Origin of the sequence: Klebsiella sp. A-Nf5 (genome assembly GCF_002810545.1) — a bacterium.
In the GTDB taxonomy this organism is placed as follows: domain Bacteria; phylum Pseudomonadota; class Gammaproteobacteria; order Enterobacterales; family Enterobacteriaceae; genus Klebsiella; species Klebsiella variicola.
In genome coordinates this window covers 1-44,288 of sequence record NZ_PIOG01000145.1, presented here as the reverse complement: position 1 = coordinate 44,288, position 44,288 = coordinate 1, and the positions used below count along the sequence as shown (strand labels likewise).

Here is a 44,288-nt window from a genome sequence, read left to right as displayed (position 1 = left end):
CACGTCGACCTTTTTGTTGGCCGCGGCGTCGATTTTCGCCTGGCGGTCGGCCAGCGCTTTATCAACGGCTTTGGCAACGATGGCGTCGATCTGTTCCTGAGTAAATTCTTGTGCCATTACAGAGGTAAGCGGAAAAAACGCGGCGATAACCGCCATGGTTAATGGAAGCTTTTTTATCATTGTCATGAGTTTCTCAATATAGGTTAATTTTATTCAGACAATAACCAGCCTATTCTGAGCTGACAGAATATGTCGCTATCATCAGAACAAGTTATTTTTTATTTTGTACGGTCACAGAGGCGTTACACAATTATCGCTACTTTCCCTCCTTCGTTGGTATTAGACAGACGGTCTTTCGCCACTGACAAAAAACACAGCACGAACAAATAAACGCTATTTTTCGGCTGCAGGCAGACGGCGTAATACATGCCCCCGCAGGGGCATGTCAGCAAAATTTAACCAAAGATATAGATATTGACGAGATTTTCGAGTAATTCCTGACGCCCGCTCTGATGCTGCGGATTCAGATTATGCTGCTCAGCGTATCGGGCAATATTATCCAGCGACATCTGCCCGGTCATAATTTTCTGCCCCAGCTCGCCCTGCCAGCCGGCATAGCGTTTTGCCAGCCCCTGCTCGAGCTTGCCATCCTCAATCATGCGCGCGGCCAGCTTGAGGGACAGCGCCATCACGTCCATGGCGCCAATATGGCCATAGAACATGTCGTATTTGTCGGTGCTCTGCCGACGGACTTTGGCGTCAAAGTTCAGGCCGCCGGTAGTGAATCCCCCGGCTTTGAGGATCTCGTACATCACCAGGGTATTTTCTTCCACGCTGTTCGGGAACTGGTCCGTATCCCAGCCAAGCTGCGCATCGCCGCGGTTGGCATCAACAGAGCCAAAGATCCCCAGCGCGATGGCGCTGGCGATTTCATGATGGAAAGAGTGCCCCGCCAGGGTGGCGTGGTTGGCTTCAATGTTCACCTTGATCTCATTTTCAAGACCAAACTGCTTCAGGAAGCCATACACCGTCGCGACATCGTAATCGTACTGATGCTTGGTGGGCTCCTGCGGTTTCGGCTCGATAAGCAGCGTGCCGCCAAAGCCAATCTTATGCTTATGCTCCACCACCATCTGCAGGAAGCGGCCAATCTGCTCGCGCTCCTGGCGCAGGTCGGTATTCAGCAGCGACTCGTAACCTTCGCGGCCGCCCCACAGCACATAGTTTTCGCCGCCGAGCTGGTGAGTGGCGTTCATGGCGGTCACCACCTGCGTGGCCGCCCAGGCAAACACCTCCGGATCGGGGTTGGTCGCCGCCCCGGCGCCGTAACGCGGGTGGGTAAAGCAGTTGGCGGTGCCCCACAGTAGTTTCACGCCGGTTTGCTGCTGTTTCTCCGCCAGCACCTCGGTCATGAGGGCGAAATTGTGCAGATATTCTTTCAGCGACGCGCCTTCTGGCGAGACGTCGACATCGTGGAAGCAGTAATACGGCACGTTGAGCTTGTAGAAAAATTCAAACGCCACGTCCGCTTTGCGTTTGGCCATTTCCAGCGCATCGCCCGCGGCCTGCCAGGGACGCTCAAACGAGCCGGCGCCAAACATATCCGCGCCATTCCAGCAGAAGTTATGCCAATAACAGGCGGCAAAACGCAGATGTTCTGCCATGCGTTTTCCCAGCACGATTTCATCCGGATTATAGTGGCGAAACGCCAGCGGATTATCGGTTTTGGGTCCGGCAAAGCGAACGCGATCAACCTGGTCGAAATAGGTTTGCATGATGAACTCCGAAATTGAGAAACAGGAAAATTAACAACTGTGACACATCGTGTATTCTCATCGTCGGTTGCTCAATTACGTTATTTCACTCGGCGATTGAGAAAATGCTCAAATGTGAGCCATCTCGCAAATAAAACTATTTTAAATATCTCGCTTCGCGCGCGTATAGCGTACACTTCCTGGGGAACTCAGGTATCCATGCCAAATTAAAATGCCGGTTTTGTCACAATGCCTGCCTGCCCGAAAATTAGCGGCGGATAACGATTCAACGCAGGCGATACAGGCCTTTGCTTCGAGGATCACAGAAGTAAAAAAACATAATTACGTAATTTAAAAACGTAATAGATTCTTCCAGGTCAACTGTGTCAGAAAGTGTTTCACCTACACAAAACAAACCGGAGTCTGCTTAGAATGAGTAAAAACATAATGCACAGTCGGCATGATGAATATCATAAATTAACCCGCGGAGAACGAATTGGTTATGGCATGGGTGACTTTGCGCAAAACCTGGTTTTCGGCACAATTGGGGGTTTTCTGGCTTTGCATATGCTGACGGTAAATACCATCAGCACGGCAACGGCAGGCTTTATTTTTCTTTTTGTCCGCATCATTAATGTGTTTTGGGATCCGATGGTCGGAACCTACGTGGATAAAAGAACCTCGAAGGCGGGGAAATATCGTCCGTGGCTGTTACGAGCCGGCGTTCCACTGGTGATCCTGTCGGCATTACTGTTCGCGCCGATCCCTGGCGTTAAAGGTTCGGTGGCTTTCGCCTTTATTATTTATCTGGCGCTGGACTTAGTTTATTCCTTAGTCAATATTCCCTATGGCTCGCTGAATGCGTCGCTGACCCGCGACCCGGAATCGATCGATAAACTGACCAGTACCCGCATGATGCTGGCCAACAGCGCCAACCTGCTGGTCTATACCCTGTTCCCGATGTTTGTGCAGATGGCGGCGCCGAAAGATCGCAGCCTGAAAGACACCGGCTTTTTTGGCCTTGAGCTGAATCTGGGCAACTATACCGATCCGTCGGCGAACTACGCCTGGTTTGGCGTGTACGCCATCTATATGATCATCGGCGCGGTGGCTCTGTTTATCTGTTATAAATTCACCAAAGAACGCGTTGTCGCGACCGCCGAGCAGACCGCCAACGTCAAAACCACCGACCTTTTCCACGAGCTCAGACATAACCGCCCGCTGGTGATCCTCGGCATGTTCTTTATGCTGGCCTTTACCTTCATGTTCTTCATGAACACCGTTAACGGCTTCTTCAACCAGTTCGTCGTCGGCCATTCCGAATGGATGGGCGCCGTGGGTCTCGTCGCGTCTATTCCCGGTATCGCCTTCCCGGTGTTCTGGCCGAAACTGAAAAAAATCTTTGGTAAAAAAGGCTTCTTCCATCTGTTCCTCGCCATGTTCATCGTCGGCGAACTGCTGACCTACGTCTGGTCCCGCGAAGGGATGCACGACGCCCTGTGGCTGGCCTATATCGCCACCTTTATTAAACAGTGGGGCTTAACCTCCGCCACCGGCTTTATGTGGGCGCTGGTACCGGAAGTTATCGCGTACGGCGAATTAAAATCGGGCAAACGCAATGCCGCCATTATCAATGCCATTATGGGACTCTTCTTCAAGATCGGCTTCACCATCGGCGGCGCGATCCCGCTGTGGCTGCTGGCGGTGTATGGATTTAATGAAAGCGGCGCCGTGCAGAGCGCCAGCGCCATCGATGGGATCATTATGACCGCGGTGTGGATCCCAATCGCGCTGGCCGCTATTTCGATGGTGATCATGCAGGTTTATCCGATCTCCGATAAACATGTTACCGACATTAACCGTCAGCTGGATGAGATCCGCGTGTAGTTAAAAAAATTATAAATCAGACCGATTCGTCACTTTCCATTTTAAAAGGTGTAATGAAATGTCACTTATTCAAAACCCGATATTACGCGGCTTTAATGCCGACCCCAGTATTATTCGCGTCGAGGATACGTATTATATTGCTAACTCGACGTTTGAGTGGTTCCCGGGCGTGCGTTTACATGAGTCGAAGGACCTGAAAAACTGGAACCTGCTGCCTTCGCCGCTCTCCACCACCACCCTGCTGGACATGAAGGGCAACCCCTCCTCCGGCGGCATTTGGGCGCCGGCGCTCTCCTGGGCCGATGGGCAATTCTGGTTGGTGTATACCGATGTGAAGGTCACCGAAGGCGCCTTTAAAGACATGACCAACTACCTGACTACCGCGAAGGATATTCGGGGCCCGTGGAGCGACCCGATCAAGCTGAACGGCGTCGGGTTTGACGCCTCGCTGTTCCATGACGACGATGGCCGGAAATATATCGTCCAGCAAACCTGGGATCACCGGGAGTACCATCATCCCTTCGATGGCATTACCTTAACGGAGCTGGATACCAACACGCTGAAGTTAATGCCGGAAACCGCGCGCACCATTTACCGCGGCACCGCCGTGGCGCTGGTCGAGGGACCGCACCTCTATAAACTGAACGGCTACTACTATCTGTTTGCCGCCCAGGGTGGCACCGTGTTTACCCACCAGGAGGTGGTGGCGCGGTCGAAAACCCTCGAGGCCGACAGCTTCGAAACCGAGCCGGGCGACGTGTTCTTAACCAACGTCGACACGCCGGACAGCTACATCCAGAAACAGGGCCATGGCGCGCTGGTCTCCACTCCGGAAGGCGAATGGTATTACGCCTCGCTCTGCGCCCGGCCGTGGAATCGCCCGGGGGAATCCATCTACGACCCGCGCGGCTGGTCAACCCTCGGCCGGGAAACCTCGATCCAGAAAGTGTACTGGGACGACGAGGGCTGGCCGCGTATTGAAGGCGGTCACGGCGGGAAAACCTTCGTCGAAGGGCCGAAAGACGCCATCTTCACCGAAAGCGCCAGCGATAATAGCCAGCAGGATGACTTTACCTCGCCAGCGCTCGACCCGAACTGGAATACCCTGCGGGTGCCGTTTACGGCCAAAATGGGCACCACCGGCGACGGCAAATTAACCTTAATCGGCCAGGGTTCGTTAGCCAATACGCATGACCTGTCGCTGATTGCCCGCCGCTGGCAGGCTTTCTATTTTGACGCCGCAGTGAAAGTAAAATTCGAGCCCTTCAGCTACCAGCAGATGGCCGGGTTAACGAATTACTATAACGACCGCCACTGGAGCTTTGTCTTCCTGACCTGGAATGAAATTAACGGCAAGGTCATCGAAGTCGGCGAAAATAACCGCGGGAAATACACGTCGTACCTGAAAGATAACGCCATCAAGGTGCCAGACGGCGTCGAATACGTCTGGTTCCGGACTAAGGTCCGCAAGCAGACCTACAGCTATGAATACAGCTTCGATGGCGTGACCTTCACCGAGATCCCGGTCCAGCTGGATGCCGCGGTACTGTCCGATGACTATGTATTGCAGAGCTACGGCGGGTTCTTTACCGGGGCGTTCGTCGGCCTGGCGACGGTAGACTACGCCGGGTACGGCACCCAGGCTGAGTTTTATCAGTTCGAGTATCAGGAGCTGGGAGATAGGTTAGCGGCCGATGGGAGCTACAGCTGGGAGGCTGGCGAGACGCGGGATAAGTAAGAGAGAGCGGGCCCACGCTACCGGTGAGGTAGCGTGGGTTTTGTGGTGTGCGGGAACGCAACGGTTATGCGCTCCCGATTTTTTCAGGCTTGCGCCGCAGGAGGCGAACGCGGTCTCCACTCCCACAGCAAGATCCGTCGTAATACTTAAAAAGCGATCCACCTGGAATCGCCGCATCTGGTGGGTTGATCGGCAAGGATTTTGCGAGCATCATCGCATTTATTTGGCTGCCAATGTAACGCTATGCCCTCCAGCACGACCCTACAACACGCGATTGAGAACATCACCATCTGGCGCAAAGGCGAACAGCGTGCGCCGCATAAGCCACTGCTGCTGCTGTACGTCCTCTCGCAGTACCAGCGCGGCCATGCGCGGATGTTCGACTACGCCTCGGAGATACGCGATGAGCTGCATAGCCTGCTGGAACGCTTTGGCCCGCAGCGTCGCCAGTACCGGCCGGACATGCCCTTCTGGCGCCTGAAAGGCGACGGCTTCTGGGAGCTGCACAACAGCGAGCAGTGTTCAACCCAGGGCAGCCGACAGCCGCCCGGCAAAGAGCTGGAGCTCTGCCACGTCGCCGGCGGCTTTGATGAGCCGCATTTTGCGCTACTCAACAGAAATAAGAAGCTGATCAATACCCTCGCCCATCAGATCCTCGAGGCGCACTTCCCGGAGAGTATTCAGGAAGAACTGGCAGAAGAGATGGGGTTTGATCTGCAGCAGATCCGCAAAGAGCGCGACCCGCATTTTCGCCAGCAGGTGCTGCGCGCCTATAACTATGAGTGCGCGATCTGCGGCTTCAATATGCGCCATGATAATACCTCCGTCGCCCTGGAGGCGGCCCATATCAAATGGAAGCAGCACGGCGGCCCCTGCGAAATCCCTAACGGCCTGGCGCTCTGCGCGATTCACCATAAGGCCTTTGATAAAGGATCCATTGGTCTGGATGAGGATATGCGCATCCAGGTTTCGCCAGCGGTGAACGGCGGAGGCATCGTTGGCAGGCTGTTCTGGGATTTTGATGGTAAGCCGATTACTTTGCCGCAGGGGAAAGAATGCCATCCGCAGGAAGGGTTTGTGGCGTGGCACCGGCGGGAGGTGTTCAGGGGATGAGGGGGTATGGGGATGGTGATAAGCGGGTTTCGACGCTGTCTTATCGCTCCTGAACATCAACAGATCCTTTCGTGTCTGCGCCACCATCGTCTTTAAGCCACATATACGGAGGAATTGGCATCTCATTTGCTCCTTATCGTTGAAATTAACTGCAATGTAATAATATAGAGTACAGATGAAAGGAATATTACTATTATCAGCGATATATAAAAGAAAGTGTCATACATCGTATCGGCGTTCACACTCCCGAACAAGAAGTGGCAAATATCCCTTGCGATATCATAATCGAGATAGATTTCCGGCCTTGGAAGTGCACGTCCCAGAACCAAAAACAGCAATATAAAATAAATGATCTTACTTATTTTACGGGCAAGCGTTATTAGAGCCACTGGCAACAACCTCCACCCAACCGTGAGCCATCAGGGAACGCATGCAGGGAACCTGTACTAACGATGTATTCATAAGCGCATTCCGGATCATGGCAAAATCAGAATTATGGGCGATAGTAATACAACCCTCGGAAACCGTACCCGGATGCAAACGGAAGTTACCATGTTTCACACCCTCTACCCACGTCTCATCGTCAATTCCGCGGTCGTCACGCCATAACGCAAACCAATCATTCCCCCACCGTAGTTCGCGGCAGGACGTAATGAAACGATTGGTGTTAGCTCTGCTTTTATTTATTTTCAAACACTTGGCTATAGCCCCCGCTCTCAGGCCGGAAGCGGATATCACTCTGGTGAATCCGTCAATGTTTGCTCGTGAAGGATATCGACGGCACAACATGATGCTGTCGATGTGTCACATAAACCGCCTGTTCATGAGTCATGACCTGTTTCTGCCATGAACAAGTCAGAGCAAATACATATAAACCAATAATTTTAACATCCAAATTTTTTGCGTATCCAATCACTTATCGAATACTTATATGCGCCTTATTATTTATTGAATTAATACATCTCACGCAAGACAATTTGTAACAATTAGATTGTAGTAACACTTATCAAGCTGATTATTCTCTTGTAAATTAACATCGCTTATTTCTTGCAAAAATGATGTAAATCCTCAGTCATTTATTTAAACATAGGATAGCTATATGGCAGACATAGAAGGGATAGCGCGGAAGTTATATAACATCATTATCTCTCCTGATACAGTTACAGGGCTTATCAATGGTGGGTTATCTGTTCCTTTAGATTATGGTTATCTGATTTACGGTATCTTTGATACGGATACAAGATATGAACGTGAAACAGAAAGAATCCGTATGATGACCGCGATAAGACATGACATTCTTAACTATGAGAATATCGTTAATGCAGTTAAATTAATCTTTCAGTTATTTAATAAATATCTATCCGAATCAGAACAAGATAGAATATACAGAAGTGTAGTTACCTCTATCGTGGGTAGAATCTCTACGAATATTATCGCATCGAACATCGCTAAAGCCGTTATAGAAAAAACGTCATTTACTTATGTAGTATTTAAGGGGAAAGGGAATCCAATAGCCTTTTTAAGTACTATCCTCTTGTTTGGTGGAATGGCAGAGCGTTCCATCAGAACGTCTGATAAACTCAGGAATGAAGCGCCCGAGGTATACTCGTTGTTAAGACCCCGCGATTATGATCTTCTTTATTTCTTATTTGCCGATGCGGTACAACCTTTTGTGGATGCCATCCATGCAGGGTACACTGAGGGCAACCCCGTGTTCGACAAGATTATGAAAAGAGTGGAAGATCATTTAAATACGAATGCTAAGGCAGGGTGATATGAAAAAAATTATCACGCCACTCGTCGATATAGTTCTCTGCACCTATATTATTACTGCATGCTTTATTGGCCTAACTGAGTTTAATAACTGGCAGGATAAAATAATCGCAGTGACGATTACAATCGGCAGCGCTTATATCATCGCCATTGCATTGAGTAGATTACTGGGAACAAAGATAGGTGTGTTAAGCGGTATTTTTAATTTACTATCAGGCCCGCTATTAATTATTGGCGCTATTGTTTGCATAGCCTTATTTGACCCGTGGCCGGTTAAGATTATTGGTCTGTTTTTATGGGTCATTATAATGTTTTGTTTACCTTCATTTATAAATAGAGATAAGGAATAATCATGTCAAATCCAGCATATCTTTGGCTAACCGATACAAACGGCTCCCCTATAACGGGTAGTTCTCTCGTTACAGGGCGTATTGGCGCTATTGAATTAAAAGCGGTAACGCACCACCTATCCATTCCTGTGGATGGAAACACCGGGAGATTAACAGGAACCAGAGTACATACGCCTATTACGGTACAGAAAGATTTTGATAAAACAACGCCCCTTTTATACAAAGCGCTGAGTGAGAACCAAACATTAAAGTCGCAACCATAAAGATGTATCAGATCCTTGATGCAGGTGTTGAAAGCGAATATTTTAATATTATATTAGAGAATGTAAAAGTAACTGGAATTACCCCCAACTTATTTCCTGATTCTGGTACAGGCACACATAGCGAAACGATTCAGTTAAGGTATGAGGCCATCACCTGGAAACATTGCGATGGGAATATCATTTACAAAGATTCCTGGAATCATCGGGCAACAGCATAAACTCCCCTTAGACTAAAGGCCATTCAAAAAAGTGGCCTTTTCTAAGTTTAACTGATGATTTAAACCACCCTCGCCAAACAAGCCATCCAAATGCAACCGCATGGTTTGGAGGCATAGTATCTTAAGCCTATACCTCCTTGAGTATAACTGAATTAATTCAGCCCATTCGATACCTGCATTGCGATAAACCCCTATAACTTCCGCTGCTCCAGGCTGGAATAAATCGCTCTAATTTCCGCTTGTAAGCTTTCGCCACGGTATACCATCGACGTATCGTATCGTTTACAAGTGGCTACGGGCGTGGGGTCAGTCCATATTTAGAGCCATTAGGGTGAACGAAAAGATGCATACCGTTGCCATCGGTCAGCTTATATTGTTTGTCCGCTGGCATAGCTGTTCCGACTTCGATATCTTGTAACGCCATGCTTATCCCCTCCCTACTGGTAACAGCGTTATCGAACTTGGAATACCATCATTTATACCTATATCTGTTGGTAGATGTGCATTGAAGTGGGTTGACCTTGAGAGAGCCAGTATCGCGGGCGCAGGAATGACAGGTAAGCACTAAATTTCAGGCACAAAAAAAGTGCCCTTAAGCGACTTGATTGTGTCTTTTGGTGCGAAGGCCGGACTCGCACATAAAAGTTAACCTCATGATTTATAACACATAATAAAAAACACTTTCATTTCATACCAACACAGATACCAACACGAAAATTCATTGTTCTTCGGTATCGAACCCGGAAAAATATGACTGAGTTGTATTAGCTCAGATTTTACCTGAAAAAGCTATGGCACAGATCTAAACCTAATCTGACAGGCAGCTCTGTGGACGTGAGAAGTATAAAAGCATCTTTATAAGCGGGTTGTTGGGGAGAGTTTTTTTGCGTTCGCCACAACTCCTGAGAATGCTGCTATTTACTGTGGTAGTATTTACAGCTAAAATTTATAATGATGAGCGACTCAATAACCAGTTCAAGCCAGATTTTGATGGGACATTAATGAAATCCCCCGCACTATTGCGGTATATTCATACCCACTCTAGCATCTTAAGTGTTAACAAGGAATGAAACCGTGACAGAATTTCTTGAAAAAATGTTTGATCGTGTATATTCGGAGAAACACTTCAGCATTAACATCGCAATATTTTTCTCCGGAATCGCAGGAGTTATCTGTTATCTTATTCTTCGCGATTATGTACTGACGCTGTTTTCTTTTGTTATTATTTTTCCGGTTGTAAAGATTATTGCGGGGGGATTATATCTGCGAATTATTACCCGCAATGGTGAGGCAGTTGCAGAAAAACGACTGGCAACACTTTATAATTCTCTGACTGGAAGAGAAAAAGAAGTAGTAATGCACTTTGTGACGCATGGTGGTTCTGTTATGACATGGGGACAAATGAATAGGCTTGATGATCCTGAACCGGGTGTAGAATCTCTGGCCCGTCGTGGATTACTGAATACGTCCGTTACGATGGATGGTATGCGAGAAACTTTTGAACTAGATCTGACCCTCTTTAATTATGCATATAAGTATCACTCTCATCAGGAGAAGATGCTTACTTCAGAAGAATAAGAAATTTTTAATCTTTATGATGGAAATCATAAACAGGATGGACGCCTCCCATCCTGTTTATTCAAAGGATGTAATGTTTACAGTATATACTCCATGTAAGAGGATGGACAGAAATCTATTCCTCCATATTAGCAATAATATCATAAATTAGGCTTACCAATTCGGTTGGCAATATCCTTCCACCTTTCACGCTATAATGCCGGAAGCACTATACATTATAAAAGATGAGAGGCGGACAAGTATGCATTTTTAATAAAGGATTAATCTTAGTCATGGTTTGTTGCTAATATCTCTACAATCAGGGCAAGTGTGAGTCCCCTCCCCAAGCCAAGAACTCATTTCCTCTTCAGGCCATTCAGAACCACAAACATCACATGTGACTTCAATTGAGCCAGAGTCTTCAGCCCCGCAATACGTACAACGATATCCTGAAGTAGAATCGTTATTTTGAATCATTGTCTCATGACCACAGTAATCGCAGATATATTCTTTCCAATTAACTAGCTCAAAAAACTTTGGTCTAACACCAAGAAATGCTGCTTTTCTAGCATCAGCTACATCAAGATAACCTTCATGAATATTATGCTCATATTCGTCAGAAAGTATATTATAGGAATTAGATATTTCCTTAGAGATTTCTTTATCTAGATCGTATAAACCAAATATATCAGAAAACTCAGCTAACCCTCTGACCAAACGCCCCATTGCCAGACGAACATATTTAATAGTAAACGAGAATTCGTAATGCTCAATTGAATTTCTAAGATCTTTCATCCAAGCGATATCATCTAGTAACTCTTTATCAACTAAGTCCACTGAGGTTATACTACACTTTTCATATGTAGCTATCGATATTGCTTGATCCAAAGTAATAGTATGAGGATTTTTATGTCCTTTAATAAGTTCTTCAAAGTCAAATTCTTCAGCCTCCATCTTATAAAAAGCTTCAATAAGATTGACTTTGTCACTTTTGGCACGCTCTATTACGGCTCTGTAGCATTTTGAAAAAATCAAGTTTTCGTCTAATGTTTGAATATACATTTTTAGAGTCAACTCAAAACAATGAGACAAATGTAGTATAGCAAACTTGAAAGCTTTATAATCTCCATTTTCTCCTTGCTGGAATTTTTTGATGGCTTCATTAAAACTATCTAAAGCATTAGATTTTAGATCAAGTTTAAATTCCATTGTTTTCACTTACTTTATTTGAATGGTAGAATATTTTTACATAATTAAGAATACTGTGCTATAGCATCGGAGGTTCTAACTTCCGCTCCTCGCTCACAGCGGACCTCAAGGCGCTTCAGGCGGTCCGCTCTGTGCCAAAAGTGGAAGTTTGTATTTCAAAATTCTGCAAACAAAACGGGGATTCTTAAAGTTACACAACCAGTGAATCCAGAGTCACTAAATGGCTAAGAGATACACATTTTTGCTTTACAACAAAATCGGTTTCTTCCGCCTCTTTTGGAAGCATGTATAAAATATCCAGCGGCAATTCAGCTCCTGCAATCTTCAGCTCTGCTTTGAGTTGGATTAATGCTTCCCCTGCAGGGCCTATAACCAAAATATCGTAATCAGTGCCAACCCCAAAAAGCGACGAACCAAACATAAAACAATCAAAAAACTTCAATGTCTTGCACGTATTTAAAAGGTGGCGTGCCACATCGTTTACCGACATCAACGACGAAGAATTAATTCCTTGAATTCTGACCATTTCATGACTCCGCAACCAAGTTCACGCCCTGCTACAACGGCATTATTAGTAGGATCCCCGTTAGGATTAATATTCCAAATGACATCAACCGGACCAAACTTTTCCCAAAATGAGCGCACGGCATCAGCTGTAGGCTCGTATTCAAGTAGCATTCCCACCCTCAGCTTGCGACCATTGGCTAAATGAATATTAAATACGCGATCAAATTCCCGCTCTATGCTTTTTACAACTCCCATTTGAGTTATAAGCCGATATGAGAAAAAATAATCTTTGTGAGAAGCAATATTAACATTATTGTCTGAAAGGGCAGAATATAAGGTACCTGCATTACCCCATCCTACTTTTGCGTTACTTAAGTAGTTGATAGCCTCACCTGTCCACACACACTCTTTCCTGTAACCACAGAGGAAATCCAAATCAGGGAATTTTTCATGATACTGCTTAGCTATCTCAAGAGTGATCTCATATGATGCGGAAATAATAACTAATGTGTCAGGTCTGTCGCGGATAGAAATTCTGATAGCATCGTCAGCAACATGTTCTGCATAACCTGTTCTTTTAAAGTGGTTATTTATATTTTCAAGTGCATATTTAACTTGCCAGTTCATGCAAATATCCTATCCATATCTTGAGGGTAACGAATGGCCCTTCCAGAAACACCACAAACATGGCGCTCAGTAAGCCCGCGAACATGTTCTTTGTATTGTGCAAAGGTTTCCCGCTCTTCAGCTGTCAGATGGCATAAATTCGTACTTATGATCGCCTGAATGCGGAAGTGATTAGGTAAAATGACACTTTTCATCCTTTGCGACCATATTTGGGCCGTTTCAGACTCAGGATTGAAGTCAGACCTTGCCCCTTCCACAGGAGCGAACTCTTTCCATATAGCCTTACTTTCATCCATAGCTGCTACGACAGCCTCTCTCGCTTGTCTTCTATCTTCATAACGAACATTACCTTGCTTGTGCGCTAAGGCTGCAAGATGGTTGTTCTTCCACTCTAAAATCATGCTTCTTGGAAATGACTCAGGCGCTTTATCGATAATGGTGTGGCAAGTCGGACATAGCAGTATGAGGTTTTCAAATGAGTCTGCTTCAAACTCCTCAGCAGGTCTCTCTTCGTGGCGGGGCCCAGTATCACCATGAGGAATGACATGTGCCATTTCAGCAATATGCTTATCACCGCCTATCTCTGCTGGGAAAAGCGGCTTAAGACAGTCAGGTTTCTGACAATGACCTGCCGACGCCGAAAACAGCCGCAATTTGGTTTCGTTTGGGATACTTTTCCGAATAGCCATATTAGATTCCAAGCACTTGATTGTACGAATGAAAACCTACCGCACTACAGTCGAAATAGTATACAGCTGACCAGCCTCAAATTGCACTGAGTTTTTCATCATGCGCTATTCCATTTTGATAACAATATCGAACTTCTGCTCTTCGCTCATAAGGGATAACCATACTCAAATCTCCTGCAATGTGGGAGATTTGAGTATGAACACGTCACCGTGGAACAAAGACCTTACCCTCGGCCAAAAAAGACTACTTCAGATATCTCATATCTGGGGGATCCGAATCCGGCTTGAGCTAGAAGGTAAAACGCGCGATTTAACTCTATTCAATATGGTCCTGGACAGTAAGCTACGAGGCTGTGATCTGGTCAAACTCAAAGTATCTGATGTTGCATATAGTAGCTCTGTTTCAAGCAGAGCTACTATATGCAACAAAAAACTGGTAGCCCTGTGCAATTTGATCCTACCCGCGTAATATGGACACAACCCTAAGCGAGGTTCTGGTTTTCAAATTGTTCCGGTCTCGAGTCTGAACTAATCAGCACATATCAACCCGACAACACAACCGAATCTTTCATGGGTGGGTAGAAAAGCTTGGCCTCGAAGACTCGCTTTACAGCACACATTCCACGAGAAGAACAAACCCTTACCTGATCTACAAGAAAACCAAGAATCTTCGGGTGATCCAACTTCTGTTGGTCCATAAGAAACAGGAAAGCGCAGCCCGTTATCTGGGTATTGAAGTAGATGATGCGTTAGAGATCTCTGAATCGATTGAAGTCTAAAGTTGTCAGGGCTGCAACAACAGCCCTGTGCCAGAAGCGGATCTTTTATAAAAGTAGTCAAAAGTGTTATAATTTCAATATTACTACTGTTTCAATATATTTAGCAGGCATTAAATTTAAAATTTATGTAATCAATTTTATTGGTGGAAAAGAAAATGGAGCATACTACATTTCATAAAAACCTAAATTTTAACAAGCTGATCATCCTCGATTGCCTGCCTGAAAATGATTATCAAACAGCAAGGCACCTTCATGAAAATCTAAGCGACAAAGGGTTTGGAAGTGGAATTTCTTTGCTTAAGGTTCAAGATGAAAATACATTTCGAGAAGTATTGCAAGAGATAAGGGAGATGTTCAATCCTGAATTAAATGTTAGCTTTCAACCAATTATTCACATTGAAGCTCATGGTAATTCACGGTCAATGGAGTTGCCAGATAAAAGTATTATTCCCTGGAATGATCTTGCTTATAATCTCAGAATAATTAATAAACTTATGGGCAATCAACTTATCACGTTTATTGGAACCTGTCATGGTTATCACTTTATCTATAAAAATCACACAATTAAAGAATTCGCACCAGTTTATTTTTGCATAGCACCTCTAGAAGAAATTCCCGCTTGTGATATTGAACATTCAGCACTTACTTTCTATGAAAACTTATTTTTAACAGGAGATTTAACACGTTCCGCTAACCTTTTGGATTCAACAAAACTTTACACTTACAATTCTGATTATATGTTTCATCGAGCTTTTCATGAAGCCATGCAAAAAAATCATAGAGGGAAAGCCTTAAGGATCAGAAGAGAAGCCTTAATCACTGAAGCAATTGAGATTATGGGTAAAGATTGGAAAAAAATGAGTCCAAAAGATAAACGTGATTATCTCAAGAAAGCACGAGAATTACTGGATGTTTCTTTGAAAAGTAAGGAATCGCTCAGAGCAGAGTTTGAAAAATTTTCAATCGGTTACATGGGTTATATAGATGGGGATGTTTTCGAAGAAATTTGGAAACATATGAACCATAACAAACAAGGGAAAATATATTGACATCGTCATTATGTCCGCTTCTCGCTGTGAGTTCAATGGGTCGATACAACGCTATCCTTAATCAAGGGGGACGTTGCCATGAAACGAAGAACTCGGATTAACTACACGCCAGAGCAGAAAGCAATTATCTGGGACAGATATAAGCAAGGTGATTCTCTGCATGATATCGCCAGAATGTTCAACAGATATCATTCTTCCATTATGCCCACTATCCACCAGACAGGCGGCTACCGTCCTTCCGTGCGAAAACGGCACCGATTAGCGCTTTCGCTTGATGAAAGAGAAGAGATATCCAGAGGGCTGGTAGCAAAACTCAGTATCAAGGACATTGCCGCCAAATCATCAAGAGCGCCCTCAACGATTATCTATCATTTGGCAGGCAACATCCCTGGATAGTACTTCGCCACAATGTCATTCATCTTCTCCACCAGATCCAGACGATTAAACGTGATATGCCCGCTGCCCTTCTGAAAGTAGCGAATGGTGAACAGCTCATCCTCGAAGACCTGCTGATGCGGGTTGTCGCGCACAAAGTCCATAAACCGGATAGAGATATCATGCCGGTTATCGGGAATGGTCTTCCCGTCAAGTAGGTACAGCATCCTCTCCAGATCGGCGAGCTGATCGCGTCGCCAGCCCCAGTTCAAGCTGTAGCCCCATCTGTCATGCTTCACCAGATTGTTGACGATAATCTTCTTGCCGAAGTAACAAGGATTATTGGTTTTGTAGTCCCAGCTCAATCCCTTGAATAAATTAATTATCCCGCGCTCAAAAACGTCCTGCTTGTTATGGTGCAACTGCTCAAAGGTACTCAGGATATTGGCTTCACTGATGGCCGGAAGATCGCCCTCCTCCAGGTTCTTCGCCCACTGACTGCGGGCTTCAGCATCCATCAACGTTAACATCCCGGACTTCAGCATCAGATCGCGCCAGATGCTGCGGTCGATATTGCGGGTGATGACAGGCATCGCTTTATCTACAGGTTGCACCAGCCAGCAGTCGAAAGCATGGCCCTGCCGCATCGCCCAATGACTCGCTATGTCGCCGCCAATTTCTGAAGTGAGTCGGGAAACGTCATCTAGCTGACAAATCAGCGCCTCAATCTGTTTCAACGCAGCATTACGTCCTGTGACGATGCGTTCAATACTGGTGGAGCAAATCAGCTCATTATGATCGGTTAAAATTTCAGCTTCTGTTTGCATGGTATTTTGTCCGTAAAAAGCAAACACGCCCGCCGGGAATGGCAGGCGCATTATGCAATGAGTTAATAAGGAAAAAAGATTGGTGATGTAAATCGGGAAGACGGCTCGCAAGATTCAGCGTATCGAAGGAAGATGTCTTTGCCGTAACAGGCCGGTTGCCTGCCGCGCCCGCAAAATATCCACTGCGCCCAGATAAGGTGACTGTTCCTGACAGTTAAACCCTCTGCGATCGATACGTACCAGTTCGTACTTTTCCACCAGAAAATTAACGGCATCAACCAGTGTGATGCCTGCGTTGATATGTTCCTGAATAACGGTTTCATCGCTGAACGGCGTGTCATTCAGGGTAAGGCCATAATGTTGCTCCAGCAGACGGGTAAGCAGCATCTGCCAGACCGTCACGGGAGACGGGCACGGCTTAGCCGCCCGCTGAATTGTTGCAGGTAAGGTTTTCATTTTTTCTCGCGTGTGAAAAAGGTTTAACGTTGAGTGGGATAAATAACGATGTAGACGTAACCACAACTACCGAGAGTATCGGCTTCACAGGTGAAAGCGTTGTGGTAGAGAGTGACGCTGTGCGCATGACGGGGATTAAGTTCGCCAGTGCTCAGCATCAGTTCCATCTGGCGGATAAAATGCGGGAATGCTTCTTCCAGCTTCAGACATTCGGCGTCACCAAATTTACCGGTGATATTGGCCCGGTCAGCCAGGTAGTGCAGTCGGTTGCCTTCCTGTACCAGCCTTGCCCCAAAATTCGGTGTGAAACTTCGCTTTAATCCCCACTGTATGGCATCAGTCAGTGGCATCTTTTGCTCTCCTTCATAACCAGCCACGTTCGGCAAATGAAACCACTGTCATGCCTCCGACTATGCAGTGATCCAGCACCCGGATTTCTACCAGCGACAGCGCCTTTACCAGTCTGGCGGTAATCTGTCTGTCGGCCTGGCTGGGCTCAGCTTCACCGGAGGGATGGTTGTGGGCAAAAAGCACGGCGGCTGCATTATGGCGAAGGGCTGATTTCACCACTTCGCGGGGATGCACTTCCGTGCTGTTGATAGTGCCGGTAAACAGGGTTTCGTGAGTAATTAGCTGATTTTGCTGGTTAAGATACAGCACAAGAAACATTTCGCGCTCCAGCCCGGTCATTTTCAGACGCAGCCAATCCCGGACAACCGTTGTGGACGTGAATGATGCGCCTGGTTCGCGCAGATGGTGTTCAAGCAGCGCCAGAGCACGCTGAACAGTACGCCGGGTTGTCAGCGGTAGTTCCTGCGGTAGTGATAAGTTGAAAGTCATACCTATTCCTCAGTCAATAATGCGCATGATGGCGGAGCATTCCTGATGGTGCAGAGCATACTCACGCAGACGATAAAAGTGCGCTGTCATGGCATCGCACCCGGTACGGCAGGCGTGATGACTGTACTCGATAAGGCAGACGGTAATTCCGGCGGCCTCTGCACTCATTTGCGCATCATTGCAATTCATGCTGTTAAAGAGTTGCCATTGCGCATCGCGGTCAGTGTCCGGCACCATAAAGGCCCCGCCGTTGCTGAGCGTGTAAAAATTCCAGATACCTTCGCTGTAATTCGCGCAGAAACGGTCCATCCAGGCGAAGATGCGTGGCTCCAGTAATATCCACTGTGGAATAGCGGCAAAATGCTGCGACCAGAAACCGGGGCGCTGTTCATCTGCGACAGGCGTGGCGAAAATAGTGTCTGACGATAAGGTGACGTCAGTGATTGCAGTATTCATGATTAATCACTCCGAAAATAAAAAAGCCAGCCGGTCAGGGCTGGCGTGATGATGAGTTGTTAAATCAGGGGGTTAAGACGCGGTGAGAAGTCATTTCTGCCTACTCTTGTGACAGGTGATGCAATGAGTGAGGCGGCATAAAAACAAAAAGGCCATGCTTCCCGATGGAGGCACGGCCTTTATGACTGAGTCAGAAACAATACCAGGGGGTTATTGCCCCATGTACTCCACCTTTGCATCGGTGGCGTTACCATCAGATCCTACAGTAACAACGATTTTATCGTAGGTGCGGTAAGCGGCATTGTAGACTTCATATACCACCGTATTTCCCTTCACTTCATAGCTGCCAAAATCAGCGGCGTCTGCCGTTTCACGGTCATATTCTTTCGTGTACGCCTGTCTGGCCGCTTTCATTACCGAACCTTTGTTGACTTTCAGCGGCTTGTTCCCGGTGGCATCTGCTGATGCGTCTGTAAGAGCGTTGACATATTTCGGACAAACCTGGAGCATATCACCACGGGTAAATTTCATTTGTGTGCCAAAGACCTGCATGCTGGAATTATCCTGAGCGGCAATTGATTCAATGGCTTTCCTGGCTGCGGCGGGTGCCTGACCGCCTTCGATTTCAACAGCTTTATAGCCTGTCTGTTGATTACACATCTGAGAGGTGGGGATCAAATTCCCGTTAATACTGATACGGCTTCCCATCAGTTCCTGCTGACCGTTGGGGCAACCCTGCAACTGGCCGAAGATACCAATAGTGTCTTTTTTCAGCATAACCAGCGCCTGACCGTCTTCCGTCATGGTCTGGCACCATCCGTTTTTCACCATCCAGTTGCCTGCTTGCGCAGAGACAGAGGCGGCGGAGAGAAAAAGAGCAATTATTGTTCTGGTTTTCATAAATCACCTGTGGATTGGCAGCAGCGGTCGGGAAAGAACCACTGCATAAGTTATTAATCAGTCAACATCTGTCAAAGGAGCAGGAAACGGCGCGAAACGAGCTAGGATATCCTTACTTTTTGATAGGTTAAGACGATCAATTCATGGATATCGAAAGTTATTATTGATAGATAATAACGATCAATTTCCTATTATTGATCGTTTATACGGATCGATATATTCTTTTCTGACATACACTGCCCTGAAAAAGTGCAACGTTTGACCCTAAGGCGCATGCCCAGGGACATTTATAGATTCAAAGAAAGAGAGGGGTACGCGATTAAACATCAGCAGAAGAAATTAACCTGCCGTGTATACACCGAATACAGAAGCACTGCGGTGGCAGGCTCCCTGTGGTCACCAACAGCACTTCTGGGAGCGGTAAGCGCCGCCGCAATCGGTGTGCAGATTCTGGCGACATGGAACCCGGACTAGAAATCGGTAAGAACTACGTAAAACGACCCTTATCCGTAAGGTATAAAAAGTAACGGGTTTACATCTGTCCGTGGCTGAGTCTGTCCGGTTCAGCCAAAAATCCTCTCCCATAATTCCGATGCAAGCTGTACCAGTTTTTCCCGCAGCCTCCTCAGCAACAAGCTCCAGCCAGAAGGCAGACGCTCAGAAGTGATCACCGTATCAAAAGCCGAACCGGCTATTTCACCAAAACGCTGACGTACAGCGACATCACTCTCCTCCGTATGATTTTCTGGCTTTAACTGGCAATAAAAAGCGCTACTGGCCTGTACAGGTAACGCGTGTATCATCAGTTCCACCAGAGCATGCAGGTTGTAGCCGGTATGTGCTGAAACAGCCATCACCGGGAAAGAGGACGGCAACTGACCAGCAATCTGCGAACTGATAACCGCAAGTGAAAGGCACTGCTCAGTTGAAGGAACAGCCTGACCGGCAGGTTCTGGCAACGGAGGAATGCGATCTGCCTGGCTGATGACAAACAGGAAACGGGAAGCATCCGCGCCATAAGCAAGTAGTGACCGGTGCGTGACAATATCCACCGCCCGCGCACGATCATCAGCACGCAGGACCCAGATAATCAAATCCAGCTCCGTCAGCAACTTCTGATACAGCGCCGAATATTCCGCATCGTATTCCGGTGTCTCGCCAACTCCAGGCAAATCCACCAGTGTCATGCTGCGCTCGCCCACGGTGAGCACTATCCGCTGAGGTTCACGGGTACAGCCCAGCAAATCGCTGGTCAGGCATACCGGTTGTTGAAACAGGGCGTTGCAAAGCGAGCTCTTACCCGCCCCGCTTTTGCCCATAATGCCAATTACGGGCTCGTAGTGAATTGCCTGTTGCAGACGGGAAATAATACGTTCAGTCGTTTGTTGGGGTAAGAAATTTAGGCAGGTACGCATGATATCACTGGTATCCTGCGATTCGGGGGCTTGGGACATGTTTTACTCCTGTGAAAAACAAAGCCGGAAGGAAATCAACCGGCTATTCACATAAGTAATATAGGCATGAAATTTAGTGGAGTTATTGTTTTTTCTTTAATAAAGATATTTTATATTCATTAGGGTTGCCTTTATATTTCTCATATTCATCATCAATCAGCCTTTCAATAAATTTATTTATATTAACACCATGCAATTTAACCAGCTCTTTGAGCTCTCTACGGGTTTTTATAGAAATCTCAGTATTAAGATTGAAGCTTTTCTTTTTATCTCGTCGCCCGCGCTGCTGAAACGCTTTTTTCATATTATCCAGAAGTAATTTTTTATCCTGACAATCAATTTTATTCCCCCGTATAACCCAGCAATCAATTGCCCCCATGATCGCAATATATTTCTCATTTGCATCTGCGGGCTTAAACCAAAAAAGGATGTTATCATTAACATCCTTCCTTTTTAATAAATAATCCCACGCCCATTCAATACCCTCAGAGTCTTTTTTCTTTAACCATTTAAATTGTCGAACAGGGCTAATCAAGTGAAGCCAGATACTACGAATATGTTCGAATGACTCTTTAATTTGGATAGGATTGAAGAAACCCGAGAGTTTATTGAAGAAGGTAATAATTAACCGACTCCTTTCAGCGGAGCTGACGGGATTATCCGGAAGTCTAAAAAAAGAATATAAACAATGATCCTCTGAATCCCAGCCATTTTGCAACTTTAATTCTGGCAAATTGAGACGGCTATTTGATGCAGTGCGGATATATATCCAAAACCAGAAAATGGCTCGCTCATTGGCATCTCCTTTTAACCACCTAAAATCAACATCACGAAGGTAGGGGTCTTCACCTCCATTTAAGACTTGCTTTTTAGGGGTAGTATCTTCCTGAGCCAATACCTGCCGCATCACACGTTCTATCGCAGGGTCAGTTTGATTTATTTCGGACACCAGAGTAGCAGGAGAAAGATCGACATCTGCGCACTCGTGCTTACTATCATCGCCAGGAAGTTGCTTTACCTCTGATGCCTGCAAGAAAGAGCCTTCCTGGTTATTTTCAGGATTGGCAGAAGTGGGTGACCGCTCAATCGAAACCATTTCCTTCTGTGATAATTCATTAGAGAATAATTTCCCAAAAGCATCTAAATGACTATCTTTATCATTCTTATTCATTATAAACACCTGTATTTAAAAACACTATACTAAGTATTTAAATTGTATTTTTACTGGAGTCAACTAGTGAGTTTAATGTAATGCTAATTCTGAGGATAAGACCACAATAGAAGGCTGAAATCTAAAAAATTACTATGCCGATATGATTTTTTACTCTCGTAGATATCGACAAACACTATACGCATTTTTCGAAAGAATTTTCAGGTATATCAAGGCGCATCATGCTAAAGAGACATCAATAGGCTGTATGATTCAGGCAGATGTAACTTTCTACTTCCGAGCTCATAGTATGAGATAGATGCCCGTTACTCTCCCATCGACAACAGGCTCTCTCCCAACTCAACACCACCATACGGGAGCATCGCTATGACCAGCCAAACGACCTTGCCATTAACTAAAACCCTGGATTCAAAATCGGTATTGAACGATCAGCTCGTCGACATGGCATTTATCACTGCCTACACCAATATGACCGACAAATGGTTCTATAGATTAATTTCTGAAAATGCGTTCCCAGCACCAATTAAACTTGGCCGAAGTTCTCGTTGGCTAAAAAGTGAAGTCGAAGCCTGGATGACAGAACGGATTAAAAATTCAAGAGGACAGTAATTATTAATCTTTAGAAAAGACATTGATCTTAGTGACGAATGAAAAATGCAAAAATCAATTAAATATCCATTTCAAATGACGGAGGTTACATAGAAACAAAATTAACTGCATCTAGAATTGTATCAAATAATTTAATTTGGGTTTTTTAGTATAATTAATACTCTCCCCAGACTTACATTTAGTACCTATCCAATCTGTTCACTAAATATCATTACGCATCGTACTTACCCTTATCACGTATACTGAAGATATTTTATCTGCACTCCCCCATCATCTAACAACGTTTTAAAAAACAGGTCTAACCTATGAATAATAGTCACCAATATAACCCATCATGGAATCCAAACTGGTTTCTTTCAGTAATTTTGGATAATCATATCGATGCAATGGTAGCCAGATATTCTTGTTTACTAACATTACGCCTAGACTTCTTTTATAAAAAAAATGCCCCCCACTACTTACATCAAGATCATCATGCACTTGAGCGTGACCTGCGATTATTGATGAATAAAATGATGCAAAAAGCTGCAGTTGTGGGCTATTTCTGGGTCATTGAATGGACTGTAGACCATGGCTTCCATGCACATGCAGCATACTGGCTGGATGGACATCAAACGCAAAGATCCTATCCTTTTGCGCTGCAGGCGGGAGAACTCTGGAAGGAATTAACCCAACAGGAGGGCTATTTTAATATCTGCCAATTTAAAGAGCCTTATAAAGCCGATATCAATATTCCCGTGCGTTACAATGAGCCCACCAGTATTCTAAATATTCGTCGAGTATTGAGCTATCTGACAAAAGAGGAGCAAAAAGAGGGGCTCTGTTCATACGGATGCAATGAAGTCCCACAACGTCCAATGTCAGGGAGGCCTCGTAAAGCGATGGACACTATTTCTGAAAATTAGTACAGATCCGTTCATTCGCTTGTACCACAAAAATATTGAAAGGCTCGCAGGTGTTTGAGGTTCAAGTAAATGTTAACAGTCTGAAACGTATGCTTTCATCTGCACCTTCTTTATCATTGTTGCCAGTGCAGTACCATAAGGCAGCATTCAACAGTCATGTTGTTTAGTGAATAAGTCTGGGCTCACTTTGTCAGCCAATTTAGTGTGATATCCTTTCCACAACTCCTGTTGTATCCACGACATAAGGCGATGATTGATGGAGCAGTCTCTCAATTTTGAAATGTTGCGCAGCCAGTGGCCGGAACTGGCAGAACTCGCGTGTATGGCGGAACGATATGTTCACTCCGATCCGGAAAGCTGTCTGGTCAAGCTACGCAACTACACCGAATTGATGGTACGTTGGTTATACCGCCAGGAACGGCTGCCTGAAGGCATCAAAGCAAATCTGTATGATTTAATGAACGCCGATGTCTTCACCAGCATGATGCCAGAAGCCATCATCATGAAAATGGATGCACTGCGTATCCATGGCAACCGCGCCGCACACGGTGGACGTATTAAAGCTAAAGATACCTATTGGCTGCTCAAGGAAGCGTATTTACTGGGAGTTTGGCTCTATGTTCGTTATGCCCATGGTAATGTTGATAACTGCCCAAAATTTTCTCTTCCTCCGTTAACACAATCTTCAGGTCGTGCAGATGAAAAACGTCTGGAAGATGCAATCAGGGCTCAGGATGAAAGCCGTGAGCGCGAACTGGCTTTACAACGCGCACTCCAGCAAGAGCAGGAAAAAGCCGAACACCTCACCCAGCGCCTGAATGAAGCCAGAGCTCGCAACCAGCATGTTGCCGACATCCTCTCTATTGATGAAGCGGAAACCCGCCGCCGCCTGATTGACTCCCGCCTGCTTGCTGCTGACTGGAATGTAGGCGAAGAACTTAAAAATACCGATCAGGTTACGCAGGAGCATCTTGTTAAAGAACAGCCTACTGCAACTGGCGACGGTTATGCGGATTATGTCTTGTGGGATGAAGCGCATAAACCGCTGGCGGTGGTGGAAGCAAAAAAAACCAGCATCAATGCCGAGCAAGGACGAATTCAGGCTCGGCTATATGCAGACTGGCTGGAAAAAGAATACGGTCAACGCCCAGTCATTTTCTACACCAACGGCTACGATATCTGGCTGTGGGACGACCATAAAACTCATGGTTATCCGCCACGTCGAGTATTTGGTTTCTACAGTAAGGAAAGCCTGCAATATCTTATTCAGCAGCGTGAAACCCGTCTGCCGCTGAACAGTGTGCCGCACGTTAAAGATAACGAAGGTAAGGCCGTTGCTGGACGTTTGTACCAGCTTGAAACCATTGCCCGCGTCAGCGAACGGTTTACCAATAAATATCGTCAGTCATTAATCGTTCAGGCTACCGGTACAGGCAAAACCCGCGTGGCAATTGCGCTAAGCAAACTGATGATTGATGCCCGTTGGGTAAAACGCGTTCTGTTCCTTTGCGACCGTAAAGAGCTGCGCAAACAGGCGGCGAATGCCTTCAATCAATTCACCAATGAGCCGCTGTATGTGGTCGGGAAATCGAAAAAAGCAGACAGGCAGAACGCTAGGATCTACATTGCCACTTATCCCGGCATGATGAAAATCATGGACCATTTTGATATCGGTTATTTCGATCTGATCATCGCCGATGAATCCCACCGCTCTATCTACAACGTCTACGGCGACCTGTTTAAGTATTTTGATGCGCTCCAGATTGGCCTGACGGCCACGCCGATCGACATGGTGAGTAAAACCACTTTCGGCCTGTTTGGTTGTGAAGGACGTATCCCTACCGCCAACTACAGCCTGGAAGATGCCATCGCCGATAACAATCTGGTTCCCTATGAGGTTGTTACGCACACCACGGAATTCCTGCGCGAAGGCATCAAACAGGAGAAGTTAAGCGACGCACAAATCCGCGAACTGGAAGAACAGGGTATCGATCCCAATACGCTGGAATTTGATGGTAAGGCGCTGGATGAGGCAATTTATAACAAAGACACCAACCGCTATATTCTGCGTAATCTGATGGAAAATGGCCTGAAAGATCGGGACGGCCAGCTTCCCGGTAAAACCATTATTTTTGCCCGTAACCACAAACACGCGCTGTTGTTAAATGAATTGTTCGACGACATGTACCCGCAATTTGCAGGACGCTTCTGTCAGGTCATCGACAACTACGATCCCCGCGCCGAGCAACTGATTGACGATTTTAAAGGGCTGGATGAAAGCACCAACAAAGAGCTGACCATCGCTATCTCCGTTGACATGCTCGATACCGGTATTGATGTCCCGGAGATTGTGAATCTGGTCTTTGCCAAACCGGTCAAATCAAAAGTGAAGTTCTGGCAGATGATTGGCCGTGGTACGCGCCTCTGTTCGGGGCTGTACGGCAACGATGACAACGGCAAACCACTAGACAAACAGAAATTCCGCATCTTCGATCACTGGGGCAATTTTGAGTATCACGAGCTACATACCGAAGAGGCCGAAGTCACAGCGACAAAATCGCTGGCGCAAAAACGCTTCGAGGCATGGATCACGCTCGGGACCGCTGCTCAGCGTAAGTTCGACAAACAGGCGGTGGATTTAGTCGCTCACCAGCTCCGCGAGCAGATCAACGCACTGGATGAAAAGTCGATTGCCGTGCAGGAGAAGTGGCAGCAAAAAGCGCAGTACAGTGATGAAAAAGTGCTGCGCCAGCTTTCCCCGAAAACGCAGCAGGATTTACTATCTGTCCTGGCCCCGCTGATGCAGTGGCTGGACGTGCGCGGGCAAAGCGATGCCATGCGCTTTGATATGGATATTCTGGCGGCGCAAACTGCCCGTTATACCAACCCGGAAGAATTGGATGTGCTCTGGCCGGTCATCCTGGAGAAAGTGGAACGTCTGCCGCCGCATCTGGCACAAGTTCAGCAGCAGGGACAACGGATTAATCAGCTTCGTGATTTGGGCTGGTGGAAGCAGGCCAGTCTGGAAGAGCTGGAGGATATCCGCATTCACCTGCGCGGCATTATGCACCTGATGGAGAAAGATGCTACGCCGAAATTTGGTTCGATACAGGTGGATATTACCGAAGATGCGAACCTGATCCAGACGGAAACCCGTAAAACCAATATCCGCTCGATTGATTTCAAACTCTATCGACAGCAGGTTCAGGGAGCGCTGGAGCCGCTGTTCCAGCAAAACCCGGTGCTGAAGAAAATCCGCAACGGCGAGCCGGTCACGCAAGCCGAGCTGGATGAACTGGCGAAGCTGGTGCTGATCCAGAATCCGAACGTTGATATCCGGGCACTGAAAGAGTTCTATCCGCAGGCAACAGCTAGCCTGGATAAACTTTTGCGTACCATCATCGGGATGGACAGCGACGCAGTGGAAGTGCGCTTTGCCCAGTTCGCCGCAGACAACAGCCTGACCAGCCAGCAGCTGCGCTTCCTGTCATTGCTGAAAAACCACATCCGCGATTACGGCACCATTGAAATGCGGCAGCTCTTTGAACAGCCATTTACGCATATCCACAACGAAGGCGTTACCGGCGTGTTCCCCGACATAGAGCAGATCGCCCGGTTGCAAAAGATAGTCGAAGAGTTGGGTATTGTGACCGACGCGGCGACGGTATAATACGCGCATGACAAGCCCCGGCAGCAGGGCTTTTGTATTTATAACAGGGTATAGACGTTAACAATGATTACCGGTGACTTAAAAAGTAAAATCGACGGACTATGGGAAGATTTCTGGGTGGGTGGTATCACAAATCCGCTGACCGTTATCGAACAGATCACCTACCTGATGTACTCCAGGATGCTCGATACCCAGGAACAACGGGACGAGAAGCGTAAGCAAATCGCAGGCGTTGATTTTAAACCACGCTTTGCGCCTGAGCAGCAAGAGTTCCGCTTCAGCCACTACAGCAACCTTGGCTCGGACGAAATGATGGAAGTAGTGCGCGACGGCGTATTCCAGCATTTCCGTCAGCTTGGGCAAGCTGAAGATACGAAAGTGACGCTGCTGGGCAACTTTATGAAAGATGCTCGCCTGGAGATTGTTAAACCGTCACTGCTGACCAAAGCCGTGGAGGTGATCAAAAACCTGCCGCTGGATCGTGGCGACACCAAAGGCGATCTCTACGAATACCTGTTAAGCAAGCTAACCACCGCCGGGATCAACGGTCAGTTCCGCACACCGCGCCACATTATCCGCACAATGGTTGAAATGATGGAGCCAAACCCGGCGCGTGGTGAAACGATCTGCGATCCGGCCTGTGGTACAGGTGGTTTTCTGGCAACCAGTTATGAATACCTGCTGGAGAAATACAGTTCACTGGAGTCCATTCATACCGAGATTGGCACAAACGAACGCGGCGAATTAGAAGAGCAAAAAATCTTTACCGGCGATCTGCTGACACCGTGGCGTGACCATGTGGATAACAACATGTTCCACGGCTACGACTTTGACACTACTATGCTGCGTATCGCCGCTATGAACCTGATTATGCACGGCGTGGAAGCGCCGGATATCCACTATCAGGACACCATGAGTCAGAGTTTCAGTACCAACTTCCCACAGGCCAGCAAAAATGCTTTCAACCTGATATTGGCGAACCCACCGTTTACCGGTTCACTGGATGAGGAAGATATCGACGCCACGCTGTCGGCGATGGTGAAAACCAAGAAAACTGAGCTGCTGTTCCTGGCGCGTATTCTGCAAATGCTGAAAGTAGGCGGACGCAGTGCCACTATCGTGCCGCAGGGCGTGCTGTTTGGCTCCAGTAAGGCGCACCAATCACTGCGTAAAACGCTGGTAGAAGATAACCAGCTGGAAGCGGTGATCAATCTGCCTTCCGGCGTATTTAAACCTTACGCTGGTGTGGCGACGGCGATCCTGATCTTTACCAAAGGTGGTCAGACGGACGAGGTCTGGTTCTACGATCTGCAAAATGATGGCTACAGCCTGGATGACAAACGTAACCCGATAAAAGACAACGACCTGCCGCATCTGCTGGCAAGCTGGAAGCATTACCGTACTTTACGTGGCCTACCGGTTGATAACTTTATGGGCGAGAAATTTTCCTCGTTGCTGAAGCAGCAATACTCGGAAGGGATTGGTGATGGTGTTGATTTTAAAGATCGTACTCAGGCGGCGTTTATAGTGCCGAAAGAGGAAATTGCAGCTCAGAAATACGATCTCTCTATAAACCGTTATAAAGAGGTAGTGTATCAGGCTGAGGAATATGAAGATCCGAAGATAATACTAAAGCGACTGAAAGATCTGGAAAAAGAAATCTTGGCAGATCTGGCTGAGCTGGAGGGGATGCTGTGAGTTGGCCGATGGTGAAATTAAGCAATGTCTGCGACATAAATATCGGAAAAACCCCTAGCAGGGGTAATAATAGATACTGGGGAAAGGGTCATAAATGGTTATCAATTGCTGATATGAACCAAGGAAAATGGATCTCCACTACAAAAGAGCAGATAACAGATCTAGCTGTAGAGGAGTCTGGAATCAAAAAAGTCCCAGCTAACACTGTTTTATTTAGCTTCAAATTGTCGATAGGGAAAGTTTGCTTATCCGAAAATGAAATTTATACAAATGAGGCCATTGCAGCTCTTCCTATAAAAGACAAATCAAAATTGGATACTCTCTTTCTAAGCCATGTTATGAAATCTTTATTATTTTCTAACATGACAGATAATGCTGTAATGGGGGCAACTCTTAACAAAAAAAAACTTGCGGAAATTCTTATTCCTTTACCCCCAATCGAAGAACAAAAGCGCATAGCGGCTATTCTTGATAAAACAGATGGAGTACGCCAAAAACGCGAGCAAGCTATTAAGATAGCTAACGATTTTCTTTACTCCGTATTTTTGGAAATGTTTGGTGATCCGGTAATGAACCCTAAGGGTTTTCAAACCAGATTATTAAGTGATTTTTTTATTGATGAAAAAAATGGGACTAAATGCGGCCCTTTTGGAAGCGCTTTAAAAAAAGATGAATATACAAAAATAGGTGTTCCCGTATGGAATATGGACAACATTACTCTAAAGGGTGACTTTATCGACTCTCCTTCACTTTGGATAAGTGAAGACAAATATGAAGAACTTAATTCATATTCTGTACTAGATGGCGATGTCATTATTTCCAGAGCAGGTACTGTTGGTAAAATGGGCGTTGTGAGAACGAATTCGCTAAAATCTATTATTAGTACAAATCTTATTCGGGTTCGATTTGGTGAAAAATTGTATCCAGAATACTTCGTATCCCTTATGACCTACTGCAAAGGTAGAGTTGGTAACCTCAAAACTGGACCGGATGGTACATTTACCCATATGAATACTGGAGTCTTGAGTGATTTAACATTTCCTTATCCACCATTAGAGCTACAGAAAAAATATATTCAAATTCGTCAAGCTGTTATGCTTATTATTAATCAGTATAACAACTTTGACTTTAGAATCGATGAAGCGTTCCGTGCCATAAACCAAAAAGCTTTCCTCTGTCAATCATAGGAGCACTAGCAATTGGACTTCTTTGACCCGTTAACAATTAAATTTACTTTGCCTGCAAAGATTGCCCCAGCCCGAAGGGTTGGTGGTAATTTTATTCATAAGTTATTTTTTCGAGTAACGACAGTGGAGGCTAAAGTCAGAAATGCAAGTTTCCCTGGATACTTTGAACTTGTTACGGGTCTGAAGCCTCCTCTAGACTATATCTATCTGAAAGATCCAAATTCCAGAGGGAAATGCGCAGATGGTGTAGCTTCTCTTAAAGCTAAGGAACCATTTACATTCGAAAAATGGCGAGAAGATACGGAGTTAAGCTGGGAGCAATTTCCAGAGCAAGCATTTAGCACTTCACCTGATGAAATTAATGAACAATGGCATAATCAATTTCAGTTTAGAGAGGACGATCCAGAGCACCTTTCTCCAGGTCTTAGAAAACCCCAACTGGGTGCACTTCATGCAATTGCAGGCTATTTCGCTACTGATTTACAGGTAGAACCTGCTACCGTCGTACTGCCCACTGGAACGGGAAAAACGGAAACAATGCTGGCAACCATGATATACCAGCGATGCGAGCGAATTTTGCTCATAGTTCCATCTGATTCTCTCCGAACACAGATATCAAAAAAGTTCATAGATTTAGGATATTTGCCAGCGCTAACAGTCGTTCCACCCAACATTGCACTCCCTAATGTCGCCATTATTAAGAAGGGAATTCAGGTAGCGGAAGAAGCTAAGCAATTAACTTGTGAATCAAATGTCTTGGTTGCTACGACCAGTGTTTTGTCTGCCTGCTCCGAAACAGCATTAAATGCACTTTGCGAGTCATGTAGCCATCTTTTTGTTGATGAGGCTCATCATATCTCAGCCTCATCATGGCAGACAATTCGCGAACGATTTAAAGACAAACGTGTTGTGCAGTTCACAGCTACCCCCTTTAGGAATGATAAGAAGTCCCTTGGTGGGAAAATTATCTATAACTACACGATGGGGGAAGCCCAACGAGCAGGCTATTTTACAAATGTAAATTTGCTGCCTGTAGAAGAGTATTACTCTGACCTTATGGATCATGCAATCGCAGATACAGCTATTGGTCAACTGCGTAAAGACTTAAATAATGGCCTTGATCATTTGCTTATGGCCCGTACTAGCAATAAGCAGCGAGCAGAAGAAATACTGACTATTTATCAGAAAACTGTACCGAATTTTAATCCAATCGTTGTTCATTCTGATTATCCTAAAACGGAAATAAAAAAACGTCTTGATAAATTATTATCAAGACAATCAAGAATCGTTATTTGCGTAGACATGTTGGGAGAAGGCTATGATCTACCCAACCTGAAAATTGCCGCTTTGCATGATCATCATAAGTCTCTTGCAGTTACTTTGCAGTTCATTGGCCGTTTTACTCGTGTCAATAAAGCACAGAAAATCGGTCAAGCCAGTGTAATCATGAATGTTGCAGACCCTAATGTTGAAGGTGAATTACAGCATCTATATTCAACAGATGCCGATTGGGATAATGTATTAAGGCGACTCTCTGAAGGACGAATTGCTAGAGAGATTAGATTGCAAGAAGTCGTGGATGCCTTAAAAAGGAAAGGTGATTTACACGATCAGATTTCGCTCTGGAATCTTGAGCCAAGCTGTTCTGTCATGTTATTTCAAACATACTGTGACAATTGGGAGCCTGAAAGATACAAGGAAAAACTGCCCAGATTCGATGAATCCTGGCATGCAATAGCAGAAGATGAGAATTTGCTTGTTGTGCTAGCTATCCAGGCAACTTCAGTCCGGTGGGGAAACTATAAAGATCTTAAAGATACCAATTATAAAATTCTAATTGCTCATTGGGATCAAGACAGGTCCGCCTTGTTTATATTCTCAAATGACTATAAAGCATTCCGAGTTGAGAATCTAGTCAGTACTATTTGTGATGATAAATTTGAAGTTGTCAGTGGTGAAAAAGTCTTTAATGTATTTAATGGTATTGAATATCCTTTGGCAAGAAATTTAGGCGCATCTCAAATTGGGGCAATCAGCTTTACTCAATATTTTGGCCCAAATGTCACTGAGGGGCTATCACTAATTGAAGCGTCTCAATCAAGCTTAAGCAATATTGCTGCATTAGGTTATGAATCCGGAAACCGTGTAATCTGGGGATGCTCGCAACGCAGAGGTAAAGTCTGGTCACCACAAAAAGGTGGCAGCATTGCTGATTGGTGCAACTGGGTTAAGAAAGCCTGGGACAAGATCTTTAGTTCTGAACCGGATCCAAACAATCTTACGCGTAACTTTTTGCGTCCTGTCCCATTACTTGAACCCTATAATGAATATCCAATATCAGCTCAATGGGGTGAGTATTTGCTTACTGCGTTCGAAGATAAAGTTATTTTTCATTTTGATACTGTATCTGCTCATTTATATTTAGTAGAGGTCAGGACTGCTGGAAAATTTGAAGATGGTAATGTGCGACTCATTTTCTCTACAGATGAAACGTCATCTGAATATAAATTATGTCTCACGGGAAGTGCTACAGCGAAAGGTTATGCCTATCAGTTGATATCTGGCCCTGACGTTTTTGTACAGCGTGGTGAATCTGAACCTGTATCACTATCAGAGTATATGGAAATTGATCCAGTAATGATTCATTACTCCGATGGCTCATTTTCATACAACGCTCATATAGTCCATGTAAGCCAAAAAATTGGCCTTTATGACAAAGACGAAATTGTAGCTTTTGATTGGAAGGGAACTGATGTTCGAGTGGAATCAATGGGCTATACTCGTGATCCATCATCCATCCAATGGCGTTGGTACAGTGAAATTAAAGATAATTACGATGTCATTATTAATGATGATGGTAAAGGTGAGTCAGCAGATTTAGTGGGGTTGAGAATAGTTGATGACTGTATTGTTCTCTCTTTAATCCATTGCAAGTATTCAGGCTCAGAAGAAGCTGGAGCAAGACTTAAAGATCTTTACGAAGTATGTGGGCAGGCGCAGAGATGCATTCGTTGGAAACACCTGAATCTTTCCTATTTATACCATCACATTAAGCGTCGCGAGGAACAGTGGCGATCGCGTGGTCATTCTCGCTTTCTGAAAGGCACTATAAAAGACCTTGCTGCTATGAAAGAGCGCTCCAGAATCACACCTCTTAAATTCCAAGTTGTTATTGTTCAACCAGGACTTAGAGTAAGCAAAATTAATGAAGAAGGCCTTAAGTTACTTGGCAGTACGGCCTTATTTATCAAGAAAACAACGATGGCAGATTTAGTTGTTATTGGTTCTAAATAGGGCGAAAAATTGACAATTTTCGACTTTAGCAATGTTAAACAACGAATTGAATATGCTATAAAAATGATGGAAAAAGCAAGAAAAGAGAGTAAATTATGATTCTATTCTTTTATCCTTACATAATGCTTTGCTATAGCGCTGGATACGCTTTATTGCAAACACTGGATGGGATGGGTGTGATTAGTACCAACTTTGTGGAAATGAACGCACAGGGTGCTCTTTTGAGCAGTTACTGGTCTCCCAATAAAGTTGCTGTAGTCTTAGGAGGATGTTTTCTTGAGCTCTTTATTTTATTATTACCCTTTATTTTCTTGAGCTCATGGATACTTGCCAGAAAAAAGGGACTCATCATTTGTTTTGTTCTTCTTATAACCCCTGGCCTATTATCGCTCTGTCACCTTCTTCCTGCTATCCAGTGGTTGCCATTGACCTATGAAATAGGAGGTGCAGGTGCAACAGGTAACGCAGCTGGACTCGGAAGTCTTAGCCTCATAGGGCTATTGTGCGGTTGGATTTTGGCAGTAATCATTAGTGATATTTTTGCTACAGGAGAGAAATTCAGACAGTGGACAGATATTTTCCTAATACTGACAGCAGTTGGTAACGGTATTTTCTGGGTATCAGACAGAGAGGTAGCAGTCGGTAAAACCGCATATGAGAAAACAATTACGGATATTAATGATGCAGCCAAATACCTTCTTTTTCAGGTGAAAGACTACAGCCGCATGTGTGACAATAACGGGCTTGCCGAAATGTCATCTTGTCAGTGGGCATCGTACATTCAAGAAACGCTAGAAAATATTGCTAGTACAAAATCATCTGTTATTGAATATGTAATACCTGAAAATCTTGACACCTTCTACCGAATTCCTGAGTACTATAGTAATCAAGTATCTCCAGATAAAATCAGACAAGAATTTCAAGACTTCAATAAAAAACTATGCCCAAATAAACCTCTTTCCAAAACAATAACACAATTGCCATCACCTTCTCGATGGTGCCAGACACCACCCCCAGCTTACTGCAATGCCATTCAAGAGGGAAAATATAAAACAGGCATGTCAGACCGTTTCGCTGTCGCCAATGAGTGTGTAACTACATCATTATTAAGGTACCGCCAAGTTTTATTAAAAGAACAAGCTCGTTTATCCTTAAGTAAAAATGCCCCTCATTATAGATGGATGTGGTTTATTGCTATGTCTTTTTTTATTGGTGGGAAAATTGCCAATGTAATGACAAAAATAGGTAATGTAGAGAATCGTGGCATAACTGAAAAACATAGAGTTAAATTTATCCTTTTAAAAATACTTGGCTTTATTGTGCGTACATTAATAAGATGTGCCATCTTGTGTTGGAAAGTGTTTTTTTCAACGTTCAATTATATCAAAAAATTGAAGAAAATAAAAAATGATACTTAAATAAAATAGTGGCAAACTTTCAATTGCAAGGTTAATCTTGGTGTTGAAATGAATAAAGAAAAAGGGGTACTTTCTCCTGTACCCTTGGAGTTTACGTTAGATGATACATCTGAATCTACTGTGGGGATTCACACTAGCGGCAACAGTGTTGTGTACTCAACCGGTTATACAATAGCATCCATGACTGATTGAGCGTAGAGCTCAGTAACGTTATTAATTAACAAACTATTGAAAGAATTCGCGGATCGCTCTTACCGATAAAATCAGTGAATGTATTGCTCTTGGTGATAATACCATTGGGAAAAATTACCAACCAGCCATCCCATTAAGGCTAGCCGATTAACTTTAATTAAACGGATATGGCAAACAATTCAAATGTCATTACCACGGTTGATTTTTTCGTAGTAAAACAGCGTAACCCTTTTTTCCCGGTTTGCATCCAAGAAACCTGCTCATCATTGCTGCTGAAGATATATACTGCCCTTACACGATAATTGTTTAGGAAAGTAACCATGCCTTTAGATTTAAGTAACACTTTAGTTATTGGCATCAGCGCAACTGCGCTTTTCGACATGAGCGAATCCGATCGTATGTTTCGGGAAACCTATGCGACCGATCCTGATAGTGCCATTGAGAAGTACCGCGCCTACATGCTCGAACACGAAAACCAGCCTTTACAGCCCGGAACAGGCTACCCCTTAGTCAAAGCGTTGCTGGGTCTGAACCGGTACCGCCAGCCGGATGATAAATCGCCGTTGGTTGAGGTTGTTGTGATGTCGCGTAACAGCCCTGATACGGGTATCCGCGTTTTGAATACTATCCGCCATGACAGGCTCGATATCACGCGTTCTGCCTTTACGGCAGGCGAAACCGTTGCCGATTACCTTGATGCATTTGATGTGGATCTATTTTTAACAACTAACGTTGAAGATGCGCAAAAGGTGATTGATTCCCGATTCTGCGCTGCTGCAATCCTGAAAGATCCGCCTTCCGACGCCTCCGATATCCCGGAGGGGCAAGTGCGCATTGCTTTTGACGGCGACGCGGTACTTTTTTCCGATCAAAGCGAGTTAGTATATAAAACACAAGGGATGGCTGCCTTTCATGCTCAGGAAGACGCGCAGCAGGATATTCCTATGGAAGAAGGGCCATATGCCACTCTGTTAAAAAAAATAGCCAAGCTTCAGGAACGACTGCCAACCCGCGTTGAGTATTCTCCCGTCCGTATTGCACTAGTGACGGCCAGAAACAGCCCATCAGAAATGCGCGTCATTAAAACGCTCAGAAGCTGGGGAGTATACGTCGATGAGGCTTTTTTTCTGGGTGGTGTAGAGAAAACAAAAGTCCTGAAGGCGTTTAAGCCACACATTTTCTTTGACGATCAGGATGTGCATTTGATCGCAGCGGCAAAGGTTGTACCTTCTGGAAAAGTCCCTTATGCCAGTAACTCCGAACTTGCAGAACGTGAAGCATCGTGATTATCGCTGACAAACCATTTAGTCATTAAGACTGAATGGTTTGTATGCCACTCGCAAAATATCTGCCCTACCTCAAATCAATGCTCTCCTCTGAACACCTCTTTCCTGTGCCATTCCACAAACTTCTCTCCCGGATAATTTTCTTTAACAGGTGGCAACGCAATCGCCTTTCCCGCAAAATCCCAGAACAGTCGCTGTACCACCCCACCACCATTTACCGCGTCGGAAACATTCACACGCATATTTTCATCCAAACCAATCGAACCACGATCAAACGCTTTATGATGGATTGCGCACAACGCCAGGCCGTTAGGTACTTCACAAGGGCCATGGTGCTGCTTCCATCTGATATGGGCAGCTTCCAGAGCAATCGGCGCATTGTCGTGGCGCATGTTAAAGCCGCATATAGCGCACTGATAATTGTAAGCACGTAGCACCATCTGGCGGAATTTCGGATCGCGTTGACGGAGAGAGGTGCGAATATCAAAACCCATTTCGTCAGCGATGTCTTCCTGAATACTGGCCGGGAAATGTGCCTCCAGGAGCTGCTGCGCCAGCGTATCAATTAACCTGTGATTTTTTGCCACCAACGCAAAATTGTCGGCATCAAATCCACCCGCGACATTATATTCGGTGAGTTCACGACGGGGCGGCTGGCGGCTACCATTGGTTGAGCACAGTTCCGCGTTTTGTAGTTCCCAGAAGCCATCGCCCTTCAGACGCCAGAACGGCATGTCCGGGCGCTGGTCACGGCGGTGCGGTCCATAACGTTCCAGAAGATCCAACAGGGGCTCGTAGATTTCAGAACTATAGTTAAACAGGCGCTCATGACCCTGCCGATAGCGTGAAAGGACATGCAGCAGCAATAATGGCTTATGTGGCGCACGCTGTTCGCCTTTGCGCCAAATGGTGATATTTGATATCGCTTGCTTCAGGGTTTTGTCAGAGGTCATTACGTTGAAGAATCCATGAGCACATATTTGCGATGATGCTCGCAACTTTATGTACATTCAAGGCATTATTGCAGACGTCCTTTTTGTCTGGCGACTCTGTACCTGGCAGATGGAATTCTGATAACAACGGTAAAAAATACAGCGACCAACCAGTCCTAAAGGGCTGGTTGGTCATTTTAATTTAAACATCAACCGAGAAATAAAGGCATTCAACTCACTCGCCATTACCCCGGTTGATCTTCGCATAGTCAAACGGCGTAATCCCTTTCCCTCGATTGGCATCCAGAAAATCCGCCCACCACTGCAACATCAGCTTGCGCTCATCCAGGTGTTCCGCTTTATGGATATACGCCGCCCTCACCGAATTGCGTTCCATATGGCTCATCTGCCTTTCCACCGCATCCTTCGACCATAGTCCTGACTCAATTAACGAACTACAGGCCATTGTGCGAAAGCCGTGACCGCAAACCTCAACTTTAGTGTCATAGCCCATCACCCGGAGCGCACTGTTTACGGTGTTCTCACTCATTGGCTTACGCGGATCATGATCGCCAATAAAGATCAACTCATGTTCGCCACAGAACTGTTTTATCTGCTTCAGGATCGCCAGCGCCTGTTTTGAAAGCGGCACCAAATGCGGTGTACGCATCTTTGAACCTCGCTGAGAATGTTTCACATCAGGAATGGGCTCTCGCTCAGGTGGGATGGTCCACATTGACGTTTCAAAATCGATTTCTGACCAGCGAGCAAAACGCAGCTCACTGGATCGAATAAAGATAAGCAGGGTAAGTTCTGTTGCCCAGCGGGTTAGCGGCCTGCCGGTATAGTTGTCTATTTTCTCAAGCAACTCAGAGATGCGCTTTAATTCCAGCGCCGGACGATGTTGTCGATTACCGGAAGCAACCGCCCCAGCCATCTCTTGTGCCGGGTTATAATCAATTAACCCACTTTGCACCGCATACCGCATGATGGCCGTAGTGCGCTGTTGAAGACGAGCAGCAACCTCAAGACGTCCAGACATCTCTACGGCTTTAATGGGCGCTAATAAATCACGAGTTTTTAACTCAGCGATATTACGCTCACCAAGCGCTGCAAAAAGATTATCTTCCAGGCTTTTTAGCACGCGATGGGCGTGATCTTCAGACCACTTTTTATTGGTGCCATGCCACTCGATCGCTACCTCTTTAAAGGTTCGTGCTTTACTCTGTTCAACCTTATCATTTTTCTTTTTGTCTCCCGGATCGACGCCATTCGCTAGTAGCTTACGCGCTTCGTCACGACGTGCTCTGGCATCCGCCAGTGTGATTTCAGGGTAAACCCCAAGTGCCAACATCTTTTGCTTGCCGTCATAACGGTACTGCAAACGCCAGTACTTAGAACCATTTGGATGGACAAGAAGGTGCATACCGCTGCCATCGGTCAGCTTATATTGCTTATCCGTTGGCTTGGCTGTTCTGACTTTGATATCTGTTAGAGCCATGCTTATCCCCTCCCTGTTGGTACAAGCATTATCGAACCGGAAATACCATCATCTGTACCAACATTTGTTGGTAGATGTACGTTGATGTCGGTTGACCTTGAGAGAGTTAATATAGCGGGAAAGGTAGATAAATACTGGATTTTAGACATAAAAAAAGACCTCAGTTGAGGTCCATTTACATGCTTTTGGTGCCGAAGGCCGGACTCGAACCGGCACGTATTTCTACGGTTGATTTTGAATCAACTGCGTCTACCGATTTCGCCACTTCGGCACTGAAGGGGATGCGGAAACGTTCTGGATTATACCTGTCGTCGGCGGTCATGCAAGCGACAGCGTGTCGTCATCGCGCTAAGTGTTGAAAAAAACAGCGCTATCCTGCGCGGCGTCACCTTTTGCCGCTATTCCAGGGCGCCAATAACATCAGCCATCACCACTGCCCCCTCCCGCAAACCCAGCTCCACCTGCCAGCCACTCCCCTTTCCCCTTGATCCCCCCGAACTCCACTCATAGTCATCTCAAATTTTTCTCACACCATTCTCACCCGAATCACTCACCCCAACCCAACACAACCCAACACTCCCCACTCATCCCCAATATCCAACCCCCAACTATCTCCCCCCCAACCCCACCACCCACCATTCCCATATATTCCAGAAAGTTTTAATCAATGCCTTTTTATTACTCACCCACTTCGCAGCCAAATATTAATTTCATCAATATTTTTATAACTTTACATTAATGAAAAGTTTTCTTTTTGCCGTTTATTCCAGGATTTTCCTCAGGCGTGAAGGGTTCCGGTAAACACTATTTTTACTAGTCGCTGTACGAGTCTTGATGGACATATTCACTCGATGAATTAACTCAGGAGAATACTTGTGACGACGTTAAAACCTTTGCTGGCCCGCAACCGCAGCTGGGCGCTGCAGAAGTGTCAGCATGACCCGGACTATTTCGAAAAATGGGTCGACGGGCAGCGGCCCCACTCGCTGTGGATCGGCTGCTCCGACAGCCGCGTGCCCGCCGAGGTGCTCACCGGCAGCCAGCCCGGCGAGCTCTTTGTCCACCGCAATATCGCCAACATGCTCGACCCCGCCGACGACAACGTCATGAGCGTCCTGCAGTATGCCCTCCACTACCTTGAGGTGGAGCGGGTGGTGCTTTGCGGCCACTACGGCTGCGGCGGCGTGCAGGCGGCGCTCTCCCTGCCCACCCTGCCGCTGGCGCAGGAGTCCTCGGCGCTGGCTCGCCGCATCGGCCAGCTGCGCAACACCCTGCATCACGAAATTGTGCAGATCGCCGATGGGTGTTGTGTTGAGGCTTCCCCCGGCGCCGGCGCCAGTGCCAGCACCGACGTTAAGCGCTCTCGCCATGCGCTGGACGCCCTGGTGGAAGCCAACGTTCGCGCCCAGTTCGCCCGTCTGCTGGAGAGTGAACCGGTGCAGACGGTGCTCGCCAGCGGGCGACCCCTCAGCCTGCACGGCTGCGTCTACGATCTGGCTTCCGGCCATTTAACCACCCTCGTCGAACACCTCTCACCGCAGGAGCACGCCCCATGAACACGCTTCGTCAGGACTCTCTCGCCGGCATCGTCGTCTTCCTTGTCGCCCTGCCGCTGTGCCTCGGCATCGCTCAGGCCAGCGGCTTACCGCCCTTCGTCGGCCTGCTGACCGGCATCATCGGCGGCCTGGTCGTCACCGCCCTCAGCCCCTCCCGCTTCGCCGTCAGCGGCCCCGCCGCCGGACTGGTCACCATCGTCGTCGCCGCCATTGAATCCCTGGGTTCCTTCTCCGTCTTCCTGATGGCGCTGGTGCTGGCCGGCGTGCTGCAGCTGCTGTTCGGCATTCTGCGGGCCGGGCGCTTTATCTCGCTGGTTCCCGCCAGCGTCATCAAAGGCATGCTGGCGGCGATCGGCATCCTGCTGATTATGCAGCAGATCCCCGTCGCACTCGGCACGGCGGAAGAGACCGGGCTTGCCGAGGTGGTTCAGGGCAATGCTGCTTTCTCCGTCACTGCGATTGCCGTCGCCGCGGGCGGTCTGCTGGTGCTCTGGCTGTGGGGCTCGCCGCTTATCCGCCGGGTGAAGAGCCTGCGCTGGATCCCCGGGCCGCTGATCGCTGTCCTGCTCGGCTGCGCGACCACCCTGCTGTTGACCCATTTTTCGCCGCAGCAGCTGGCCGCTCTGCCGCGGATTACTCTGCCGGCGTTCGGCAGCCTCGGCGACCTGCTGGGTGAGCTGGAATCTCCCGCATGGAGCGCGTGGCGCAATCCGTCGGTGTGGGTGGTGGCGGTAACCCTGGCGCTGGTCGCCAGCCTCGAAACCTTGCTGAGCCAGGAGGCGCTGAAAAAGCTGCGCCCGCAAAATCCGCCGCCTTCGCCGAACCGTGAAATGGTCGCCCAGGGCGTCGGCAATCTGCTCTCCGGCGTGCTGGGGGCGATGCCGATCACCGCGGTCATCGTCCGCAGCTCGGTGAACGTCAGCAATGGCGCGCAGAGCAAGCTGTCGATCTTTATCCACGGCGTCCTGCTGTTAATCTGCGGCCTGTGGTTCAGCGGCCTGCTGACCCTGATCCCGCTCGCCAGCCTCGCCGCCGTGCTGCTCTATACCGGCTATAAGCTGGCGACGCCGCGGCTGTTCATCGAGCAGTTCCGCCAGGGGGCGGCGCAGTACGTCCCGTTCCTCGCCACCATCGGCGGGATTATCGCCTTCGGCATGCTGGCGGGGATCGGGATTGGTCTTGCCACCCAGATGGCGTTCAGCCTCTGGCGCAGCCATCGCCACTCGCTGCAGCTGGCGCGCTACGATGACCACTACGTGCTGCGCATCCAGCAGAATCTGACCTTTATGCACAATCCGCATCTGCTGGCCCTGCTGGCGAAAATTCCGGAAAAGAGCGTGGTGATCGTCGAGCACGACAGCGTCGGCTATCTCGACCCGGACGTGCAGGCGGTGCTGGATGATTTTGCCGAGAACGCCCCGCAGCGCGGTATCCGCCTCAATCAGTGGCCGCTGGCCAGCCGCTGACCTTAACGGGCGGCTGGCCCGCCCGCTGCGCGACCCCTCCGATTGCCAAGCGCCGGGGAATACCATGCTCTACACTTTCTGGGTTATCACGCCAACCCCAAGGAAATGAACATGAGCATCATTAAAAGCTACGCCGCCAAAGAAGCGGGCGCCGATCTGTCGCTGTGGGAATACGATGCCGGCGAGCTGCAGCCGGAAGATGTCGAAGTCGAGGTGGAATACTGCGGGATCTGCCATTCAGACCTGTCGATGATCGACAACGAATGGGGGATGTCGAGCTACCCGCTGGTGGCCGGTCACGAGGTGATTGGCCGAGTGGCGGCGCTGGGCAGCGCAGCGCAGGATAAAGGGCTGAAGATTGGCCAGAAGGTCGGCATCGGCTGGACGGCGCGCAGCTGCGGCCATTGCGACGCCTGCATCAGCGGCAACCAGATCAATTGTCTGGAAGGCTCGGTGCCGACCATTCTCAACCGCGGCGGCTTCGCCAATAAGCTGCGCGCCGACTGGCAGTGGGTGATCCCCCTGCCGGAGAGCATCGATCTGGCGTCCGCCGGCCCGATGCTGTGCGGCGGCATCACCGTCTTTAAACCGCTGCTGACCCACCACGTCACCGCCACCAGCCGCGTCGGGGTGATCGGCATCGGCGGCCTCGGCCATATCGCCATTAAGCTGCTGCGGGCGATGGGCGCGGAAGTGACCGCCTTCAGCTCCAACCCGGCGAAAGAGCAGGAAGTGCTGGCGATGGGTGCCGATCGCGTGGTCAACAGCCGCGATCCGGAAGCCTTAAAAGCGCTGGCCGGTCAGTTTGACCTGATCATCAACACCGTGGCGGTGGATCTCGACTGGCAGCCGTACTTCGAAGCCCTGGCTTACGGCGGCAACTTCCATACCGTCGGCGCGGTGATGAAGCCGTTCCCGGTGCCGGCCTTTACCCTTATCGGCGGCGACCGCAGCATCTCCGGCTCGGCGACCGGTAACCCGTCCGAACTGCGCACGCTGATGAAGTTTGCCGGGCGCAGCAAAGTGGCCCCGACCACCGAGCTGTTCCCGATGTCGCAGATTAACGAAGCGCTGAAGCACGTTCGCGAAGGAAAAGCCCGCTATCGTGCGGTGCTGAAAGCCGACTTCTGATCGTTCTCTCCCGCCGGGCGGCCCGCTCGCCCGGCGTTTTCCCCGTCGCTTCATCAAACCGTCATCTCCCCGCCATGCCTCTGTAGTCATTGCTTCCCACAATCCGGGCTTCGATAAATGGCTGAACGAGATGCGCGTCACCATGAGAAAGACCTGGCTTCCCTGGCTGATCCTGTCGCCTTCCCTGCTGTTTTTACTGCTGTTTACCTGGTTCCCGCTGGGGCGCTCGGTGTATGACAGCCTGTTTGATACCCGCATGGCCAGCGACGGCGCGCAGTACGTCGGACTGGATAACTTCGCCCGCCTGTTTGCCGATAACGTCTTCTGGCAGTCGCTGGGCAATAACCTGCTCTATATCCTGCTGACGGTAGTGCCCGGGGTGACCCTCGCCCTGCTGTTGGCGGTCGCCCTGAGCGAGAACCATCACGTCAACCGCTGGCTGCGCACCGCCTTCTTCTTCCCGATGATTATCCCGATGGTCAGCGCCGCCGCGCTGTGGCTGTTTATCTTTATGCCCGGCCTCGGCCTGCTCGACCACTATCTGGCGAAGCTGTTCGGCCCGATGAACAACAACTGGCTGGGGCGCAGCAACAGCGCGCTGCTGGCCCTGGCGCTGATCGGCGTGTGGAAGTTCGCCGGCTATTACATGCTGTTTTTCCTCGCCGGGCTGCAGAGCATTCCGGCCTCGACGCGGGAAGCGGCGCTGATGGAGGGGGCTACTCGCACGCAGGTCTTTTTTAAGGTCACGCTACCGCTGCTGCGCCCGACGCTGAGCTTTGTGATCACCACCGCGCTGATCTACTCCATCACCCAGATTGACCACGTGGCGGTGATGACCCGCGGCGGGCCGGACAACGCCACCACCGTGCTGCTCTACTACATCCAGAATCTCGCCTGGGATACCCACGACCTCGGTAAAGCCTCCGCCGCCACCTTCCTGACCCTGGCCGGGCTGTTCGCCTTCTCGCTGATTAACCTGAAACTGCTGGAGAAAGGAGCCCACTATGAGCGCTGAAATCTCGCCGCTGCTGGTCCGCACGCCCGCCGCTGCCCGTCCGCTGTGGCTGCGCCTGCGCCGCTCGTCGCCCTTTACGCTCACAGTATTAATGTGCTGCCTGGCGCTGCTGTGGGTCAGCCCGTTTATCTGGATGCTGGCGACCTCGTTCAGCGCCACCACCTTCGGCGACGATATGGCGTCGCTGCTGCCCCGCCTGCCGCTGACCCTCGATAACTTCCGCGACGCCTGGAACAGCGCCGACTGGCTGAGCCTGTATGCCAACACCATTATCTTCACCTTCGGCACCTTCTTCGTGCAGCTGTTGACCATCACCACCGCCGGGTACGTCTTCGCCTGCCACGAGTTTCGCGGCAAGCAGACGCTGTTTCTCCTGTTCCTGGTGCAGCTGATGATCATGCCGGTAGTGATGATGGTGCCGAACATGCTGACTCTG

Annotated in this window: 36 protein-coding genes, 1 tRNA gene and 7 pseudogenes; 23 read left to right on the top strand and 21 right to left on the bottom strand. The window is 47.6% G+C overall.

The genetic code is table 11. The features are described from left to right. Nucleotides 1–186: pseudogene (locus CWM53_RS15570) on the bottom strand (carbohydrate porin); the annotation flags it as partial. 269 nt (nucleotides 187–455) lie between these two features. Next, on the bottom strand, nucleotides 456–1,775 hold the full coding sequence (xylA, locus tag CWM53_RS15565) for a xylose isomerase (protein ID WP_100730151.1): 1,320 nt from the start codon (nucleotides 1,773–1,775) through the stop codon (nucleotides 456–458). A gap of 426 nt (nucleotides 1,776–2,201) precedes the next feature. Here xylA and CWM53_RS15560 point away from each other — a divergent pair, with 426 nt between their 5' ends. The 3 genes from CWM53_RS15560 (at nucleotide 2,202) to CWM53_RS15550 (ending at nucleotide 6,492) form a co-directional block, all read left to right on the top strand. Next, a complete protein-coding gene (locus CWM53_RS15560) occupies nucleotides 2,202–3,641 on the top strand; it encodes an MFS transporter (RefSeq protein ID WP_020802330.1) in 1,440 nt (479 codons plus the stop codon). Between the two features lie 58 nt (nucleotides 3,642–3,699). After that, nucleotides 3,700–5,379: a glycoside hydrolase family 43 protein gene (locus CWM53_RS15555; protein WP_023323558.1), complete on the top strand. Its 1,680-nt coding sequence runs from the start codon at nucleotides 3,700–3,702 to the stop codon at nucleotides 5,377–5,379. A 243-nt stretch (nucleotides 5,380–5,622) separates the two neighbouring features. After that, complete coding sequence (locus CWM53_RS15550) at nucleotides 5,623–6,492, top strand: phosphorothioated DNA-binding restriction endonuclease (protein WP_074387211.1); 870 nt, start codon at nucleotides 5,623–5,625, stop codon at nucleotides 6,490–6,492. 43 nt (nucleotides 6,493–6,535) lie between these two features. On the opposite strand, the pseudogene CWM53_RS31685 reads toward CWM53_RS15550, so the two are convergent. From CWM53_RS31685 to CWM53_RS15540, 3 genes and pseudogenes are all read right to left on the bottom strand, one after another. Continuing rightward, nucleotides 6,536–6,613: pseudogene (locus CWM53_RS31685) on the bottom strand (type VI secretion system tube protein Hcp); the annotation flags it as partial. Nucleotide 6,614: 1 nt separating this feature from the next. Then, nucleotides 6,615–6,881 carry a hypothetical protein gene (locus tag CWM53_RS31995; RefSeq protein ID WP_074387212.1) on the bottom strand — a complete coding sequence of 89 codons (267 nt, stop codon included), beginning with the start codon at nucleotides 6,879–6,881 and terminating at the stop codon, nucleotides 6,615–6,617. Further along, on the bottom strand, nucleotides 6,856–7,230 hold the full coding sequence (locus CWM53_RS15540) for a DUF2778 domain-containing protein (RefSeq protein ID WP_074387213.1): 375 nt from the start codon (nucleotides 7,228–7,230) through the stop codon (nucleotides 6,856–6,858). Before CWM53_RS15540 ends, CWM53_RS31995 begins: the two co-directional genes overlap by 26 nt. A gap of 361 nt (nucleotides 7,231–7,591) precedes the next feature. On the opposite strand from CWM53_RS15540, the gene CWM53_RS15530 reads away from it, so the two are divergent. The 3 genes and pseudogenes from CWM53_RS15530 to CWM53_RS15520 all read left to right on the top strand — a co-directional run bounded on the left by CWM53_RS15530 (nucleotide 7,592) and on the right by CWM53_RS15520 (nucleotide 9,096). Next, on the top strand, nucleotides 7,592–8,266 hold the full coding sequence (locus CWM53_RS15530; RefSeq protein WP_074387214.1) for a hypothetical protein: 675 nt from the start codon (nucleotides 7,592–7,594) through the stop codon (nucleotides 8,264–8,266). Nucleotide 8,267: 1 nt separating this feature from the next. After that, a complete protein-coding gene (locus CWM53_RS15525) occupies nucleotides 8,268–8,615 on the top strand; it encodes a hypothetical protein (protein ID WP_074387215.1) in 348 nt (115 codons plus the stop codon). Between the two features lie 2 nt (nucleotides 8,616–8,617). Beyond that, nucleotides 8,618–9,096: pseudogene (locus tag CWM53_RS15520) on the top strand (Hcp family type VI secretion system effector). Nucleotides 9,097–9,409: 313 nt separating this feature from the next. Here CWM53_RS15520 and CWM53_RS15510 read toward each other — a convergent pair. After that, nucleotides 9,410–9,520, bottom strand: a pseudogene (locus CWM53_RS15510) (DUF4102 domain-containing protein); the annotation flags it as partial. A gap of 650 nt (nucleotides 9,521–10,170) precedes the next feature. Here CWM53_RS15510 and CWM53_RS15505 point away from each other — a divergent pair. Next, nucleotides 10,171–10,674 (top strand): hypothetical protein, encoded by a 504-nt coding sequence (locus tag CWM53_RS15505; RefSeq protein WP_100730150.1) that lies wholly within the window; start codon nucleotides 10,171–10,173, stop codon nucleotides 10,672–10,674. Nucleotides 10,675–10,944: 270 nt separating this feature from the next. Here CWM53_RS15505 and CWM53_RS15500 read toward each other — a convergent pair whose 3' ends face one another. The 4 genes from CWM53_RS15500 to CWM53_RS15485 all read right to left on the bottom strand — a co-directional run bounded on the left by CWM53_RS15500 (nucleotide 10,945) and on the right by CWM53_RS15485 (nucleotide 13,685). Next, on the bottom strand, nucleotides 10,945–11,862 hold the full coding sequence (locus CWM53_RS15500; protein ID WP_040173588.1) for a hypothetical protein: 918 nt from the start codon (nucleotides 11,860–11,862) through the stop codon (nucleotides 10,945–10,947). A 190-nt stretch (nucleotides 11,863–12,052) separates the two neighbouring features. Then, on the bottom strand, nucleotides 12,053–12,388 hold the full coding sequence (locus CWM53_RS15495; protein WP_227521715.1) for a hypothetical protein: 336 nt from the start codon (nucleotides 12,386–12,388) through the stop codon (nucleotides 12,053–12,055). Continuing rightward, complete coding sequence (locus CWM53_RS31990) at nucleotides 12,352–12,996, bottom strand: hypothetical protein (RefSeq protein WP_040173592.1); 645 nt, start codon at nucleotides 12,994–12,996, stop codon at nucleotides 12,352–12,354. Before CWM53_RS31990 ends, CWM53_RS15495 begins: the two co-directional genes overlap by 37 nt. After that, entirely contained in the window at nucleotides 12,993–13,685 is a 693-nt protein-coding gene (locus CWM53_RS15485; RefSeq protein WP_040173594.1) for an HNH endonuclease signature motif containing protein, read from the bottom strand. The genes CWM53_RS31990 and CWM53_RS15485 overlap by 4 nt, the downstream gene beginning before the upstream one ends. 196 nt (nucleotides 13,686–13,881) lie before the next feature. Between CWM53_RS15485 and CWM53_RS15480 the strand changes: the two are divergent. The 3 genes and pseudogenes from CWM53_RS15480 to CWM53_RS15470 form a co-directional block, all read left to right on the top strand. Further along, nucleotides 13,882–14,464 (top strand): annotated as a pseudogene (locus tag CWM53_RS15480) (tyrosine-type recombinase/integrase). A gap of 155 nt (nucleotides 14,465–14,619) precedes the next feature. Beyond that, nucleotides 14,620–15,513, top strand: coding sequence for a hypothetical protein (locus tag CWM53_RS15475; protein WP_040173596.1), 894 nt, complete (start codon nucleotides 14,620–14,622; stop codon nucleotides 15,511–15,513). Between the two features lie 78 nt (nucleotides 15,514–15,591). Then, a pseudogene (locus tag CWM53_RS15470) lies at nucleotides 15,592–15,876 on the top strand (helix-turn-helix domain-containing protein); the annotation flags it as partial. A gap of 5 nt (nucleotides 15,877–15,881) precedes the next feature. Here CWM53_RS15470 and CWM53_RS15465 read toward each other — a convergent pair. The 8 genes from CWM53_RS15465 to CWM53_RS15425 all read right to left on the bottom strand — a co-directional run bounded on the left by CWM53_RS15465 (nucleotide 15,882) and on the right by CWM53_RS15425 (nucleotide 21,992). After that, nucleotides 15,882–16,715 (bottom strand): DUF4942 domain-containing protein, encoded by an 834-nt coding sequence (locus tag CWM53_RS15465; RefSeq protein ID WP_040173641.1) that lies wholly within the window; start codon nucleotides 16,713–16,715, stop codon nucleotides 15,882–15,884. Between the two features lie 114 nt (nucleotides 16,716–16,829). Next, entirely contained in the window at nucleotides 16,830–17,171 is a 342-nt protein-coding gene (locus CWM53_RS15460) for a TA system toxin CbtA family protein (protein ID WP_025987721.1), read from the bottom strand. A gap of 23 nt (nucleotides 17,172–17,194) precedes the next feature. After that, entirely contained in the window at nucleotides 17,195–17,521 is a 327-nt protein-coding gene (locus tag CWM53_RS15455) for a type IV toxin-antitoxin system YeeU family antitoxin (protein ID WP_019725272.1), read from the bottom strand. Between the two features lie 13 nt (nucleotides 17,522–17,534). Beyond that, on the bottom strand, nucleotides 17,535–18,011 hold the full coding sequence (gene radC, locus CWM53_RS15450; RefSeq protein WP_019725273.1) for a RadC family protein: 477 nt from the start codon (nucleotides 18,009–18,011) through the stop codon (nucleotides 17,535–17,537). A gap of 9 nt (nucleotides 18,012–18,020) precedes the next feature. After that, nucleotides 18,021–18,467: an antirestriction protein gene (locus CWM53_RS15445; RefSeq protein ID WP_040173599.1), complete on the bottom strand. Its 447-nt coding sequence runs from the start codon at nucleotides 18,465–18,467 to the stop codon at nucleotides 18,021–18,023. A gap of 210 nt (nucleotides 18,468–18,677) precedes the next feature. Continuing rightward, nucleotides 18,678–19,367 carry a hypothetical protein gene (locus tag CWM53_RS15440; protein ID WP_096833820.1) on the bottom strand — a complete coding sequence of 230 codons (690 nt, stop codon included), beginning with the start codon at nucleotides 19,365–19,367 and terminating at the stop codon, nucleotides 18,678–18,680. A 563-nt stretch (nucleotides 19,368–19,930) separates the two neighbouring features. After that, the gene (locus tag CWM53_RS15430) at nucleotides 19,931–20,821 is read right to left on the bottom strand and encodes a GTPase family protein (RefSeq protein ID WP_040173607.1); all 891 of its coding nucleotides are present in this window, start codon (nucleotides 20,819–20,821) and stop codon (nucleotides 19,931–19,933) included. An 82-nt stretch (nucleotides 20,822–20,903) separates the two neighbouring features. Then, entirely contained in the window at nucleotides 20,904–21,992 is a 1,089-nt protein-coding gene (locus CWM53_RS15425; protein WP_100730149.1) for a hypothetical protein, read from the bottom strand. Between the two features lie 366 nt (nucleotides 21,993–22,358). Between CWM53_RS15425 and CWM53_RS15420 the strand changes: the two genes are divergently transcribed. From CWM53_RS15420 to CWM53_RS15385, 8 genes are all read left to right on the top strand, one after another. Next, nucleotides 22,359–22,601, top strand: a complete 243-nt coding sequence (locus CWM53_RS15420) for a helix-turn-helix transcriptional regulator (RefSeq protein WP_072040873.1) — start codon at nucleotides 22,359–22,361, stop codon at nucleotides 22,599–22,601. A gap of 305 nt (nucleotides 22,602–22,906) precedes the next feature. Beyond that, nucleotides 22,907–23,506, top strand: a complete 600-nt coding sequence (locus CWM53_RS15415) for an inovirus-type Gp2 protein (protein ID WP_040173611.1) — start codon at nucleotides 22,907–22,909, stop codon at nucleotides 23,504–23,506. A 256-nt stretch (nucleotides 23,507–23,762) separates the two neighbouring features. Beyond that, complete coding sequence (locus CWM53_RS15410) at nucleotides 23,763–27,176, top strand: DEAD/DEAH box helicase family protein (RefSeq protein WP_040173613.1); 3,414 nt, start codon at nucleotides 23,763–23,765, stop codon at nucleotides 27,174–27,176. 63 nt (nucleotides 27,177–27,239) lie between these two features. Beyond that, a complete protein-coding gene (locus CWM53_RS15405) occupies nucleotides 27,240–28,874 on the top strand; it encodes a type I restriction-modification system subunit M (RefSeq protein WP_040173614.1) in 1,635 nt (544 codons plus the stop codon). After that, entirely contained in the window at nucleotides 28,871–30,061 is a 1,191-nt protein-coding gene (locus CWM53_RS15400) for a restriction endonuclease subunit S (protein WP_085163512.1), read from the top strand. The genes CWM53_RS15405 and CWM53_RS15400 overlap by 4 nt, the downstream gene beginning before the upstream one ends. 12 nt (nucleotides 30,062–30,073) lie before the next feature. Then, entirely contained in the window at nucleotides 30,074–33,355 is a 3,282-nt protein-coding gene (locus tag CWM53_RS15395; protein ID WP_040173620.1) for a DEAD/DEAH box helicase, read from the top strand. Between the two features lie 95 nt (nucleotides 33,356–33,450). Beyond that, entirely contained in the window at nucleotides 33,451–34,773 is a 1,323-nt protein-coding gene (locus CWM53_RS15390) for a hypothetical protein (RefSeq protein WP_040173623.1), read from the top strand. Between the two features lie 512 nt (nucleotides 34,774–35,285). Then, nucleotides 35,286–36,251 (top strand): 5'-nucleotidase, encoded by a 966-nt coding sequence (locus tag CWM53_RS15385; RefSeq protein WP_040173626.1) that lies wholly within the window; start codon nucleotides 35,286–35,288, stop codon nucleotides 36,249–36,251. A gap of 77 nt (nucleotides 36,252–36,328) precedes the next feature. Here the strand turns inward: CWM53_RS15385 and CWM53_RS15380 are convergent, their stop codons facing one another. The 3 genes from CWM53_RS15380 to CWM53_RS15370 all read right to left on the bottom strand — a co-directional run bounded on the left by CWM53_RS15380 (nucleotide 36,329) and on the right by CWM53_RS15370 (nucleotide 38,955). After that, entirely contained in the window at nucleotides 36,329–37,204 is an 876-nt protein-coding gene (locus CWM53_RS15380; protein WP_040173629.1) for a phosphorothioated DNA-binding restriction endonuclease, read from the bottom strand. A gap of 214 nt (nucleotides 37,205–37,418) precedes the next feature. Then, nucleotides 37,419–38,684: a tyrosine-type recombinase/integrase gene (locus CWM53_RS15375; RefSeq protein ID WP_019724876.1), complete on the bottom strand. Its 1,266-nt coding sequence runs from the start codon at nucleotides 38,682–38,684 to the stop codon at nucleotides 37,419–37,421. A 186-nt stretch (nucleotides 38,685–38,870) separates the two neighbouring features. Further along, nucleotides 38,871–38,955 (bottom strand) — tRNA-Leu (locus CWM53_RS15370). 604 nt (nucleotides 38,956–39,559) lie between these two features. Between CWM53_RS15370 and CWM53_RS15360 the strand changes: the two genes are divergently transcribed. The 5 genes and pseudogenes from CWM53_RS15360 to CWM53_RS15340 form a co-directional block, all read left to right on the top strand. Beyond that, a complete protein-coding gene (locus tag CWM53_RS15360) occupies nucleotides 39,560–40,240 on the top strand; it encodes a carbonic anhydrase (RefSeq protein WP_100730147.1) in 681 nt (226 codons plus the stop codon). Then, nucleotides 40,237–41,706, top strand: a complete 1,470-nt coding sequence (locus tag CWM53_RS15355; RefSeq protein ID WP_100730146.1) for a SulP family inorganic anion transporter — start codon at nucleotides 40,237–40,239, stop codon at nucleotides 41,704–41,706. The genes CWM53_RS15360 and CWM53_RS15355 overlap by 4 nt, the downstream gene beginning before the upstream one ends. Before the next feature lie 111 nt (nucleotides 41,707–41,817). Next, a complete protein-coding gene (gene ahr, locus CWM53_RS15350; protein ID WP_004178400.1) occupies nucleotides 41,818–42,837 on the top strand; it encodes an NADPH-dependent aldehyde reductase Ahr in 1,020 nt (339 codons plus the stop codon). A gap of 130 nt (nucleotides 42,838–42,967) precedes the next feature. Next, nucleotides 42,968–43,852, top strand: coding sequence for a carbohydrate ABC transporter permease (locus CWM53_RS15345; protein ID WP_165785086.1), 885 nt, complete (start codon nucleotides 42,968–42,970; stop codon nucleotides 43,850–43,852). Further along, nucleotides 43,842–44,288: pseudogene (locus CWM53_RS15340) on the top strand (carbohydrate ABC transporter permease); the annotation flags it as partial. The gene CWM53_RS15345 and the pseudogene CWM53_RS15340, both read left to right, overlap by 11 nt.

Coding starts and splice junctions, on each gene's coding strand:
- CWM53_RS15530 (WP_074387214.1), top strand. CDS start 7,592: ATGGCAGACATAGAAGGGATAGCGCGGAAGTTATATAACATCATTATC.
- CWM53_RS15525 (WP_074387215.1), top strand. CDS start 8,268: ATGAAAAAAATTATCACGCCACTCGTCGATATAGTTCTCTGCACCTAT.
- CWM53_RS15345 (WP_165785086.1), top strand. CDS start 42,968: ATGCGCGTCACCATGAGAAAGACCTGGCTTCCCTGGCTGATCCTGTCG.
- CWM53_RS15375 (WP_019724876.1), bottom strand. CDS start 38,684: ATGGCTCTAACAGATATCAAAGTCAGAACAGCCAAGCCAACGGATAAG.
- CWM53_RS15555 (WP_023323558.1), top strand. CDS start 3,700: ATGTCACTTATTCAAAACCCGATATTACGCGGCTTTAATGCCGACCCC.
- CWM53_RS15415 (WP_040173611.1), top strand. CDS start 22,907: ATGAATAATAGTCACCAATATAACCCATCATGGAATCCAAACTGGTTT.
- ahr (WP_004178400.1), top strand. CDS start 41,818: ATGAGCATCATTAAAAGCTACGCCGCCAAAGAAGCGGGCGCCGATCTG.
- CWM53_RS15380 (WP_040173629.1), bottom strand. CDS start 37,204: ATGACCTCTGACAAAACCCTGAAGCAAGCGATATCAAATATCACCATT.
- CWM53_RS31990 (WP_040173592.1), bottom strand. CDS start 12,996: ATGAACTGGCAAGTTAAATATGCACTTGAAAATATAAATAACCACTTT.
- CWM53_RS15550 (WP_074387211.1), top strand. CDS start 5,623: ATGCCCTCCAGCACGACCCTACAACACGCGATTGAGAACATCACCATC.
- CWM53_RS15390 (WP_040173623.1), top strand. CDS start 33,451: ATGATTCTATTCTTTTATCCTTACATAATGCTTTGCTATAGCGCTGGA.
- CWM53_RS15405 (WP_040173614.1), top strand. CDS start 27,240: ATGATTACCGGTGACTTAAAAAGTAAAATCGACGGACTATGGGAAGAT.
- CWM53_RS15485 (WP_040173594.1), bottom strand. CDS start 13,685: ATGGCTATTCGGAAAAGTATCCCAAACGAAACCAAATTGCGGCTGTTT.
- radC (WP_019725273.1), bottom strand. CDS start 18,011: ATGACTTTCAACTTATCACTACCGCAGGAACTACCGCTGACAACCCGG.
- CWM53_RS15410 (WP_040173613.1), top strand. CDS start 23,763: ATGGAGCAGTCTCTCAATTTTGAAATGTTGCGCAGCCAGTGGCCGGAA.
- CWM53_RS15460 (WP_025987721.1), bottom strand. CDS start 17,171: ATGAAAACCTTACCTGCAACAATTCAGCGGGCGGCTAAGCCGTGCCCG.
- CWM53_RS15425 (WP_100730149.1), bottom strand. CDS start 21,992: ATGAATAAGAATGATAAAGATAGTCATTTAGATGCTTTTGGGAAATTA.
- CWM53_RS15475 (WP_040173596.1), top strand. CDS start 14,620: ATGGAGCATACTACATTTCATAAAAACCTAAATTTTAACAAGCTGATC.
- CWM53_RS15445 (WP_040173599.1), bottom strand. CDS start 18,467: ATGAATACTGCAATCACTGACGTCACCTTATCGTCAGACACTATTTTC.
- CWM53_RS15430 (WP_040173607.1), bottom strand. CDS start 20,821: ATGTCCCAAGCCCCCGAATCGCAGGATACCAGTGATATCATGCGTACC.
- CWM53_RS15455 (WP_019725272.1), bottom strand. CDS start 17,521: ATGCCACTGACTGATGCCATACAGTGGGGATTAAAGCGAAGTTTCACA.
- CWM53_RS15420 (WP_072040873.1), top strand. CDS start 22,359: ATGACCAGCCAAACGACCTTGCCATTAACTAAAACCCTGGATTCAAAA.
- xylA (WP_100730151.1), bottom strand. CDS start 1,775: ATGCAAACCTATTTCGACCAGGTTGATCGCGTTCGCTTTGCCGGACCC.
- CWM53_RS15440 (WP_096833820.1), bottom strand. CDS start 19,367: ATGAAAACCAGAACAATAATTGCTCTTTTTCTCTCCGCCGCCTCTGTC.
- CWM53_RS15560 (WP_020802330.1), top strand. CDS start 2,202: ATGCACAGTCGGCATGATGAATATCATAAATTAACCCGCGGAGAACGA.
- CWM53_RS15385 (WP_040173626.1), top strand. CDS start 35,286: ATGCCTTTAGATTTAAGTAACACTTTAGTTATTGGCATCAGCGCAACT.
- CWM53_RS15355 (WP_100730146.1), top strand. CDS start 40,237: ATGAACACGCTTCGTCAGGACTCTCTCGCCGGCATCGTCGTCTTCCTT.
- CWM53_RS15500 (WP_040173588.1), bottom strand. CDS start 11,862: ATGGAATTTAAACTTGATCTAAAATCTAATGCTTTAGATAGTTTTAAT.
- CWM53_RS15465 (WP_040173641.1), bottom strand. CDS start 16,715: ATGCAAACAGAAGCTGAAATTTTAACCGATCATAATGAGCTGATTTGC.
- CWM53_RS15495 (WP_227521715.1), bottom strand. CDS start 12,388: ATGGTCAGAATTCAAGGAATTAATTCTTCGTCGTTGATGTCGGTAAAC.